Source organism: Chitinolyticbacter meiyuanensis (assembly GCF_008033135.1).
Lineage (GTDB): Bacteria > Pseudomonadota > Gammaproteobacteria > Burkholderiales > Chitinibacteraceae > Chitinolyticbacter > Chitinolyticbacter meiyuanensis.
In genome coordinates, this window is sequence record NZ_CP041335.1 from 3,554,718 (window position 1) to 3,612,388 (window position 57,671).

Sequence of the window (57,671 nt, forward strand, 5' to 3'; positions counted from 1 at the left end):
CCGCCTGCGGCATGGAAGTGATTCACATCAGCCGAGCCGTTCGGATAGACCTTGGCCAGCAGCGGCACGATCTGCGACAGATCGTCGAAGTCGCTCCAGTCGATCACGATGCCGGCCGCACGCGCGATGGCGATCAGGTGGATGGTGTGATTGGTCGAGCCCCCGGTGGCCAGCAAGCCAACGATGCCGTTGACTATGGCTTTCTCGTCGATGACCTTGCCAACAGGGGTGAACGCTTGGCCTAGCGCCGTGATCTGCGCCGCACGCCGCGCAGCAGCGGCGGTCAGTGCATCGCGCAGTGGGGTGTTCGGATTGACGAAGGCGGCGCCTGGCAGATGCAGGCCCATCACTTCCATCAGCATCTGGTTGGAATTGGCGGTGCCGTAGAAGGTACAGGTGCCGGCACCGTGGTAGCTGCCCTCTTCCGAAGCCAGCAGCTCGTCGCGGCCGCACTTGCCCTCGGCGAACAGCTGGCGCACCTTGGCTTTCTCCTTGTTGGAGATGCCCGAGGTCATCGGGCCGGCCGGGATGAACACCGCCGGCAGGTGGCCGAACTGCAACACACCAATCAACAGCCCCGGCACGATCTTGTCGCAGACCCCGAGTGCCACGACGCTATCAAATACGTTGTGTGACAACGCCACTGCCGTGCTCATCGCGATCACGTCGCGGCTGAACAGGCTCAGCTCCATGCCCGGCTGCCCTTGGGTCACCCCGTCACACATCGCCGGCGTGCCACCGGCGAACTGGGCAGTTGCCCCGACTTCGTGCACCGCAGCCTTGATGATGGCAGGGAAGGTCTCGAACGGCTGATGCGCCGATAGCATGTCGTTGTACGACGACACGATGCCCACGTTGGGCGCGCGCATTTCGCGCAGCATGATCTTGTCGTTCGCGGGAGCCGCCGCCCAGGCATGTGCCTGGTTGGTACAGGCCAGCCCCTTGCGCACCGGCTCCTGCGCCGCCGCCGCGTCCAGCCACTGCAGATAGCGCTCGCGCGACGGCCGGCTACGCTCAGCGATGCGGGCGGTCACCTCGGCCAAGCGGGGATGGATGGGCATGGCGGACTCCGGGGCGTGGGACTTGGGGGTGAGTAGCGACCGGGTACGGCACTACATACTATGAGGCGTAGTTTTACTACAACTGCTTAACAACATCAACCCATCACCACCCGACGAACGTTGTTGTTGCAATGCAACAATAACGAGCATCGGCGCGGGCTGCAGACGGTGAATTGCCGAGAACCCCAATCGAATCAAGGGCTCGGGAGAAACCGTTTGCGCCGATTTTTGAGTACGTAGTAAGATTACACAGTCTTACTACATCGGCAGCCCGACGGCTGCCCGCAGCTGCCCGGCCCGCGAGAGGCCACTCGCAATCACGAAGGATAGTCATGACCCCGATCGACGCATTCGACATGGTGCTGTTTGGCGGCACCGGCGACTTGGTAATGAGAAAGTTGCTGCCCGCGCTGTATCACCAGCACCAGGACGGCAACCTGCCTGCCGCCGGTCGCATCATCTGCCTGGGCCGTAGCGTGCCCGACACTGCCGCCTACATCGACAAGGCCCACGCGCTGGCCAAGGGCTATCTGGGCAAGCACTACAACGAATCGGACTGGGCGAACTTCGCTGCCCGCGTCGAATACCTGAAGCTCGATGCCAACAACCCGGACGAATTCGGCAAGCTGGCCGAAGTACTGGGCGAATTTCCGCAACGCACCCGCGTCTTTTATCTCTCCACCGCCCCCACGCTGTTCGCGCCGATCTCGAAGAGCCTCGCCGCCGTCGGCCTCAATGCAGGCAATGCCCGCGTGGTACTGGAAAAGCCGCTGGGCCATGATCTCGAATCGTCGAACAAGATCAACGACGAAGTCGGCGAATATTTCAGCGAGCAGCAGATCTACCGGATCGACCACTACCTGGGCAAGGAGCCGGTGCTGAACCTGATGGCGCTGCGCTTCGGCAACACGCTGCTCGAACCGCTGTGGCGCCGCGAGTGGATCCGCGATGTGCAGATCACCGTGACCGAGCAGGTCGGTGTCGAAACCCGCGCCGATTTCTACGACAAGGCCGGCGCACTGCGCGACATGATCCAGAATCACCTGCTGCAGCTGTTGACCATCGTTGCGATGGAACCGCCCGCCAGCATCGACGCCGATGCCGTGCGCGACGAGAAGCTGAAGGTGCTGCGCGCATTGAAGCCGCTGACCCCGGAAACGGTCCATACCCAGGTGGTGCGTGGCCAGTACCGCGCCGGCGCCATTGCCGGCAAGCCGGTCCCAGGCTACCTGGAAGAACCGGGTGTGCCGGGCAATTCCAAGACCGAGACTTTCGTCGCACTCAAGGCCGAGATCCAGACCTGGCGCTGGGCTGGCGTGCCCTTCTTCCTGCGCACCGGCAAACGCCTGCAGGAGCGCCTCGCCGAGATCGTCATCAATTTCCGCGAAGCCCCCCATTCCATCTTCGGCCGCCACGGCACGCCGAACCGCCTGGTGATCCAGCTGCAGCCCGATGAATCGGTCCGCCTCTACCTGATGGCCAAGGAGCCGGGCAACCAGTTCCGCCTGCGCCCGGTCCACCTCGACCTCGACTTCAAGGATTTCTTCGCCTCGCGCAGCCCGGAAGCCTACGAGCGCCTGTTGATGGACGTGATCCGTGGCGACCAGTCCCTGTTCGTGCGCCGCGACGAGCAACGCGCGGCCTGGAAGTGGGTCGAGCCCATCATGGATTCGTGGGAAAACAGCAGCGAGCCGCCCAAGCCGTATACCGCAGGTACCTGGGGACCGGCCGCGTCGTCGGCGCTTCTCTCCCGCGACGGCCTCTGCTGGCACGAAGAAGGTTAAAACTTGCTGCGCGGCGCCATGGCGTTGTCGCGGGTGGGCTCGACATCCTCATGGGCATCAAGCCCATTCCGGTGTCTCGACCTTCCGCTTCGCGCCCTGGCGCCGCTCGCTGCGTTTTGCTCCGGCACGCGGCAAGTGTTGATTGTTGAATGAATTGAATGAGGTCGCGCCGAACCCATTTCGGCGCGTCGCCCATCCACCCGAGGTAAGCAATGTCTTTGCAATGGCATGAATTCCCGTCCAAGGACGAACTCGATGCGGCGCTGGCCGCCAAGATCGCGGCCGATCTGAACGCCGCGATCGCCGCGCGCGGTGTCGCCAGCATCGCCGTCTCCGGCGGCCGCACGCCGGCCGGCATGTTCAAGGCACTGTCGGAACAGAACGTGGCCTGGGGCAAGGTCGTCGCCACGCTGGTCGACGAGCGCTGGGTGCCGGTCGACCATGCCGACAGCAACGAGCGCACCGTGCGCCAGAACTTGTTGGTCGGCGCCGCCAGCGCCATCCGCTTCGTGTCGCCGGTGTCGTCCGCCGCCACACCGCACGAGGGCGAGGCCGAGATCGAGGCGCGCTTTGCCGAGATCCCGGCGCCGTTCGACGTACTGATCCTCGGCATGGGCGACGATGGCCACACCGCATCACTGTTCCCAGCCGCCAGCGAGCTGGAGCACGCCTGCGCCGCCACCTCGCGCGTCGCCTCGGTGACGCCGCCGGTGGCGCCGCACCAGCGCATCACGCTGACACTGCCGACCATTGCGCAGGCGCGCGATGTGATCGTTCATATCACCGGCGATGGCAAGAAATCGCTGCTGCAAACCGCGATGACCGAGCAGAAACCGGTCACCGAGCTGTATCCGATCCGCCGCGTGCTTGATGCGGTGTCATCGAACAAGCATGTTTTCTGGGCCGCATAAGCGGTAGCCAGACCGGGGACGGGGCCGCAAGGCCCCGCCTTTACAAGGGCACAGCCCTGAATCAGGCGCGCAGTCCCACCCGACTCGCGCCACCGTTTGAGTGAGAACAACCATGCTCGAACGCATCAAGACGGTGATCGACTCGCTTTCCAAATCGGAACGCAAGGTCGCCGAGCTGGTGCTGGCCCAGCCCAATCTGGTCGCCAATGCGCCGATCGCCCAGATCGCCGAACTCGCCGATGTCTCGCAGCCGACGGTGATCCGCTTCTGCCGCAGCCTCAACTGCTCCGGCCTGCAGGATTTCAAGCTACGCCTCACGCGCAGCCTGGTGTCCGGCGTGCCATACGTGCACTCGATGGTGTCGGCTGACGATTCGGCACACGACCTCGCGAAGAAGCTGTTCGACAACAACATCTCGCACCTGCTGCGCTGCCGCAACGAGCTCGACACCGAGGCGTTGGAGCGGGCGATCAAGGTGCTGTCGAACACGCACAAGATCGAAGTTTGGGGCCAGGGCCAGTCCGGCGCCGTCGCCATCGATGCCCAGAACAAGTTCTTCCGCCTCGGCGTGCCCACGGTGGCCTACACCGATCCGCACATGCACGGCATGAGCGCCTCCATGCTCAAGCCCGGCGACGCCGTGGTGGCCGTATCCAATTCTGGCCGTACGCTCGACCTGATTCGCTCGGTCGAGATCGCGCGCGATGCCGGGGCCGACGTGATCGGCATCACGCACAGCAAGAGCCCGCTCGCCAAGCGCTGCTCGATCTGCCTGTATGCCGACACCATGGAAGATCCGGATCTCTATACGCCGATGATCACCCGCATCGTCCACCTGGTGATCATCGATGTGCTGGCGGTCGGCGTCGCGCTCAAGCGCGGCCCCGAGCTGATCGACCAGCTCGAGAAGATGAAACGCAACCTCAAAGAAAAGCGGGTGCGCGGCCAGGACCACGGTCTCTGAGCCCTACCCTCCACGCCTAGCCCGAAAGGAAGTTTTCCGATGTCCAAGCTCCTGAACTCGCCCGCCTGGCAAGCCCTGGTCGAGCATCAACAACATATCGCCCCGCTGCACCTGCGTGACCTGTTCGCCCAGGACCCGCAGCGCTTCGAGAAATTCTCGCTCGAATCGGGCGGCCTGTTCTTCGACTACTCGAAGAACCGCATCACCGAAGAAACAATGGCGTTGCTGTTCAACCTGGCCCGCCAGGCCGGTGTAGCCGAGCGCATCCAGAAGATGTTCTCGGGCGAGAAGATCAACATCACCGAAAAGCGTGCCGTGCTGCACGTGGCGCTGCGCAACCTCGACAAGAACCCGATCGTGGTCGATGGCGAAGACGTGATGCCCAAGGTCAACGAGGTCAAGGAAAAGATCTTCCAGTTCTCGGACGAGATCCGCTCGGGCGAGCGCACCGGCTATACCGGCAAAGCCTTCACCGACATCGTCAATATCGGTATCGGCGGCTCGGACCTGGGTCCGGTGATGGTCTGTAACGCCCTCAAGCATTTCGGCCACCAGCGCCTGAACATGCACTTCGTTTCCACCGTGGACGGCGATCAGGTGGTGTCGACGCTGAAGAAGCTGAACCCGGAAACCACGCTGTTCATCATCGCGTCCAAGACTTTCACCACGCAGGAAACCATCACCAACGCCCGCACTGCGCGCAAGTGGTTCCTCGACCGGGTCGGCAACGAAAGCCACATCGCCAAGCACTTCGTCGCCGTGTCGACCAATGCCAAAGCCGTGGCCGAGTTCGGCATCGACACCAACAACATGTTCGAATTCTGGGACTGGGTCGGCGGCCGCTACTCGCTGTGGTCCGCCATCGGCCTGCCCATTGCCATCTATCTCGGCAAGCACGACTACCAGGATCTGCTACATGGTGCCTACACCATGGACGAGCACTTCAAGAACAAGCCGCTCGAGCAGAACCTGCCGGTGATCATGGGCCTGTTGGGCGTGTGGTACATCAACTTCTTCGGCGCCAACACCCAGCTGATCTCGCCGTACAACCAGGCGCTGCAGCGTTTCCCGGCCTACCTGCAACAGCTGGACATGGAATCGAACGGCAAGAGCGTCGATCTGGACGGCAACCGCGTCGACTACCATACCGGCCCCGTCGTCTGGGGGGATGCCGGCATCAATGGCCAGCACGCCTACTACCAGATGCTGCACCAGGGCTCGCAGTTGGTGCCGATCGATTTCATCGCCAGCGTCGAGCATCCGGACATCCCGGAGCCGCACAGCACCATCCTGATGGCCAACTACTTCGCCCAGACCGAAGCCTTCATGCGCGGCAAGAACGAAGCCGAAGTGCGTGCCGAGCTCGACAAGGCCGGCATCACCGGCGCCGCGCAGGATGAACTGGTGCCGCACAAGATCTTCGAGGGCAACCGCCCGACCAACTCCATCCTGATCCAGCGCCTGACGCCGCGCCGCCTCGGTGCGCTGATCGCGCTCTACGAGCACAAGATCTTCGTGCAAGGCACGATCTGGAATGTCAATTCGTACGACCAGTGGGGCGTCGAGCTCGGCAAGCAGCTCGCCAAGGCCATCGAGGGTGACCTGACCACCCCGGGCCTCACCACCTCGCACGATGCTTCGACCAACGGCCTCATCAACTACTACAAGCGTAACGTGCCGCGATAAGCGCACCGCAACGCCACATGGGTCGCCCGGCTACACGCCGGGCGATGGTTCGCCCGGCCGGCATACTGGCCGATGCGACAGTCCAACTCACCACATAGGTAGACAACATGGCAGAGCAAACGCACGACCACGATCCGCAGGAAACCCGCGAGTGGCTGGATGCGCTGGATGGCGTACTGGAAAACGAAGGCGCGGAACGCGCGCACTTCCTGGTTGAGAAGCTGATCGATCACGCCCGGCAGGACGGCGTGAACATCCCGTACACAGCCACCACCGCGTACATCAACACCATTCCGCAGCATCTGGAAGCCAAGAGCCCCGGCAACCACGCCTACGAGGAGCGCATCCGCTCCTACACGCGCTGGAACGCCGCGGCCATGGTCGTGAAGGCCAACCGCGATCCCGCGGAGCCCGGTGGTCACATCACCTCGTTTGCCTCTGCCGCTACCCTTTACGACGTGGGCTGGAACCATTTCTGGCATGCCCCGAGCGAAGCACACGGTGGCGATCTGGTCTATTTCCAGGGCCATAGCGCCCCCGGCATGTATGCCCGTGCCTACCTCGAAGGCCGCATCAACGAAGACCAGTTGAACAAGTTCCGCCGCGAAGTCGATGGTGGCGGCCTTTCCAGCTACCCGCACCCGTGGCTGATGCCGGATTTCTGGCAGTTCCCCACGGTGTCGATGGGCCTGGGGCCCATCATGGCCATCTACCAGGCCCGCTTCATGAAGTACCTCGACGATCGCGGCTTCAAGCAGAAGGGTGATCGCAAGGTCTGGGCCTTCATGGGCGACGGCGAGATGGACGAGCCCGAATCGCTCGGCGCGATCTCGCTGGCCGGCCGCGAACGCCTCGACAACCTGGTGTTCGTCATCAACTGCAATCTGCAGCGTCTGGACGGCCCGGTGCGTGGCAATGGCAAGATCATCCAGGAGCTGGAAGGCGACTTCCACGGCTCGGGCTGGAACGTGATCAAGGTGGTATGGGGCTCGGGCTGGGATGCCCTGCTGGCCAAGGACAAGAAAGGCCTGCTGCAGCAGCGCATGATGGACGTGGTCGATGGCGAGTACCAGACCTACAAGTCCAAGGATGGCGCCTTCGTGCGCGAGCACTTCTTCAATACGCCGGAGCTGAAGGCGCTGGTGTCCAGCATGTCCGACGACGACATCTGGCGCCTGACCCGCGGCGGCAACGATCCGCACAAGGTGTACGCCGCCTACAAGGCCGCAGTCGAGCACAAGGGTGCGCCGACGCTGCTGCTGGTGAAGACCGTCAAGGGCTACGGCATGGGCTCGGCCGGCGAATCGCAGAACGTCGCCCACCAGACCAAGAAGCTGTCTGACGACGACATGCTGCACCTGCGCGACCGCTTCAAGATCCCCCTCTCCGATGAACAAGCCAAGGCCTGCACCTTCTACCTGCCGCCCGCTGATGCGCCGGAAATGCAGTACATGCACGAGCGCCGCACCGCGCTAGGTGGCTACCTGCCGGCCCGCAAGCCGGTTGACGAGTCGCTGCAAGTGCCGGGGCTCGAAGCCTTCAAGGCGCAGCTGGAAAGCACCGGCGAGCGCGAGATGTCCACCACCATGGCCTTCGTGCGCATCATGGGCACGCTGATCAAGGACAAGAACATCGGCAAGCGCGTCGTACCCATCGTACCGGACGAATCGCGCACCTTCGGCATGGAAGGCATGTTCCGCCAGCTCGGCATCTGGTCGCATGTCGGCCAGCTCTACGCGCCGCAGGATGCCGACCAGCTGATGTTCTACAAGGAATCGAAGGACGGCCAGATCCTGCAGGAAGGCATCAACGAAGCCGGTGCCATGGCCGACTGGATCGCCGCCGCCACCAGTTACGCCAACCATGGCGTGACCATGATCCCGATCTACATCTACTACTCGATGTTCGGTTTCCAGCGGATCGGCGATCTGGCCTGGGCCGCTGGTGACCTGCGCGCGCGCGGCTTCCTGGTCGGCGGCACCGCCGGCCGTACCACGCTGAACGGCGAAGGCCTGCAACACCAGGATGGCCACGGCCACCTGTTCGCCGACTTCATCCCGAACTGCGTCTCGTACGACCCGACCTTCGCCTACGAGCTCGCCGTGATCGTGCAGAATGGCATGAAGCGCATGTATCAGGATCAGGAGAACATCTACTACTACCTGACGGTGATGAACGAGAACTACGCGCACCCGGCCATGCCGGAAGGCGCCGAGGAAGGCATCATCAAGGGCATGTATCTGTTCCGCGAGGGCGCGAAGGACGCCAAGCTCAAGGTGCAGTTGCTCGGTTGCGGCACCATCTTCCGCGAAGTGATCGCAGCCGCCGATCTGTTGAAGGCCGATTTCGGCGTCGACGCCGATATCTGGTCGACCACCAGCCTGAACGAACTGAAGCGCGACGGGATGGCCGCCAGCCGCTACAACCTGCTGCACCCGACCGAAACCGAGCGCGTTCCGTACGTGACGCAATGCCTGCAAGGCCGCGTGGGCCCGGTGATCGCCGCGACCGACTACAAGCGCATCTTTACCGACCAGATCCGCGAATACGTGCCGCAGAAGATGATCACGCTGGGCACCGACGGCTTCGGCCGCTCGGACAGCCGTGCCGCGCTGCGCCGCTTCTTCGAGGTGGATCGCTACCACGTTGCGGTGGCGGCACTGAAGGGCCTGGCGGACGAGGGCAAGCTCGAGCGCAAGGTGGTGGCCGACGCCATCGCCAAGTACGGCATCGACGCCGGGCGCCCGGCACCCTGGACTGTTTGATTTGCGTGAGGCGCGCGCCGCGGCGGTGATGTCCATCCACTCCGCAGCGCGCGCTGGCCGGAGCCGGCCCTACCCGCTCCGCACTCCTCACCCCTCACAGGATTCATCCCATGAGCAACGTCATTGAACTGAAAGTGCCTGATATCGGCGGCCACGATAACGTCGACATCATCGAGGTGATGGTGGCGGCCGGTGACCGCGTCGAGGTCGAGCAGAGCCTGATCACCCTGGAAACCGACAAGGCCACCATGGAGGTGCCGGCCACTGCCGCCGGTGTCGTCAAGGAAGTGAAGGTCAAGGTCGGCGACAAGATTTCCGAAGGCGGCGTGGTCGTGCTGCTGGAAGTGGCCGATGCGGCAAGTGCCCCTGCTGCAGCGCCAATTGCTGCGCCCGTCCCGGCCGCCGCACCTGCTCCGGCTGCTACCGCAGCGGCACCCGTCGGTGGCACCACCGTCGAAGTCCGTGTGCCCGATATCGGCGGTCACGACAACGTCGACGTGATCGAAGTGCTGGTCAAGCCGGGCGACACCGTGGCGCAGGAACAATCACTGATCACGCTGGAAACCGACAAGGCCACCATGGAAGTGCCCTCGACCGCCGCCGGCGTCGTCGAAAGCGTGGTGATCAAGGTCGGCGACAAGGTGTCCGAAGGTGCATTGATCGTCACCGTGAAACGCAGCGATGCCGCTGCGCAGTCCGCCCCGGCAGCCGCGCCGGCCGTCGCTGCTGCGGCACCGCAAGCAGCTGCACCGGCTCCGGCCAAGGCAGCGCCGGCACCGGTCGCCCAAGCCAGCGTGCCCGCGCAAGTCGATGAAGCCGGCTTTGCCCGTGCCCATGCTTCGCCGTCCGTGCGCAAGTTCGCCCGCGAACTCGGCGTCGATCTTGGCCGCGTCCAGGGCTCCGGCCCCAAGGGCCGCGTGCTGCACGAAGATGTGCAAGGCTTCGTTAAATCGGTGATGACCAGCGCGGTCGCCTCGTCGCTGGCCGCACCGGCCGGTGGCGCCTCGCTCGGCGGCGGGCTCGACCTCTTGCCGTGGCCCAAGGTCGATTTCGCCAAGTTCGGCCCGATCGAATCCAAGCCGCTGTCCAAGATCAAGAAGATTTCCGGCGCCAACCTGCACCGGAACTGGGTGGTGATCCCGCACGTCACGTTCAATGACGAATGCGACATCACCGCGCTGGAGGATTTCCGCAAGGAGATCGGCAAGGAGTGGGAGAAGAGCGGCCTCAAGCTCTCGCCGCTGGCCTTCATCATCAAGGCCGCCGCCGAAGCGCTGAAGGCCTTCCCCGAGTTCAACTCCTCGCTCGATGGTGACAACCTGGTGCTCAAGCAGTATTACCACATCGGTTTCGCCGCGGACACGCCGAACGGCTTGGTGGTTCCGGTGATCAAGGATGCGGACCAGAAGGGCCTGAAGCAGATCGCCAAGGAGCTGACCGACCTCTCCGGCCTCGCCCGCGAAGGCAAGCTCAAGCCCACTGACATGCAGGGCGCCACGTTTACCATCTCGTCGCTGGGTGGTATCGGCGGCACCAGCTTCACGCCCATCATCAATGCGCCGGAAGTGGCCATCCTCGGCGTGTGCAAGTCGCAGATCAAGCCGGTGTGGAACGGCAGGGAATTCACGCCGCGCCTGATGTGCCCGCTGTCGCTGTCGTTCGATCACCGGGTGATCGACGGTGCGGCCGCCGCCAAATTCACCGTGCACTTGGGCAAGCTGCTGACGGACATCCGCCGTCTCGTGTTGTGAGGCGACTGGGGCGGGGAGCGCGGCACGCCTTCCCCGCCCCGGACGCTGGCAGGAATGGCCGGGCCATTCCGCACTCCTCACCCCTCACAGGATCCACCCCATGAGCAAGCTCATCGAACTCAAGGTCCCCGATATCGGCGGTCATGACAACGTCGACGTCATCGAGGTGTTCGTCAACGCCGGCGACAGCGTCGCCGTCGAACAAAGCCTGATCACGCTGGAAACCGACAAGGCGACCATGGAAGTACCGGCCACCCACGCTGGCGTGATCAAGGAATTCAAGATCAAGGTCGGCGACAAGGTGTCCGAGGGCACCGTAATCGCCGTGATCGAGGCGGTCGAAAGCGCCGCCGCGCCGGCACCTGCTGCTGCGCCCGCGCCGCAAGCCACCGCTCCGGTATCGGCAACGCCCCCCGCCGCAGCCCCAGCCGGCAGCTACAGCGGCCCGGTCGACATCGAGACCGAGATGGTGGTACTCGGCGGCGGCCCCGGCGGCTATTCCGCGGCGTTCCGCTCGGCCGATCTCGGCCTCAAGACCGTGATCGTCGAGCGCTTCGCCACACTGGGCGGCGTCTGCCTCAATGTCGGCTGCATCCCGTCCAAGGCCTTGCTGCACAACGCCTTCGTCATCGACGAAGTGGCCCATTTGGCCGCCAACGGCATCAAGTTCGGCAAGCCCGAGGTCGATGTCGATGCGCTGCGTGGCTTCAAGGAAAAGGTGATCGGCAAGCTCACCGGTGGCCTCGCCGGCATGGCCAAGGCGCGCAAGGTCGAGACGGTGCGCGGTATCGGCCGCTTCCTCGACGCCCACCACCTCGAAGTGCAACTCACCAGCGGCGAAGGCAAGGCCACCACCGGCGAAAAGAAGGTGATCCGTTTCCAGAGCGCCATCATCGCCGTCGGTTCATCAGTGTTCAAACTGCCCTTCATCCCCAACGATCCGCGCATCGTCGATTCGACCGGTGCGCTGGAACTCAACAGCGTGCCGCAGCGCATGCTGATCATCGGCGGCGGCATCATCGGCCTGGAAATGGGTACGGTGTACTCAACGCTGGGCGCACGGCTCGACGTGGTCGAACTGTCCGATGGGCTGATGCAAGGCGCCGACCGCGACTTGGTCAAGGTGTGGCAGGACTGGAACAAGCATCGCTTCGACAACATCATGCTGAGCACCAAGACCACCGCGATCGAGCCCAAGGATGATGGCATCTGGGTCACGTTCGACGGCGAAAAAGCCCCCAAGGAGCCGCAGCGCTATGATCTGGTGCTGCACGCCACCGGCCGCATCCCCAACGGCAAGCAGGTCGGCGCCGAGCATGCGGGTGTCGCCGTCACCGAGCGCGGCTTCATCGAAGTCGACAAGCAGATGCGCACCAACGTACCGCACATCTTCGCCATCGGCGATCTGGTGGGCCAGCCGATGCTGGCGCACAAAGCGGTGCACGAGGCGCACGTGGCGGCCGAGAACGCCGCCGGCCACAAGGCCTGGTTTGACGCCCGCGTGATTCCCGGCGTTGCCTACACCGATCCGGAAGTGGCGTGGGTGGGCCTCACCGAAGACCAGGCCAAGAAGGAAGGCAAGGCAATCACCAAGGGCGTGTTCCCCTGGGCCGCCTCCGGCCGCGCCATTGCCAACGGCCGCACCGAAGGCTTCACCAAGTTGATCTTCGACGCGGAAAACGGCCAGATCCTCGGCGGCGCCATCGTCGGCCCACACGCCGGCGACATGATCGGCGAGATCTGCCTCGGCATCGAGATGGGTGCGGATGCGGTCGACATCGGCAAGACCATCCACCCGCATCCCACCATGGGCGAATCGATCGGCATGGCCGCCGAAGTCGCCAAGGGCGTGTGCACGGATTTGCCACCGCAGCGCAAGAAGTAAGGCAAATCCTGACAAAAACCGCATCGTCAGCGATGCGGTTTTTTTTGCTCGAGCCCGCTTCATACAGACAACAGCCCACAATCATTTGGCATTTGAGTGATAGCTATGCAACACTCTCGCCGATGTCGGCGGCTTAGCACGCTAGAAAGCTATACCAGAATTATTCGTACTCAGTGCACTTCGCGGCTTACCTTCCAACCAAGTATTACGTTGAAAATGCATACAACACCGATTGCTTTTCAGCAGCGCGGCACCCGATGAGCCAGCGGGTCTGCGAAGTTGGAAATTGAATTTAGCAAAACAAAGAAAATAGTTTTCACAATTTCTCCGTACATGACAATAAAATCAATAAGCTACGCTTTAGTGGGTTTGCTAATTCTACATTCGCCACCGGGCCATGCATCGACATTTCTCGCTCAACTTCAGTTGACGCTTGAGCATGAACCCAGCTTGATATCATCTCAACGTGATATCGATATCAGTTCCGCGAGAAAAGATCAGGCCCTTGGGGAACTGCTCCCCAAGATCGACCTCTCCGGCGGCATGAATAGAAATCGAAGAAACTACCAGCAAAAACAAAGCCTTTTTCCGTCCAGCACTGAGTATTACGACTCGAACTCTTGGCAAATTAATTTTTCACAGCCAATCATCAATTTTGCAGCAATTTTCAATTTACGCCAAAATTTGCACTATCTGGACCAAGCCAATCTGATCAAGCTGGCGACCGAACAAGAGCTCATCGCAAAGTACATCGAAACCTGGATGTCCATTCAGAGCGCGCTCGCAAATGTCGATGCCGAATCTGCAAAGAAAGATTACGCAGCATCTGAATTAAGCAAGGCAAAAATCGGCCATCTCAACGACCTGGTCAACGAACCCGAACTAATCAGAGCACAAGCCGAGTTTGATATAGCAAGTTCTGATGTGGACCAAGCCGCCAGTGAACTGGAGATAGCCATTTCCAATCTCGAGCTGTTATCAGGCCAAGCACCTAGCACGGAAATAGCCTTACTCGAACCGAAGCTAGACCGACTCAACGCCCCGTTTGAAACAAACACACAACTGGAACTTTCAAACACGCTCAACCCCAGAATAAATGCAGCCAAAAAAGCTGCGGACGCGGCCAAGCAGGAAATTCAGAAACAATCCGCGGGGCTTCTCCCCACGCTCGAGTTGGTAGCCAACTACTCCGAAAAGAAACAGCAAGAAGGCGACTACCCCTCCCAAAGCGGATATTCAGACAAAGCGGGCTATGTTGGGCTGCAGTTAAACATTCCGATTTTTAGCGGAGGCGGACAGCTTGCCAAGAAGAAAGAGGCCCAAGCCCAGTATGAGAAAGCACTGAGTGATATAGAAAAAGAAAGAAGAAATGCAACTCAGCGCCTCAAGCAGGCTCTGCAGGAATATGCAAGCGCCCAACGCAGGCAGCGTGCAATGCACACCTCGCTGTCTGCCGCGCAGTTAGAACTTGTTGCAGCACGCAGATCAAGGGATTTTGGCAACGGGTCCGACATTGAAGTTTTCAAGGCACAACTTCAAGTTGCGAACACAAAGCGCGACGAAATCAAGGCAATATGCGACAAGGTCTCGGCATATTTCAACATTAAAGCTAACACGGCGTCGATCAACGAAGCGGATATCCAGCAGCTTGCAGAAATCTTCGTTGAGCCATAAAGATTTCGTATGCACGCAATTGAATCCAATTTACTAGCTCCCTCCCTCTCCGTGCCACCCACGCCCGCATGGCATAGATTCCTGGTGGCCACATCCGCCATTGAGCTCTGCCAAGCCTGGTTGGAAATTACCTGCTCCCAGCTCGCGGATGTCGACTATGCCGCGATACTGGTAAAGGATCTTGCTGCGGGGGGATTTGCGCCCATTGCCGTATGGCCAAGCGAAGAGCTGGATTTTGCCAGCCTATCCGAAGCGATAGGCCAAGCCATACACGAGCAAAAAGGGATAGTCCAGAGACATTCGAGCCGAGCTGATCAGAACTGGCAGATCGCCTATCCGGTTCAGATCACCTCAGGCATCGAAGCAGTCATTGGCTTATCCATTACAACGCCCTCTCCAAACCAGGCTCTGCAGTTGCTGCACTGGAATTCCGCCTGGATTACCAATTTGTTCATTTCCAGAAACTCAGAACTTGGCCAAGTCAACTTCTACCGCGCCCGCAAGTTAATCGACTGCTTGACCAGCCTTAATCACAGCAAAGAGGTTGCTCAATCCCTGATTGAGCTGACCACGGAAATCAAGGCTGCCATTGGATGTGATAAGGTCGCAATCGGTACATTTGGTACTTCGCAAATTAGGATCAGGAGCATTACCGACTCCGCGCACCTGGAAAAAAACAGCCACATCAGCAAATGTTATGCTGCGGCAATGGATGTTGCGCTTGATCGAGATGTAATCGTGCAGGCCACACGTGAAGAAACGGCAGCGCAAAATCCGCATGACCCAGTCACCCAATTGCTTGAGGCCTCAGGCAATGCCTTACTGGTCGTGGTCCCCTTGAGCACAAGCGGTCGAAAAATCGGTGCGCTCACCTTGGAATGGCAGCACGTGCAGCTTGAGGAGGAAAGCCTCAAGCTCATCGATGCGATAAGGTCAGTATTGGCACCCGCCATCGAAAGTCGCTTACAGTCGGACCAAAACTCCGCCCAGCGCCTTGGTCACGAGATCAAGCAAGTATTTGAAAAGCTGCTTGGCCCCGACCATCTCATGCTCAAAACAGTCGCCGCGATCTGCATCATTCCGCTGCTACTATCGTTGTTGATTCATATTCCCTTCAGGGTCACCGCAAAAACTGTTGTGGAAGGCGAAGTACAACGAACCGCGACAGCCCCGTTCAACGGATTCATCAGCCGCTCCTTTGTCAAGGCAGGGGATCAACTGCAGAAAGGGCAAGTGCTGTTGGAGCTGGATACCACCGACCTTGAAATCGAAAAACACAAGTGGCAGGGTGAACGAGATCAAAACAATGAAAAATTGCAACAAGCCATCGCGGCACAGGATCTCGCGGAGGTTCAGGTCGCCAGTGCGCAGCTCAAGCAGTCGCAATCCCAACTTGCATTGACAATTGAGCGTTTGGCACGCGCCAAAATACGTGCCCCATTCGACGGGGTCGTCATTTCCGGTGATCAATCACAGCAAATCGGAGCGCCAGTCGAAACTGGCAAGAAGCTCTTCGAAATAGCCCCGTTGGATCGGTATCGCGTCATTCTGCAAGTGGACGAGCGGGATGTTGGCAGCATTCGCCAAGGCCAGCAGGGCAAGCTGATCATCACGGGCTTGGCCGGCGAAGCGATGGCGCTCCGCATCAGCAGGATCACACCTGTTGCAACGGCCAAGGATGGCAAGAATTATTTCCGAGTAGAAGCAAGGCTCGATGACACGTCGATACACTTGCGCCCCGGCATGGAAGGCGTCGGAAAAATTGAAACACCATCCCGCTCACTGTTCTGGATCGTCACACACAAATTTACCGATTGGCTGCGCCTTACACTCTGGACTTGGCTACCCTGATCCGGGAAGCGGAAAAACGAAATGAGCCGCCCCATTTTCAGTGCATCATGGCATAGCGTTGCCGAACTCAAGCTCAAGCTGTCAAGGCATGCCCGGATGGAGCGGCACACCTATCGCGGCAAAACCTGGTATGTCATTCAGGATCTCGCAGGTGGTCAACATTGCCGCATCCCACCGGCCAGCCACGCGGTGCTGATGCTGCTGGACGGGGAACGCACCGTAGCCGAGGCCTGGGAACAGATCAATACCGGCGATGGTACGGAACTGGTCACCCAGAACGATATGGTCGACCTGCTAGTGCAGCTGCATTCGGTGAATCTGATCCAGGGCAATACTTCCCCCGATGCGCACGCCATTCTCGACAAGAAGAAGAAAAAGCAGCGGAACAAGATCAAGCAGTGGATTACCAATCCACTCAGTCTCAAGATCCCACTTTATGATCCAGACCGGCTGCTGGAAGCCATCAACCCGGTTACCCGTCACTTCTTCACCCTGGCCGGTTTATTGGTTTGGTTAGCCATCGTCATTCCTGCTGGCTTCATTGCTGCGGAACACTGGTCAACGCTCACAAACAACTTGAGCGACCGTATCCTTTCCTCCAGCAATTTGCTGATCATGAGTGCGGTATTCCCTGTCGTGAAGCTGCTCCACGAATTGGGACACGGCTGCGCCAACAAGGCTTGGGGCGGACGAGTCAACGAAATGGGGTTGATGTTTCTCGTCTTCGTTCCTTCTCCCTATGTGGATGCATCCTCATCCAACCTTTTCCCCTCCAAGTATCGCCGTGCGCTGGTTGCATCTGCAGGGATGGCCGTTGAGTTGCTCCTTGCCGCACTGGCCCTCTATATCTGGCAGTTCACTGAACCCGGCTTGCTGCGAGCAGTTGCATACAACGTGATCGTGGTGTGCGGCATCTCGACGTTGATTGTCAATGGCAATCCGCTCTTGAAGTATGACGGCTACTATATTCTGGCCGACTTGATCGAAATGCCCAATCTCGCCCAAAGAGGGACCAAGTACTGGACCTATCTATGGGATCGATATGCCTGCGGCAAGACCGACGAGCCCGGACCGAACGAAAACCGGACCGAAAAATTGTGGCTGTTCTTCTACACCCCCGCCTCATGGCTATATCGCAGCTTTGTCACCATCAGCATCATGCTCATCGTGGCAACGCAGTTTTTCTTCTTTGGCGTGCTGATGGCTTTATGGAGCGCGTTCAGCCTGTTTTGCATGCCACTTTGGAAGAGCTACAAACACAATTTCCGCAGCCCGCAACTCGAACGGCAGCGAGAAAGAGCGGTGCGTGTCACACTCGCTACAACGGCCTGCGTACTGGGATTGGCGTTTCTGGTCCCACTGCCGCTCTACATCCGCTCAGACGGCGTGGTATGGCTACCAGACCAAGCCATCCTCCACGCGGGCGCTGATGGGACATTCCAGCGTTGGCTGGTGCAACCAGGCCAGCGCGTAAAGGCTGGCACTGCGCTTTATCTACTAGACAGCAATACGCTTGCGACCCAACTTGAGGTGCAAACACAGAAGTTTGCCGAAGCCGATGCAGCATATCGTGCCGATCAGTTCACCGACCCCAAGAAAGCACAGGTGTCACTCCAGGATGTGGAGCGTGCAAGGGCCGAGCTGGCCACCATCCAAACACAAGCCCAGCGCCTGGTCGGCTATGCACAAACGGATGGCATGTTGGTTGCGGAACGGGCGTCTGACATCATCGGCCAGACCATCAAGCAGGGCGAACTCGTTGGTTATGTGCTCAACCGTGATGCACTGATCGCCAGGACGACCGTTTCTCAGGACGATATCGATCTAGTGCGCAATCGTCTACGCAGCGTGCAATTGCGGCTAGCGCAGGACCTGACTACACCACTGGATGCCCACGTTGTTCGGCAAATGCCCGGCGGCGTGGAAGAACTGCCATCGCCAGCCCTCGGGCTCACTGCTGGCGGAAGCATCGCCACCGATCCCAACGATCCAAGCGGAGCCAAAACGCTGCAACGCATCTTTCTGATGGATCTGGCCTTCGACGAGCAGCATGCGCAGGCGTTGTTCGGCTCCCGCGTCTATTGCCGCCTTGATCTGGGTCTGGAACCGCTTGGCCTGCAAGGCTTGCGCCGCTTGCGGCAGCTTTTTCTGAGCCATTTCGATGTCTGATATCCGCGCGCTGACCGCAGGCAAGCGCATTGCGCTGGGGAGCGGCCTCTATGCCGAACGCGCGGCGCAGCATCATTCCGAGTGGGAAGAACGGCTACGCACCTGGTACGCCTGGCTGCAGCCCGGTGGCAAGCGCAAGGCAGCGCGTTTTACCCAGCAGGTTGGTGCGCTTGAAGCGGAAATCTCGCAGCTAGACAACGAGGCATTGGCCGGCGCCCTGCTGTACGCCGTCACTCCCATGCACAAGCATGGCTTTGCTGATCCATATCTGGCCCGTGCCTTTGCCGTGATCCGCGAAGCATCGCGGCGTTGTACCGGCAAGCGCCACCACAATGTGCAACTGCTGGCAGGCCGCGCGCTGTTGCACGGCAAGCTGGCAGAAATGGCCACCGGCGAAGGCAAGACGTTGGCTGGCACCCTGGCGATCTGCACAGCGGCCGCGACCGGTGCGAGTGTGCATGTAGTCACGGTCAACGATTATCTGGCCGAGCGCGACGCCGAGCACAACAAGGCCTTGTTTGACTTTTTCCGACTTTCGCTCGGCATCATTGAACAGGACATGCCGCCGCAACAGCGGACCGAACAATACGCCCAGCAGATCGTTTATGTGTCGAACAAGGAGCTGACCTTCGATTACCTCAAGGACCGGATCGCCATCGGCCACCTGAACGCCACCCAGGTCAAGCTCAATCGCCTGTTCAACGAAGCAGGCACCCAAAGCAGCATCCTACGTGGCCTGCATCTGGCCATCATCGATGAGGCCGACAGTGTGCTGATCGACGAGGCCCGTACCCCGCTCATCATTTCGGAAACCATACCCGACGATCTGGGCGAGGCGCTTTACCATCAGGCGCTGGCACTCGCGAACGGCATGCACGCCGAGCACTACACATTGGGGAAAAATCGCGATGTATGGCTCACGCCCGCCGGTCATACCCACTTACGGGCAGCGGCTGAAGGCTTGGCAGGCCTTTGGCAAAAGCCAGCCTGGCAGCAGGAGCTGGTGCAGAAAGCCCTCTCCGCGCTGCACCTCTTCAAGCGCGACCAGCACTACATCATCGCGGACAACAAGGTGCAGATCGTCGACGAATCCACGGGCCGTGTCATGCCTGATCGCACCTGGGAGCGTGGGCTGCACCAGATGATCGAAGCCAAGGAAGGCTGCGAAATCACTGGCCAACGCCGCACACTTTCCCAGATCACCTACCAACGTTTCTTCGGCCGCTATCTGCTGCTGGGTGGCATGACCGGCACGGCCAAGGAAATCGAACCAGAGGTCAAGCGCACCTACAACCTTTCGGTGGAACGCATCGCCACGCACAAACCCAGCAAGCGGCAACGGCTGGCAGACCATGTGTTTCTCACGGATGACGAGCGCTGGCAGAAAGTGATCGAACGCGCCAGCCATTTTGCAGGCATGGGCCGCGCCGTGCTGATCGGCACCCGTTCGGTGGAGGCCTCGGAACGCCTAGGCCAACTGCTGACCGAGGCAGAACTACCCCACACCGTGTTGAACGCCCGTAACGATGCAGATGAAGCCGAGCTGGTGGCCGAGGCAGGTCAGCCCGGCCGCATCACCGTGGCCACCAACATGGCCGGACGTGGCACCGATATCAAACTGGCCCCGGAGGTACACGCCGCCGGCGGGCTGCATGTGATCCTCACCGAGTTCCACGATACCGCCCGCGTCGATCGCCAGCTGTTCGGCCGTGCCGCCCGCCAGGGCGACCCCGGCACCGTCGAGGCCGTGGTCTGCTTGCACGACGAGGTATTCACCCGCTTTGCCCCGACACTGGCCCAGCTTTATCTCCCCTGGGTAAGATCAGGCCGCCCGCACGGTCGCCTGTTCCGCTGGTTGGTGCGACACGCCCAGCAACGCTCGGAGCGCCATCACCGCCGCCAGCGGCTGCAAACCCTCAAGCAGGACCGGCAATGGCTGATGTCACTAGGCTTCGTAGCGGCGCATCGCAAATAAGCGCCAAATTGAGCGGTAAAAGCTACAGGCTGTTTGTCCAACAACGCGATCAAAACTGATCTTAAACATTCCCCAAAACAAAGCCCCCAAATCTGGGGGCTTTGTTTTGGCTAGGTATAGCCCAAACACAATGCGGCCAAAGGCCGCATTGCCCTCGTTACTTTTCAAACCGAACTATCAGGCCGGTCCGCTCGCCCAAGGACTTCTGTTCTGCTGGTTTTTCACATCCCGCATTCAACAACCAATCGTCCTTGCGATCCAGGCGCGGTGGCATCAGTGCAACGTCGACCTTGCCCTGCCAATCGATCTTAGGCGCGACGGCTACCGCTGCACGCTTGCCCGGCAGCGATTTGGCTTGCGCCTTGATCACGATGCTGGCGCTCTCCGCTGCCTGCAATGCCTTGGCCCTGTTGGCAGCGGGTGCAGCCACTTGCAGGTTCACCTTGCAACGGCGCTGTTGCTGGCCTTCCTGCAGCGTGTAGCTGAACTGATCGGCGCCACAATATCCCGGCTTCGGCGTGTAGGCGTAGCAACCCTCTCCCTTGTCAGTCAGCTTGCCATATCGCGGGCTGCTGACCTCAACCGGAACCGCGCCATCCGCCTGCTTCAGATCAATCTCGGCCCGGCCATTCTGCAGCACGGCGTAGCTGTTGACACGGATTGGTTCCGCCGCAGTCATTGCTGGGGCCGGGGCCACCAGTTGCGGCGTTGCCGCCTGTACCGTCGTCATATTGCTGACGCCATTGCCCGTGGTGAGTGGCAGCGCCATTACCTTGAAGCTGAACATGCCCTTCCAGTGATAGGGATACGCCGCCGTGGTCACATTCAGATCCAGATAATACTTACCAGCCGGCACTCCGGTCAGCAGCAACGTGCCGCTAAACGTGCTCTTGCCCAGGTTCGGATCTGCCGTGAACGTGCTGTTGGCCGGCACCAGCCCCGGATACAGCGCACGCAGATACGAGGTGACGCTGACCAGATCGGCCGAGTTCGAACCGGCGGCCGGATTGAGACTGAACGTGATCAGGTAATTGCCCTGCTGCGGGATGGTGATCTCACCCTTCGGATAGAAACCAGCCTGATTGGTGCTCCAGGCGCCGTCGAACTCCAGGTTCGCATTGCCTTGCTGCAGGACCGGCAGTGGCTCGACCGTCAGTGTCACCTTGGCAGGAGCCGATTTGAGCTGGCCATCGCTCACCTGATAGCTGAAGCTGTCGCTGCCGCTGAAGGTCAGCGCTGGCGTGTAGGTGTAGCTGCCATCACTGTTCAGTGTCAGCTTGCCGTTGGCCGGTGCGGTCAACGCCAGGGCCGAGAGGCGATCACCGTCGACGTCCAGCCCCAGCGCGGCCAGATCGATGCGTATGCTGCCCGCCTGCGTCAACTTGAACGTCGCATCGCGTGCCACCGGCGCATCGCTCACCGGCGTCACCATCAGGCGGATCGTCGCGGCGGCCGAATCGAGTGCACCATCGTTCACGCGATAGCGGAACACATCGCTGCCATTGAAGTTGGCATCCGGCTTGTAGGTGTAGCTGCCATCGGCATTGCGCAGCAGCTGGCCGTGTGCCGGGGCCTCGACCAGTGCCGCGGTCAGCTTGTTGCCGTCGATATCGCTCCCCAGTGCCAGCAGATCGATCCGCAAGCTGCCATCCTCGGCCAGCGTCAGCGCCGCATCACGCGCGGTCGGCGCGTCGTTGACCGGTGTCACGGTCAGGTTGACCGTGGCCACGTTCGACAACGCCACGCCATCATCGACCTGATAGCTGAAGCCGTCCAGGCCATTGAAGTTGGCATTGGGTGTGTAGCGGAACGTGCCGTCCGGATTGGTTGCCAGCACGCCCATCTTCGGCGGTGTCACGATCCGGATGGTCAATCGATCGCCATCGACATCAACTACACCTGCCAGCAGATTGATCAGCAAGGGCTGATCCTCCGCCACGCTCAGCTGCAGATTGCTGGCGAGCGGCGCATCGTTGACCGGCGTGACCGTCAGGCAGACCGTTGCGATATTCGACAGCGCCACACCATCGTAAAGCCGATAGCTGAAGCTATCCGCGCCATTGAAGTTGGCGTTCGGGATATAGCGGTACGTGCCATCTGCGTTCAAGGTCAGCTGGCCATGCTTGGGCTGAGTAATGATGCGTACGTACAGCGCCCCCCCATCGACATCCACGCTGCCCGCCCGCAGATCAAGCACCGTGGAACCGTCTTCAACCAAGGTACGCGCCTGATCACGTGCTACCGGTGCATCGTTGACCGCCGTGACTGTAAGGCTGACGCGAACCGACGCCGAATCAAGCTGACCGTCGTTGGCCACATATTCAAAGGCATCGCTACCATTGAAGTTGGCATCCGGCGTGTAGCTGAAGCTGCCGTCGGGATTGGCGACCAACTTGCCGTGCTGTGGCTGCGACACCAATCGTACCTGCAGCCGATCGCCATCCACATCACGATCGTTGGCAAGCAGATCGAGGCGCAGTTGGCCGTCTTCGGCCACAGACCACTGATCCGCTTGTGCGATCGGGGCATCGTTCACCGCAGCCAGTGTGATTGTCACCGTTGCCAGTTGCGAATCCAGCGCGCCATCGTTCACGACATAGCTGAACTGATCGACACCGTTGTAATCGGCAGCCGGCTGGTAGAACCATCGCCCCGCCGCATCCTGCAGCAGCTGGCCATGCACCGGCTGCGCTACGATGCGCACCGCCAAATCAGCCGAATCGATATCGCGTGCCGTAGCAAGCAGATTGAGCGCCAACGTCTGGTCTTCATTGCCAACCAGTTGTTGAGCAGCCAGCACTGGTACATCGTTCACCGCCATCAAGGCAATGCGTACGGTGGCCGCCTGTGACAGCAGCCCGCCGTTATCGCCGACCTGATAGCTGAACACGTCGTCACCAAAGAAATCAGCATCCGGCGTGTAGTTGAAGCGGCCATCGGCCAACCACTGCAGCCTGCCGTGCTGCGGCGCTTGCAGCAGTACGAATTGCAGCGCATCACCGTCTACATCGCTGGCAGCAGTAAGCCAGTTGCCCTGCAATACCTGGTCTTCGACACCGGTCACCACACTGTTCACGAGCACCGGCGCATCGTTCACCGCAGCCACCAGCAAGGTCACTGTGGCGACATTGGAATCGAGCGCACCATCGCTCACCACATAGCTGAAGCTATCGCTGCCGTGATAATTGACGTTCGGCGTGTAGTGGTAGACCCCATCACCACCCAGTTCCAATTGCCCATGCTGTGGCTGGGTAACGATGCGGATGCCGAGCACATCACCCTCGGCGTCGCTCGCGCCAGCCAACAGATCCAGCACTTGCTTGCTGTCTTCGGCCAGCGTCACCACTTGCGAGCTCACCACCGGCGCATCGTTCAACGGTGTGATGGTGAGCTTCACCCTCGCCGGGGCCGACTCATCCTGACCATTGTTCAGCACGTAGCTGAATTCATCGTCACCGACGTAGTCGGCATCCGGCACATAGCGCAACGTGCCATCGGCATTGACTTCGACGCGACCGTGCAACGGCGCAGCGATCACGACAGCATTGGTTTGCGCATCTGCACCTTGGTCATTGGCGCGCACGTCGATCACGACCGCCGTATCTTCTGCCGTGCTGGCAGCGTCATCCACCGCCTGCATGCCACCGAACAGCTTCACATCACGCACGATCACCTGGCTGCCCGCAGCACCAAAGCCCAGCAGATCGAATGACAGGTTCACCGTGGTGCCAGCGGCGATGCCGGAGAGATCGACCAGATAGGTACGGCTGCCGTCGGCATTGTCGATATGCGTAATGCCCTGCGCGGCAAACTCAGCGCCATCGGCCTGGCGGTTCAGCAGCGCATCGCTGTGGGTCAGGCCGATGCCACCGAACAGCGATTGGCCGTTGGCGGCATTGAGCAGCGCAACTTCAAACGCATCGTCCGGGCCGTTGGCAACGTCATCCAGCAGCACCTGGGCCAGGGTAAAGCGCAGGAAGCGATCGTGCTCACCGATGGTGAATACCTGGTTCAGGCGGGTCTGCTGATTGCGTGATTCGCCCAGCACTGCCGTCTGGCCATCGAAGGCCACCTTCCCGGCGTGATGCCAGCTTTGTTCCGATTCGAACTGGCCATTCAGCAGGGTCGAGTTGGCCACCAATGGTTCTGTGCCCTGCTCCACCGCAGCAACTTCCTGCGTCGCGCGGGTAACCGCCTGGATCTGCAACGACAGCAGACGTACTTCCTCTGCATCCGGCAACATGCGCTCGCCCGGTGTCACATAGCCTTCCATTACGCCTTCGTGTTTGGAATGCTGCAAACCAAGCGCGTGACCCATTTCGTGGATCATCACCGATAGTAGGTCCAGTTTACCGTCCGCGCCAGAGCCGGCACGGGCCAGCATCCGTCCATAGTGGTCAAAATCGAACTCGCTCGCCTCATCGGCGCTCTGATCAACAAACCAGCCCCAGCCCGCTCCATCGGCATCGAAGAACAACGTCTGGCCGGACTGGAAGGCGACAGCAGCGCCCTCCAATTCGGTCAACTGCACCTGGATATGCTCTAGGTGAGCGGGCAATGCACCGACCTCCAGCCAATATGCTTTGGCTTTTTCCAGCATTGCATTCAATTCTGGCTGGCTGAGCGGCGCCGACTGGTATGCGCCTTCGGCTGCCACCAGTTGGTATTTCAGCCCCTGTTCGCCAATGAACTTCTGCAGCTCGCGCATCACCGCGCCGGCTTCACCAGTTGCGGGATCGACCAGCGGTTTGGCCACATCCTCGGTGCGCACTTTCTCCAGTTCGAAGCGCAACTCGCCTTCCGCGTTGCGCACTTTCTTGATATGGAATATCTCATCCGGAGTGCTATAGACTGCAGCTTTGCCGACGCCTTCTTTCTGCAGTTGCGCAATAAATAAGCGATCACTTAGCGGATCAGCTGGATTGAAACCCGGCACGTTGATGGTCGCCTTTCTCAGCCCAGCCATCAGAGCTGCATCTCTTTGCGCCTGATTAAGGAAATCAACCAACAACTGGACTCCGGCCTTATCCTCGACGCCGAACATCAAACCGGAAAGCTCGGGATATTGATGGAGAGCCGCGCTATTGCGATTCAAGGTCTCCATCACCGTTTTTGCACTCTCAAGTACGTCGGCACTTATCTCAGGAATAGGCTCGCCTTTGCTGACGGCGTCATCGACCGCCTTACGCCAACCGATATATTTCTCCATAAATGGTGCGTGATACCCGAATTTGCCGGCCTTAGTATCGGCCAGCATGGCAGTATGGATGCTATTTCTCAGTTTCACTAGACCATCACCCATCATAGATACCATCTTCCCGCCATAGGGGTTGATAAACCCCAGACCATAGGCATAAAGTGAATCAAAGGTATCGGCAACAGTATCGGAAGCTCGCTTGATCGCCCCATCAAAGCGCGCCTGCAATTTCGACCACCAAGCCTTCTCGACTCCCGTGGTTTCAAGTGCAATACCGATCATCTTCGGGTTGCCAGTCTGAGCCGCTTTTTCCGCAGCTGTTTTGGCCATCTGCGGGGCGCTGTCGAAGACGTGCATGACCGCCGGTGAGGTCAAGATGCCCTCATCCTGCAAACGGCGCGTCTCTAGCTCCGCGGCAGAACGGGCCTCATCCTCCACCCGTTTCATCTTGCAATCGGTATTGTGTGCCCACACCCCCATTTCGCCAACGTAATAGGTGTGGAAATCTTCGACCTCGATGTTGTAGACGGTTGTACGGTAAATCGGGAAATCGAACTCATCGCCCAAGAATTCCATAGAACGATTGTAAACCAAAGGCGGATTCCAATTCAGGCAGTCTGTTTCCGGGCCATTTTCACCAAAAACCACCAAACGTCCATCGAGCTCATCCTGCCATGCTTCGGGCGCACCATTCCCCTGGATAAAACCAGTTTGAGCATCCTTGGTCTGAGCCAAATAAAGTGACTTAGTTACTGCGACCAGTTCACCATTGGCCAGCTCCAAGACCATCCCGGGCTCGATCAAATCTGCCCTCCGCCACACATCGTGCGGCATGTCTTCATATTGAATGACAAAATCGTCGTTCGTCTCCGGTCGATATCCACGGTATCCCTTAATCCAAAACGGGTGATTCCGCGTGCACGTCAGGAATCCTGTGTGAGTTTTAGGACGCTGTGAGATCGCACCAAGCCAGGAAAACTGGAGATACCAGATCTCTTTATCTTCAAAGCGATGCGTCTGCAACACCCGCTTGTAAGCAGTTTCGCCTTCGCCCGATTCGTCCTTCGAGAGCACCCAATCGCCAACCTGTAACGATTCAATCGGGCGCAAGCCCTCCTTGGTATGCACCAAAGTGCCGGCCACGAAACAACCATCCGGATCAAACAGGGGGCCGCGTCGGCGCGTGGCATCGGCCGCATCCTTGATGATCTGGTCGTACAAAGCATCACCGCTGTATTCCGGCCCCCGCAGGCACTTGAGTTCATCGAAGTTGCGAATCGGCAGCATATTGCCCAGCTGCATGGCGGCATTGCCATCTGCCATGGCGCGCCGCGCCGCCGAGATGGTGCCTTCCATCAAACGTGTTGCGATCAGCGCTTTTTCCTGTTTACTCAGTGCCTCCGGTAATTCGGCAATGATGGCCGGAATGTTTTCCCCAACGCGAACCTGCCATGCCAGGGCATCGGTGACCGACATTGACCCCGCTGCGGGGATGGAAATCTGACGGGAATTACTAACCTTGAAGATCCCGCCGGACGGCATGATGTGTTCTGCGCTGCTGGCGCTATCGGCCAGCGAGTTCAGTAACTTGGAATTACGACTAGCCGCAGAGATCGTTGGCGTGGACAAGCGGATGCCGGTAGGATTCAGCTCGTTCGCGCTATCGTACATAAACTTGCTGCCACTACGCGGCGACATACTCATGATCTGACCTATTCCGGCAAACCCAGCTCCGAGGATCGTTCCTGTCGCCAATTGCACCAGCGATTGGGAGATCGAACCCTCACCGGTGGCGATGTTGTTGATCACGTCTCCACTGAAGGAGCCGACATTCAGAACAACATCCACCGCCAATTCCCTCTGGAACGTCGCCCACATGCCGGAGCCCAACCTCGCCTCGATCGCCGATGAGGCCGCTCGGGCGCCAAAGAACGATGCGATGGTCAAGCTTGCATCACCAATCGTTGCTGTCCAATAACCTTTATCCGACAGCGGATTCTCCGGATCCTTTGGATATGCATAGGCTTGATAACGAGCAGCTTGACGATCGACAAACCCCAGTGTCACCAGATTCCAACCGTTGTATGCAAATTTCTTGGCGAATACTTCAGCAGCCGAGTACGTGCCATCCTCTCGCCGCTTAGCCAGTGTAATGTCATCAATGCCCATCATTTCCTTGTAGACATTGCCACCAGCGCCGGGCAGAAACTGCGGCAAGTCGACCGGAACCACGGCCAACTCATTGAACCGGCCCGGCACCTGATAAGCACCAATGCCATAAGTCCAGCCAAAATATTCACCCGATTGGGCGCCATCCAGGCGGTCCGGCATGACACGCTGGCCATTGCCGCCCGAGCCTTCCGAACCGGCTAGCCGATCAATCGGCGTAGTAGCCTTTTCATTTTCCTTAGCGTTAGCAATCAATTGTGCCGCATTCCAAACAAACAGCGACTTAAACATCCGGTCAGGCTGGAATGGGTCGTCATACATGTAGACGTCTGCGTATAGCTTGCCATCGGCCCCTAATGTCAAATGATCGACTGCCCCGCCCACAATGGGTGTGGTTGCACCTAGGTATTTCGGCGTTCCAAACGGATCCTGCACCACCCCGATCTTGCCACCAATTTGTTTGCCAATCAGCCCGGTGTAACCCAAATCATAAAATCGATCGTAATAACGCGGGTCATCAAAAATGAAGTTGTAGTCGGCAACCAGTGCGTACTGAATGCCATCGACTTCTACCACCACGTTGCCATAGGCATGCTGGATGTTTTGCTGGAATTTTGCATTCATCCAGTTCTGCTGGCCCGGAACGTTCTCGGGCCTGAGCAACACCGATTTGATATCGACCGTCTGATCGAGATTGCCCTTGTCGTCCAGGCCAATCTTGATCGTCAATCCACCGTTATTCATATTGTTTGCAGCGGAAACAAAGAACTCGCCATTGTCTTTACCACTGGTCACAAACGTGGGATTAATTCCCCGATTCGGGCTCGGAAAATCGCTTGCCTTGATTTCCAGAACCGCATCGGCGACAAACTCTCCCTCACGATCAAGCTTGTTCAAGTCAATCACATAGACATTGCCCTGCTGCTGGCCTCGCTGCCACAGCCCAACACGAGGCGCCGTAACCGCCAAATAGCTACCATTATTGACGGCCATATCCGTCAACCCGAGCGGGGCGTCAAAATTGTATTTAATGGTCTGGATTTCCGTAAGAAACCCCATACTCATCGGATCGATGTTGATGCGCAACAGCCGAGCGCTCCCCTGCGCCCCCCCCTCGGTGGCATAAAGCCAGCCGTCATTGACCGCAAGACTTTTCAGGTTGGCGCCTGCGCCAGGAATCGGGATCGTATAAGCGATACTATTGGTCAACATATCAACCACATGCACTTTGCTGCCTCGCCCAGCAACAAACGCTAAAGTGCCATCAGTGGAAAATACGATCTGCTCGCCGTAGCGACCGAAAAGCTCAAGCGCTTCCCCCTTCTCGTCTTTGTCAATACGAGCTACCAACTTCTGGGGTTTGCTTTCAATTTCCGCGTCAGTCTGGAAGATTTCAATTCCAGATCGGTTGGTCACCAGAACATTGCGGGTTCCAAGCGTCCATGCCTGAACGGGATCACTATCGACAGGGTAGCTCTCTGCGATCGTGCCATCATCGCTCGGAATCAAGGCAATACGCTCGATGTAAATCAAATGCATTGACAGTGCAATATCTTCCGGAATGGTGGCTTCATAGGTATCAAATCCTTTGAAACTGGTTTCCAGGCCCTTCCATACCAAACCGTGATTGACCTCTTCCCCTGGCCGGAACAGTTGATTACCACGTGGGACCAGCCAAATTTTGACTTGATAATTACCAAACGAACCACCAGGAGGGATAAAGTCCTCACCCTTAACTGTCAACTTCCGGCTCGCTTGGTCGTAATCGACCTGAGTAATCACGGGCTGGTGGATTGTCGACCGCGGCGCAGCGGGGAAGGTATTGTTGATCTTCTCCGGCTCAAATGTCGTGGGATCAACAGGTACCCGATAAGACCCTTCAAGCGTGTATTTGACCGCAGAAACTGCCGACAACGACGCGAAGATGGACAGCGCACTCATTGCGATTCTCGCGCCACCCAAGCTGGCTCCAGCCAGCGCTACAAATGCCATTTCTGCCCAAATGGCGTTGAAGTTTACCAACGCGCCGGTGACCTTGACCTCACCTGTCTTGGCATCACTATTCTTCTTGTCCATCGTAGAAACAAGAAATACGCCACCTGTACCGGTAATACCGGAATAAGGCGGGCTCGCTGTGCGCGCAACGCCATCGCTGCCAATATAACCATTATCGACGAGCCACCACGTTTCCTTGCGCTCACCGTTCTCATCCAGAATGAAGCCCTTGCGCCAGAACAAAACCTCTGTGCCAGCTTCATACTGAGCAGGCAACCCGGTGTCAGGATCAATTTTTGAAGAAAGGTCTATCGCCAACTGCAAGGGTAACGTTGCATGCCCATCAAACTCAATTTCAAAGGCCGCCACAGCGCTCATATCTGGAACTTGCGGTAATGGCATACCGACATCAGCAACGCCGATGGTCGAAATGGAAACCACGCTGCCATCCGGTAACGCTCCAGCTGGAACCATCACGGTGCTACCTTGCAGGTCTTTAACAACCAAGCCTGCCCCGTTACCAATGGCCCCTTGATCAACTTGAGCATTCAAAACATTCAACTTGATTTGTTGCTGCAACCCATCGTGCACGACGTAAATCCAAGTTTCCCCAAGCGACTTGGCGACAATCAAACCATTTTCATCAATTTCCGCAACCGAGGCATCACCAACAAAATAACGTGTACCTGTCTCCTTTGCGGTAATGATGGAGCCGTCCAACGTCCTCACTTTCAGCTGGCGTACACCCTCAACAGGCAATGAAATCGATTGGGGATAGACATCGACCTCAATTCCCCTCGAATCCATATTCACAACATAAGGGTCAGCATCAACAACAAATGCGTTGAGTCCTTCGATGCCACGAGCGCGTGCAAAAATTATTGCGCTCCCCTCTTTATTTCCTCTGACGATCCCGTTCGAATCGACGCCTAATACGGTGTCATCGCTTGAAACAAACGTAACGTAATCACCCGTCAATTGAACATTCTTTTCATCTTCAAAATCGCCGAGAACGACCAGCTCGCGCGCGCCCCCCGGCTTCACCACGAAGATTCGATTCAGTTGAATGGACACCAGCTTGGCCCCGCTCACATTCACCCCTACCTCCAGCGGTGCCGAGGCAACAAAGCCGTCATCCGCTTGCAGATAGATCACGGCTGCGCCGGCATAACCCGCGACCGGCTTGAACAGCAGAGTCTGGCCGTCCGCAGCAAGGCTGGCTGTGCCATGCTCTGCACCGAGCACGCGCCAGAACACGCTGTCGCCTTCCAGGTCTTCGGCAATGCTTTGCAGCGATGTTTTTCCGGTCAGATCAGTATGCGTTTTCAGCGTTTGCGCTGCGGTGGCTACCGGTGCGGTGTTCGCCTTCCAGCCATAGTTGGCGTACAGCACCTGGCGATCCAGCTGATCGGTAGTGCCATCGCCGTTCAGATCGCCAGCCGCTTGATTGGCCGTACGCAGGCTCTCCCAAGTTGCCGAATCTACGCCATCGACCTTGCCGTCCTGATTCAGATCGCCAGCGAGGCGTACACGGACTTGCGCCGTGCCTGCACCAATGATCCGGATCAGCTTCAATCCAGCCTCGGTCACGCGGATCAGCGTGGTTTTCTTGCCCGAGCTCACCTGGCTGCCCAAAACCGTAGCGCCGACGAATTGCAACGCGGCTTCCGCATCGCTCAGCGTGGTTTCAACCGCCAGGATCACCGCGCCGGTTGCACCCGGCGTATGGATAGTGGAGGCGATTTCGCTCTCGCGAACGGTAAATGCAATCGTGGTTGCGTCGCCGGTCAAATCACCATGCCATTCCGGGGTGCTGGCTTGCCAATTGGCCGCCGTGCCCAGATTGGCAGTAATGGTGTCGTGTAGCAATCGGCCATCGGCATCATAGCCATATGGCTGGCCAAAATCGGCGGCATCCAGACGGCGAGCCAGGACCAAGCGGCCTTCGCCATCGTAGCGATAAACAATGGTCTGGCCTGGGCCGGTCACCTTGTCGATGCGGCCTTGCTGGTCGCGATGTATTGCCACGCGCGCATCGATATTCATGCCTTGTACGACAACACCGGCATCCGACACCAACCATGTCACGCTATCGGCAAAATGGATACTGGTAATGGAGCCATTGGCATCGAGTTCATAGCGCGTGCCATCCGGGCCGGTCAGGCGGTAATGCGTGGGCGACCACGGCAAGCCAGTGGTCTGGCTATACAGACGCTGGCCTTGCTTCACCAATGCTTCCGGTGCGTCGGCATTCGTATTGGCATATGCCTGCAGCGTCCAACCCTGATCGCTACCGAATACGGGCGAGAAGATGGTCGGCGCATTGATCGCACCGCCCAAGCGCTGGCCTTGCGTCGCCAGTGTGAAGCTGAGTGACGTCACTCCGGCATTGGCCTGCGCCAGGCTGGCCGGGATTTGCACCCACACCTTGGCCCCTTCGTTCCACGGCGCCAAGGCGCCACTTGCGGTCGTTGCCGGCTGATCGGAGGTGAGGCCGGTGTCGAGCAAGGACAGCGACCAGTTACCGAACTGGCCAGCTCGATCCTCGAGCAGCACGCGATTCAGTGCGAGCTGATGGCCCCCCAGATCAAACGTGGCATCGCTTGCCGTGGCTGCGATCAGTTGCTTGTCATGGCTATCGATAATGATTCGGGCGGTGATTTCGCTACGGCGCCCAGCCAGATCGATCGCGCTCAGGCGCAGTTGGTATACGCCGTTTTGCCATAGTGCCGGGTTCAGCTGCAGCAGATCGACATCCGCATCGATCTGCTCAGCCTCAGCCTCGCGCGCCAGCACGGTTTGCCAGTTGGCGCTGCCCACCGGCGCAATTTGCAGCGAATAGCCCATCAGCTGGGCTTCGCGGATATGCGCCAGCAAATCTGCAACCTCGTTGACAACGACCGGGCGTGTAGACTGATCGGCGCCATTGAGCAGGCCCGCCCAGCTCAGAACCGGTGCGACCGTGTCTTGCGCGTCCTTCACCTTGATGGTGTGGATGTAGCTGCTGCTGAAGCCATCGATATCGATTGCGGTCACGCGCAGCTCGATCAAGCCGGTTTGCGTCGGCATGATCCGCACGCGGCCAGCCGCATCCAGCGCTACCGCGCTCCAGTCCGTCTGGCCGGCTGCACGCATTTCGGCGCGCACTTGCGCAATGCCGTTCCATGCATCGGCGCGAACGGTGGCGACCACGTTTTGCCCTGGTGTGACCGGTGTGCTCGGGGTGGTGACGACGCTGATTTTGGGCGCATTGGCCTGATCATCCGCCACCGCGCGCAAGACAAAGACAGCGGTATGGGTATTGCGCCCATCACTGGCCGTCATGCTCACCATGAAGTCGCCGACCTGGCCTGGGCCAGGCGTCCAGATCAACTTGCCGGCAACGGCGTCGTAATAAGCACCTTCGGGCAGGTTCCTGAAGCTGATGCCCAGGTGCTGGGTTTGCGCCAGCCCGTCTGCATCGAAGGCCAGCAGGCCGGCCCCGGTTTGCGCCAAGGTCACAGGCAGTGCCAATGTTTTGCCCACGCTGACTGCGTGATTGGCCACCTGCACCTGCGGTGCGCGATTGCTGTCGAATACCCGGACTTGCACAGTGCGGGTGCTGCTCACGGTGCCGTCTGTAACCAGGAAGTTGAAGTTGAATGCCCGATCACTGCCGGTAAAGTTGTTCACGATATCGAGGCCTGGCGTCCACTCGAAGTAGCCGCTGGCGCCATCGAACATCACGCCTTCCGGCGTATTGGCGTCGTAGATCAGGCTCATGCGGGTTGCATCGTTATCCGCATCGGCTGCACGCAAGGTGAAGCTCAGCGTTTCACCTTCACTGGCCAGCTGCAACGGCATCGGCAGGATGGTCGGCGTCTGGTTGACGTTGGTCACCTTCACTTCAAAGGTGCGTACAACTTCTGCGGCGCCATCGCTGGCCTTGACCTGGAAGCGCCAGCTTCCTGGGCTACCGCCCACATTGCCGTCTTGGGCAGCAAAGAGGCCCGGCGTCCAGCGCAGGATGGCGCGATTGCCACCACTGGGTACTTCAAGCTGCATGCCCGCCGGCAGATCGCTCACCGACCAATTGATCAGATCTGCATTCGCATCATTCCCGTAGAGTTCCAACGACCAAGGCGTGCCTTCGGTGGCATTCAAGCTCACCGTGGCGCTGCTCTGGTCGGCCACATTCACCCCGTTGACCTGAACGTTGAGGATTTCAGGGGCCAGATTGCTCTGGCGTACCACGATGCGGACTTTTTGCTTGGTGACATTCGGGGTCGGAACAAAGCCATCCGGTTTATAGCCCGCATCTTTTGGCCCTTCACCGCTATCGGTCACCACGATTTCTACATCATGACCACCGATATCATTGGCCGTTGGGGTCCAGACCAAAGTCGCAACCCCATACTGCGGCTGGGTGATGATTTGGGCGCCCAATGGCAAGCCGTTGGCCGTAATCGTCAGCGTGTCTTGATCCGCATCGCGAATGCTGATCGGCAGGCTGATCGCCTGCCCCGCAACGGCCACGATCTGGCGCGGCAAGGCAAATACCGGGGCCTCGCTTGGGCTGCGTACCGTTACGACAAAGGTCAGCGCTTGGCTCAGCACTTGGTGGACATCACCGTCACCGTTGTCTTGCGTGACCACCGTGATCGCGTAATCACCGCGGCTACCCTCACCCGGAGCAAACCGGATCACGCCACCAGCGCCTTGCGCAGACGGATTTTGGGTATAAGTCGCAAATGGGGGCAAACCAGAAATGGTGATCTGCAGCGGGTTCCCATCTGCATCGCTGGCAGATACCGGGATTTCCAGCACCGCACCTTTATCGACAAAAGCATTGCTGATGTTGCCAATCTCAGGCGCACGGTTGGCGTTGCTAACGATGATGGGCAATACAATCTGGCTTACCGCCGTTGCACCCGTACCATCCCCGCTATCAGTTGCGGTAACGGTGACTTGGTAAACACCCGCCTGGGTGTAGCCCGGCGTCCAAACGATTTCCAACGTTTCATCATCGAACGTTGCCCCTGGCGGCAAGCCATCGACATGGTATTGAACCGTGGATTCAGTCGTATCCGGGCCCACGGCTACGGAACCTGGGCGCAGACGCATCTTCGGTTCGAACTCAGGATTATCCGGGTCGAAGGCAAAAACGCTGATCCGAAGTGGCTGCCCCTCCAGTACGTTCCAAGTTTCCGCCGGATCAAATACCGGCGCCGCATTTGCATTCAGGACATTGAAAACGATGGTCCGGGCGACCGCGGTCTCAATGGATTCACCGCTTGGCGTTTGATAGGTCGCCGTCAAGGTCACCGGCACGGAATAGCTGCCGTGTTGGATAAAGCCCGGTGCCCAAGCCAGCCAGCCCGTTTCGTTATTCAATGTCATTCCGGCAGGCAACCAAGCCGCCGAATAACGCAGCGCAATCTGGGTGCCATCCGCTTGCCGCAAACCACCCGGCATGTAGCCCGCCAATTGCAGCCCAATCACCTCACCTTCACGCACGGTTTGCGGCGCAACCGGGTTCAAGACCGGACGCGCATACCCCTGCTCGACAACCAATTTGAGGGATTTCTCAACCGTCGCAAACCCGTCACTGACGACAACGGTGACATCGGTATAGACACCTGCCTGATCGTACCCCGGCACCCAGGAGAGCGTGCTGCTGGCCGCGTCATATGAAGCCCCTGCAGGCAGGTTCCTGATTGTTACGGTCAAAGGTTGGCCATCGGGGTCGGCAACCGAAATCGGCATCTTCAGCGGTTCGCCTTCGGTCACATAAACCGTCTGAGCATTGCTGATGACTGGCAACGAATTACCGCCATTCACCCGGACCACAAAACGCTTGGTCGCCACGCCGCCACGGCTGTCTTGCACGCGCACCACGATTTCACTATCGCGCAGGGCCGCTGCCGTTGGAGTCCAATTCAAGGTTACAACAGAATGATATCCGCTCGAATCTGTCGTCAGCGCCTCAGCTTGGCTTAGCGTGACGCCTGCCGGGGCTTGCACCAATTGCCAGAAGAATTGCGTGCCATCTGCATCCACGGCTTCCAGCTTCGCCTGCCATGCCGCCCCGACTTGCGCGGCTGGCATCTCAGCGGCCGTACCCGCCAGTTGCAACACAGGTGGAATGTTTTCCAACGGCACCGCATAGAGACCATGCGCCAGATCGAACTTCGGCAACTGCACCATTCCGGTTTCGGTTGCAAAGCGGCTGGCCGCGACCACCGTCACGGTCTGATTGGCCAAGGTTTGGCCCACAGCCAGCTTGCCCCCCAGAGCGCTCAATGCTTGGGTCAGATCCAGAATCCAGAGATTGGCCTGGTCAGCGCTGCCTGCCACGGCATTCGCAATACTGCTATCGAAATAGCGACCTGGATCCAACATCAACATCAGCGGACCACGCAGGTCATCGGTGCCGATATTGGTCAGGCTGACGTCGTAACTGATTTCGCCATTGGCCCGATTGGCGCGGGTGTTGCTGAACTCGACACGCAGCTGTGACGTCATATCGAGCACCGCAGTGAACGTGCTGATGTAATCCAGCTCCAACGACGCTTGCATCGCGCTGGTCAAGGCGTGGCTAATCGTCAGCTGATATTGGCCTGCCGGCAGGCCGGCCACATCCAGCCACGCAGTCTTATTCGCGGCATCCCAACGAATTGCCTTCGGCACGATGCGCACACCTTCGGAGCGACCGAGGCCGGTGAAGGTGAAGTTCTGCAGGTTCAGCACGCTGCCCGCATCGCTCGCCAACCCTTGCCACATGGCCTGATCGAACGTGACGCCGATTTGCCCGGCCGGCAGTGGCAGGAACGCGCCATCGGGGACCGTGATGCCTTGCACTACCGGCGCACGCAACGTCGCAATTTCGTCGATGCGCTGCGTCTGGCCGATCAGAATCCGACCGTCTTGCGTAGTCAGGATCGCTTCGCCTTGGGTACCGCCGGTTGCGACCTGAAGCAGCCGCTTGGTGGCCAATTCAATCATCCACACGGCTGCCTGGTGCGGCACGCTCGAATTCGTACCTGACTGCTGACGCTGTGCCAGGTTCGACGAGACCAGCAACAAGCCGTCCAGTGTTGAGCCGGTCTTGCCAAAGGCCAGACTGTCAACGAGTCCGGCAAGGCGGAACTCCAGCTCGGCGCGGCCCGCATAGCGCCCCGACATCGGGAAACTCAAAATATCGGTTGTGGCATTCAACTGGGCTTCAACGACTTCGGACCCAGTCCAGCGCACTGCCCACAATCGGCCATCCGGACCAAAGGCGAGATCCTTCACCCTCTGGTTGCTGAAATGGCGCCATGTGGCACGTCCATCCGCCGTGTCTGGCGTATAGATTTCTATGCCATTGCCAGACGACACATAGATTTCACCGGTAGCGGGATGTATCGCTAGGGCATGCGTCAAAGGCTCATTGCGTGGCCCATTGATCTGCAGAATAACCGCACCGCTTTCGGCATCCAGTTGCAAGAGCTGGCTACCCGTCATCACCCACAGCTGGCCAGCCTGGTCGATGGCCATGTCCAGAATCGGCTGCTGCGCCACAAACAATGGCTGCGTATTGCGGCCGCCATCTTTGGTGAAGCGGAACACTTCGTTGCGCAAGGAACCTGCCGCAACGAGCAAACTGCGATCAGCCAACTCGACCATGGCCGTCACGCCCAGATCTGCATCGCTGCCAGCAAATCCTTCGGCAAAACCACGCACGGCAAACGGTGCCAGAACGGTTTTCAGTTCAGACGGTTGCTGCTGAGCCACTTGGCCTGGCAAGCGCTGTTGTGCCTGGACAAAAAGTTCATTGCCGGGATAGGTACGCTCTTCGCTGGGCAGGGGCACTTCGCTGGATTGGGTCAGTGTTTCGTTCGCACCCAGATTCTCCAAGGCACTCTGACGTGCCCCATCATCCGGCAGCACCGCGTTGGACACAGCAGCCGCTTCCCGATTACCGGCCAGATCGGTCGCCACGGCGAGGAATTCATAGGTATGCCCGTTCTCGCCGGTAAACACGGCCTGGTTTTGCTCAGGGCCAACCTGCTTCAACCAGATACGGAAATCGCCGCCGTTTTCGGCCACGTACACCGTGACTGCCTTGACGCCGCTCAGGTCATCTTTGGCGTCCCAGCGCACATCAAACACAGGCTGTCCGGTGGCCGCCTCACCCAAGGCCTTGACGATGATTTGCGTCACCGGGGCCTTGGCATCGAGCACGCAAGTGTTCGCCTTGCTTTCTACAGGTGGCGCACCATCAAAGAAGATTCTTGCCGAAGTGACGATTTCGGCGTTGGATTCTGCCTTGCTGCTGGCCTGGACGGTGTAATTGACGAAGCCGCGCTTCCATTGATCGCTATTGGCAGCATTGCCTTTCGGTTGGGCCAGCAGACCGCGCTGAGCATCCTGCAAGACCTCGCCGGTATCCGGATCGATCGCCTGCAGCAACCAAGTGGCGATACGCGTTTCCGCGTCGATCCCGGCGCTGACGCGCAGTATGAAGCCCTTGCTGCCGGTGAAATCGAAATCACCCTGGAAATAACTGCGCCCTTCCGGCAGATGGACGTTGATATCGCCAATCTTCAGATCACCCAAACGCAGGGTTCTGATATCAAGATCGGCATCCAGCTGGGTGACGATCCGTAGCTGCCCCACCGGAACATTCCCCGGGTTATTGAATGAGAGCGAATAGGGCAATGCCGTATCTGCCGGCACATAGCTGTAGCCATTCTCGGCCTGGTTACCCTGCGGCCCCTTCACGGCAATAGGAGCCGACGCCAGCTCTTGTTGCTGCAATGTTTGCTGCAGGTAGCTGGTAAGATTCAACGACTTGGCTTGCACTGGATTGAATTCACCATCCAGCACGCCAAGGTGCCGCAAATATTCCAGTTCAGTAATGCCACCGGCAAAGACATTGAAGTCGATGAAGTGGGTATTGTGGGCCGCATCCAGATCAAACTGGCTTTGCTCAATCAGCTTTGGCACCGGAATTTCGGCGTAGTTACCTTCTTGATCCTCACGGATTTCGATGTAATCGATCTCGCCAATCGTTGCAGCCGCATCGCCGACAAAGCGCGCAGTATCGCCATACCATTGCTGCACTTTCAAGAAGAAGCTCAGCACATCGGCTTGCGTACGATAATTGTCGCCGGCCTTGCTCAGCAAGATGCCGGTGGCCAATGTGGCATTCAGGCTGATCACCTGCGGGTTTTGCAGAATGGGTGGCGCCTCTTCCGTGGGGCGCAACAACCCAGCAGCTTCCAGCGCTGCCAGCCAACCATTGACCCATTGCGTCGGGTCCGCCGCCAGCGCAGCCAAGCTGCTTGGCGCATCTTGATCCGCCAGGATGGCGGCACGCAACTTCAGCGCATGCTTTTTCTGATCGGCAATAAACTCGTCCCGCGTCAACGGTGTCGCGGCACCAAAGACATTGAAGCGGAATGGCATTGCCAAGGCTTCCTGCTTGCTGAGGTGTTCTTCTGGCTCTCTCGACAGGAATTTCTGCGTCAGCCCCTCGGCAATCTTGTTGAGGTCGGCCACACCGCCATCGAGCAAACCTTGGGCTTTCCAATCAGGACGGATGGCATAGAGTTTGTCCCTTAAACCCTCGAAATCATAATTCAGCCATTCTTTCAAACCTGGGTAGGTTTGAACATTGAAACTCATCCCGGCAAAGCCACCCGCTGGAATATCAAAGGCATACCCAGGAACGAGATTGAGACCGTCGGTGTTTTGCACCCCATCGAGTTGCGCCCAAGGAATATCCTTGCGCGGCGTACCTGTGGTTGGCGTCTGACCATATTGCTGGGTATTACCCGCCAGATCGGTCGTTTGGCCTAGCGGTTGCCCGCCAACATTCGTACCAAAGACCATATACGGCAAATTGAGCCCGCCCAGCACATCTTCGCTGTTGCCCATATTGGGCGCGCCGAAATCAAAGCGCACGTAAGGCGTATCGACGTTGGTCAGACTTTGCAGCGTCACGCTGTAAATGCCTTGCTCACCCGGCGCGATTTCGCGCTGGCCACCGATACCAATGGTGACGTCCGCTTCAATCCCGCGTTCGACCAGATAGCGCACCGCAGTGGTTACATGTTCCCCATCCGGATTGGTCACGATCACATCGTACAAACCCAATGGCAGCTCACGCAGGTCAAAAACGGCGCGAATATGGGTCGCATCGAGCACTTGCCAACGCGTCGGCTCGACTTCGAACACACCAGGGCGTGCCAGTTTGACCAGTGCGCCCGCCTTGAAGCGGGCTCCGTAGATATCGACGGTGACCCAGCGGTGCTGCTCGTCGCCTACACCGCCTTGATCTGGCGTGACACGGCTGATCGACAAAGGCATCAGATCGGCCCGCAACTTGACCGGGGTATCGTTCGCACCTTGCCGCGAGCGAACCAGGATGTAGTAATCCCCGGCCTTTGTGGTGGGCAGCAGGATTTGCTGATCGGGCGATTGCGGGTTGGTATAGGCCACATCGAAGGCACTGGCTGTCGGGATGTCACCATAACGCAGATAGACTTCGTTCGCGCCCTGGTCAGCCAGACTGTCGAGCGCCACCCGCAGTGTTTCGTTGGCGCCAACTGTCAAACGATACAAGCGGGTTTGCCCGTTGGACAGCGTCGTCTCCAGGGTTTCGCCCAGCGTCAGCGCCGGCACCGATACCGACAACGTGCTACCTGATGCCTGACGATTATTGGCTTCGCCAGGTGGAAGGATCAAACCGTTTTCGGTGTAGGAAATCTTGCCTTCATACACCTCGTTGTATACGTCCGGCCGCACAATGATGCGCCACGAGCCATCCTTGACCGGGGGCAACTTAGCTTTGAGCGTTGCCAGATAGTCCCGTCTACCCGCCAAACCACCCTCATGATCGACCTTGCCAATCAACACATCACCCAGATCCCAGGTGTTGTCGCTGGACAAGTAAATCGCATCGGTCCAGCGGCCATATGCCGGATTATCCGATTGGTTTTCAATGCGGTATTCAATCTGGATTTCATCACCCACCTTGGCAGAGCCCGGCAGGGTGACATTGCTTACCACCAGATCGGCGGGTGGCGGCAACTCGATCACCAGCGGTTGCTCCGCAGCGGTCGAATTGTTCAGTTCGCGGCCAAACTCGCGAACCTGGCCATATTCGCCAGCGCCCCAAACCCGGGTGGGGTCGGTAATGACAAAGACGTAATAAGCCCCTTCGAAATCGCGTGGCACATTCACCGTAATTTCGTTGGCATAGCTTTTAGAGCCAGCCAGGCCGCCGCCATGCTGAACATATCCCACATAGCGATCCTGATTCACGTCCAGGAAGCGATCTCGGGACAGATAAACCAAGTCATTCCAGCTGCCCTGATCCGGCGGGGTATCGCCCCCCACGTTCTTCACCGTATAGCGTATCGTCGTGCTTTGTCCAGCCAGCACATTCTCAGGCGAAATAACCTCTTCGACCCTCAAATCCGGCGGAGTTGCCAGTTTGATCGGCAAGCGAATCGACGCGGTGTTATCGCCTTCGTCCTTGAACTCAAGGACCGAGCCTGCGACAGGCTGAGTCACTGTCAGAGTGGCCAATCCATCTCTGATGGTACTTGGCGTTTGATGGTAATAATCATTAACCGTGGACGTATCGGCCTTCACAATCAGATGGAAATCACCGTCAATCGATTCCGGCAAACTGAATGTCGCAGTCTGCGTATACGAATCGCCAGGCTTGAGATACTTGGGTTTGCCATCGGCAGTGAGCGCCGTATAGCGAACCTTCAAACCACGTTCAACATCTGATCCACGATCCACCAGCGGGTAATCACTCAAGTCCAGCGATGCATCACGGGATAGATAAACGCCATCAAACCAGGCGTTGCTGCGTGTTTCACGCGTGCCAGTATTCGTAACCGTCCAAGTCACGGTGATCGTCTGGCCAGACATCGGCGCCGGGTCACTCACTTGGATCCCATCGAGCTCAATTTGGAGGTTGGGCTCTTTGTAAATAACGTCGATAGTGGCCTTCGCCAGATTATTCGTGTTATCCGACTCAAAGACCGAGGTCGAATAGTGCAGCAAGGCACTTTCATTGTTGCCCTGCCGCATTTCACCCTGAGCGACCTTCCACTCACTCGGCGTTTCAGCCAGCGAACGGTAATCGTGTTCGCTGTCTGTCAGCACATAGATGTAATATTCCCCACCCGTTCCGGGGGGCAATTTAACCTTTGCGGAGGCAGTATAACTCCCACCGGCAGACAGCCCCGTATTGTTGATGTGTGCAACCGCGCCTAATGCAACGGCACGATCACGAATAAAGACTGGATCTTTACTGAAGTAAATGGAATCGATCCACCCCTTGGTTCCACTCCAGACAGCGCCCCCAAAATTCTGCACCGTCCAGGTCACCAGCGTTTCTTCACCAGAATAATTTTCTGCTTGTGTTTGAATCGATGTAACCTGCAAATCGGACGGCTGAGCAATGATCTCGGACAGCCGATAGGCCGTATTATTCTTAGTATCTGATTCACTAAACCCCTGCGTTGATTCAGCACTAGTCTTGACAATGACATACTTGCCCGTAACGGCAGGCGACAATTGTATTGTCTGCGTAACGCTATACTGCTCGGAATTTCCCAAGGCACGATTTTGCGACAATTTCGCAATCGTCCAGATCTGTTTGGCCTTGTTCAAATCCGGATCATCGGCGATGTAAACAACATCAACCCAGCCACCACTGAATTGATCGCCCTCATTCTTGACCGAGTAAGTGAACGTATAATCCCCAGGCGCTTCTGCCTTCTCAAGTGCTGACACATTGGCAACAACCAGGTCGGGTGGCGTAATACCCAATACGGTTACCGGGCGAGCCTTGTAGTTATTGTTGTCAAATTGTGTCGGGTCATCGGGATTGATATTGGACGCAAACGTGTCTTCCAGAATGACATCATAGGTGTCACTCCAGACCGTCAGAAAATATTTACCCGATAGCAAATTCTCGGGAATTTGAACTTGAGCAGTGCCAAGATAATCATCGCCCTTGGCAAGATTGCCGGTATGTGTCACCGATCCAAGTAAAATATCACCTTTATACGCACCAGGACGACGTGGGTCGCGCGCCAGCCAAATCGTGTCAGTCCAAGCATTCAGCGTCGCCGACTCCCCTCGAGTGGTATCGCTGCCCTTGTTGGTCACCTTGTAGCGGACTTCGATGCTTGACCCATGTGTCACCTGATCGGGCGCTACGACATCGCTGGTCACCAGATCGCCAAACAGAACTGGATCGACATAGAACTTGACAGCCCTGACGTTGTTGACTTCATTGGGATACTCGTCAACGGTGTTGTTACCGTCCGCCACAACAATCAGATATGCATCCCCACGATACCTGATCGGAATATTGATCAAGCCGGCTTCGTTGGTATATTCGTCTGTAGGCGCCAGCGCTGATCCGTTATCGAAACTGCCAACGAGCACATCGTCAGCACTTAGAGTACCGTCCAGCGATAGGTATACCTTGTCCTTCCAGCGTCCGGTCGCCGCCGCCGCGCCACCATTTTTGACGGTGTATTTAATACTTGTGCTTGTTCCGGCCGTTACATGGCTTGGCACAACGACGTCATCGCCAATGCGAAGATCAGGACGATCGTTCAAGCTGACCGAAATCGAGCCCGTAGACACGGTTTCATTATTCAGCCGCGCATCACCATGCTCATAGACCTGGCTGCCCGACTTGCCTAAATTGGCATTGGTGATCACTTTGACACGATAAAGCCCTTCAATTTTTGCAGGGAGACGAACTTGCTCCGTCCTGGTATAGCGTATCCCCGCTTCCAGCCCGCGATCGTAAGTGAACTGGCCCAATATGGTGGAATTACCAGTTCCGCTGATTGGGACCAACATGATCGTATCGGTCCAGATACCGCTGGCAGGCACATCGCTGTGATTGACGACCGCCCAGCTGATATCAATCAAATCACCTTCTTGGGCGACGCCAGGTAAAACAACCGACTCCACGATCAGATCGGGCGACTGCGATAAGGTAACCGGAATTGCCACGCTATGACCGACGTTGTCGGTCCCGTATACAAATTCATAAACACCACCGCCGGTTCGGACGTGCAGATAGTAGTCGCCTGATATCCCCTCTGGCAGCGCAACATTGATGCTGCGCTGATAGAAATCACCAGCGGCGAGCTGACCAACATGGCCTGCACTACCAAAACGGGCAACCACGTTAGAACCTGCAGGGTCTTTACTCAGCCAAACTTCGTCGTACCACTGGAACTGATCCGTGATACCTATACCCTGATTGCGCACGGTCCAGTTGACCTTGAGGCTCTTTCCGCTTGCCGGCTCGCCCTCATAAGATACCGATTGCACAACCAAATCGGCATACGCTTTCGGCATGACCTCCAGATCATTTTCCGCTCGCGCTGCGTTATTGCTCTCCAGGCCATTCTCAAAAACTTGCTGTTTCGAATCGGTAACAACAAAAACCTTGTATCGTGCCGATGTGCCGGCCGGCAACGTGATTTTCTTGATAACGGAGTAACGCTCATCCTTATCGAGCGAAGCCTCATTCACATACTCGGCGACAACCCAATCATCACTATTCCCGAGAATCTCATCCTTCGACAATACAACTCGATCATGCCAGGCCGTTGTCTTTCCCAAACCAGTTCCATGGTTGGCAACGGTCCAGCTGACGTTGATGGTCGCGGGGTCGTCAATAACCCGCTCGTCTACCGTTACATCGGTCACCGCCAAATCAGCGTAGGGGAACAATTCAATTTCACGCGCTATCGAAGCGCGGTTGTTGCCTCGATTGACATCGTCCACTACCGACTTGGCATCGGCGATCACAACGATTTCGTAGACGCCGCTGTAATCCAATGGCACATTGATAGCCAGCTCCGCACGATAACTCTCACCCTGCAATACCGGTGCACTGCGCAGGAGACTGCCCGCCAGGGTTAACGTCCCGTTCTTGAGGAAGTAAACCTGGTCTTGGAAGCCTCCGGCCACATCAGAACCCAAGTTGCGGACTTCCCAGCTCACGGCAATGGAAGAACCAGACTGGATCAACGATGGCGCCGAAACCGATAGCACCGCCAGATCGGAGCGCACCACCCGAATCGTTCCGGTCGAAATGGTGGTGTTGTTGCTTTCACCATCCCGCTCATACAGCGTATTGTCGATATCGGTCTTGATCACCCAACGGTACTCGCCATCGGCCAAGCCAGCAGGAATGCGGACTTGGGCAACTCGAGCCAAGGGAGTGCCGGCAGCCAGGGCATCCGAGTAAAGCAATGTGGCGACTTCAAGCAACCCTGCAGCACCGCGATCCAGATAAATACGTTCGCGCCAAGTACTAGCCAGGTCAGCACCGCCTGCGTTGCTTGCGATGTAGTGTATTTCAACCAGCTCGCCGGGCTTGGCTTGTTCAGGGCCGGTAATGGCGGAAATCACCAGATCGGGGACGGGCGTCAACCCTACTTCCATCGGTACTGCAGAAACAATTCGATTATTCCCTCGATCTGTCTCGGTAACCTTGCCACCATAATTCGACTCGACAATGACGTAATACTTCCCCGTCAAGTCTCTCGGCAACGTCAAACTGGCTTTGCCTTCATATACTTCTTTTGGCCCGACCAGGCCAGCATGGGTGACCGAGCCGGCAATGATGATGTCATCAGAATCAATCACACCATCCTTGGACAGATAGACCCGATCACTCCACAACGCCAAATCGGTAGTGCCATTGCCAATATTCCGCACCAGCCAAGAGATATTGACGCTATCTCCACTCATGGCATTTTCCGGCGCCACGATCTGCTCGACCTTCAGATCGGTATACGGCTTGATCAGTTGAATCGGCAGCATGAGGCTCACATTGTTGGCCTCATTTTCCGGTTCAATTACGGCATCCTGCGCATCGGTGCGCACACCGATATAGTAAGTTCCTTGTGGCTTGAACGGCAGGCGCACTTTGGCCGTATGCGAATATTGGTCTTCCTTCGGAAGCGATCCAGTGTGGGTATAGACACCAAGAACAAAATCGTCAGCGTTACCAAATACCGCGTCGGTGCTGAAAATCACCGAATCGACCCAGGTCGCCCCAGTTGCAGCCTGCCCCTTGTTTGCTACCGTCCAGCTGACATCAATCAACTCTCCTGCAACGCCGGAGTCATCAATCACGAGATCAATCAGCTGCAAATCAGCATAAGGCCGAGCATCCGATGTAAGGCCGACTACCGCGTGATTGTTGTCTTCTGCATTATGCAGGGCGTGGTATTCGTAGACCTGCGAATTACCAGATGTATTCTGGTCGAGATAAACATTGACCTCGATCTCGCCCACACCTTGGGCGCCATCTGGCAAGCGGAAGTTAAAGCCACGCAGTGCATAGCCATCACGGGGAAGCATGCCTTGGGCCAGCTGAGATGCCACCAATTGGGTACTGCTATTGAGAAGAACCTGCCCAGTCGACTTGTTGACGACGACAATGCGTTCATGGAAGGTTGCATACACATCGGCAGTGCCGATGTTCCAGGTTTCCCAACTCAGGCTAACGGTATCTCCGGCCAGTACCGATGCCGATGAAACTGCAAGATTTTCAATCTTGAGATCGGGGGCATGTTCCTGGATTGCTACTGCGGTATTGTTGCGCTCGGCGTTATCGTCGAGATTGTTTTCGAACACCGCCTGACCCGCATCGGATACAACCGAAAACTCGAATCGACCCGCAGCATTCAAGCCGGCCGGCCATGTGAAGGTGTACGACCTCGTCGAGGACTGACCCTGCTCCAGCGCCGCATCACCAAAACCGGATGCAGGTAGGTCAATCGAGATCAGCGGGTTGTTGGTCGTCAAATTCTTGACCATAAGCCGGTCAAACCAGGCACCCGCCACGACCGCATTACCTTGGTTGGTCACAGTCCAGTGCACCGTGACCTGCTCGCCCGATTTCCAGCCTGTGGCAGGCGACACATTAAGGGAGTTGATTACGAGATCGGCATAGGCACCCAATTGCGAGTTAACGGAAATGGTGGCCGAATTATTGCCTTCCGCCGTGATGTTCCCGCCTTTCTCTACCACGGCATTGGTGATATCAGTCAGCACTTGAACGGCAATGGTGCCGGCGCCAAGGTTGCCGTCGGGGAGCCGGATCTTGATCTTGCGGGTTGCCTTAGAACCCGTGCCAAGCTCGCCCGCCGGCAGATCCGTATAGCTGACCAAGTAATTGCCGATCACCGTGCCACGATCGACATTGCGCACAATCACGCGATCCTGCCAACCTATCGTTGCCGGGAGATCGCCAGTGTTGTGCACCTCCCACGACACTTCGATTTCACGGCCGGATGCCAGCTGATCGACCGGGGTGATCTTAACATTCTGCACCTGCAGATCCGGCCCAGGTTCGCTACCGAAACCACCCAGCACGATCTTGCTGGAAGCAATCACCGGAACGAGGTTGAACTGGTAGTCATTACTCCCCGAAGCCGAAGGACGCCCTTCGAACAGGATGTAATACGTTCCCGTTTTGCTCAGGGTGAAGACATCAATATCTGCATTGCCCCAATACTCGGTATTTCTAGCGACCACTTGCCTATTATCGGGATCAACAAGCCGGTAGTAGGCATAATGGCCTGGAGAAGCGCCACGAAGATCGAAATAAAACTGATCCCCAGCATTTGCCGTAAAGCGATACAGATTGCTGCTATTGGCCAGCGCCAGTTGATCAGCAACCAGCTCACCTGGAATAATGGATTTAGCCTCGGAAACATCAAGCACCCGGAAGTTGAATGTGCCGATGACATCTGCATCGGGATCAACAACAAACGTATACTCTCCCGGAATCAGGTCGATCATCGGGGAGCGGCTGCCATCGAAATAATCCGCGTCGGTCCCGTTGAAAGACCTTGACACAATTTGCCCCTGCGGACCAAGTAACTTCCACTGCACGGAACCCACATCCGACAGGGAGTCGACATAGATCCGACCGGGCTGATCCAACGTGAATTGATACCGATTCACCTGTCCCGGCACATCAAACTGAGCGGAAACGATCTCACCCAGATTCAGCGGTGACACTATCTCTACGGGCTTGGTAACCTTGAAGTTGAAGCTGAGCGCGGCTGTTTCATCAACACGCCCCTCGAACAGGACATAGTAGCGACCGCTCTGCAAGGCAACGAATGAGTAATCCTCGGGGCCATAGTATTGGCTAGTGTTCACCATTACTTGTTGCCCCTGCGCATCCAGAATGCGATAAGGCAGATAGCGATAGTAATCCTTGCTCAGGATGTCGAGATAAATCTGCTGCCCCGCCAAGGCCTCAAACTGATAGAGCTGGCTTCCATTCGCCGGATTCAATTGTGCGGTGATCACTTCTCCAGCCGTGACAGCCACGGCAGTGGTGAGCGGCCGCAATGCAAAACTGTAGCCGCCTACCGCATCCGCAGCCCCATCCACCACCAGCACATATTCGCCAGCGACAAGGTTGAGTGCCGGAGAATTGGTATAATGCGCACTGTCGGTGCCAGTGAAGCTGCGGCTGGCAACCTGGCCTCGTGGCCCGGTCAGTATCCAGGTCAAACCGCCGTTGTTGGTGAGGCTATCCAGATACAACAAGGCATCTTGTTCGAGCGTAAAGGTATGACGGCTGAGCTGACCAACATGCGCAATCTGGCCAGTTGTCACTTCACCTATGGTCAGCGGGGTCTCGACGTTGACCACGTGTTGCACTCGGAAGCTGTAGTCGATGACTCCGGAATCACTCGGATAGCTATCAACAATCAGCGTGTAGGTTCCGTTCAAAGCCAGCTTCAGGATGCCAGCATCTTCCGGCCCATAGTATTGGGAGCCATTCCAATAGACTTGCCGCCCGAGCGGATCGAGAATCCGGAAGGGCAAATAGCGGTAATAGGTCTTGCTGATAAAATCGACGTAGATTTCATCGCCAGCCTGGGCATCGAATTTATAGGCTCGGGATGAATTCGCAGGACTCAACTGCGCAACGACCGTCTCACCACTGACAATGGCTTGTGCTGCGGCCAGCTCATTCAACCTGAAGCTGTAGCCACCCGTTCCACCTTCCACCACCAAGGCATAGTCGCCCGCTACCAAGCGGATAGCCGGAGTATCCGAAAAATTCGGCCCATCGCTATTGGCAAAATTTCGGCTCACTTCGAGGCCATGCGGACCGATGATGGACCACTTCAGGGAGGAGCTGTTGACTAGCGAGTCAAGATAAAGCAGCGATTCGTTGCTCAGGGTGAAGTTGTAGTAATCTTTTTGCGTAACAGTCTTGAGTTCTCCAGCAATAGCAACCCCAAAACTCAGCGCGCTCCCTGCCGGCAGCGCCGTCGGCGGCACGTTGCCTTTGTTCAAAAGCTGGAAGCTATAGTTGGTTCCAAAATTGCTAGCGAGCTGCCCCTCGATCAGCAAGGTATAGGTGCCAGTGAAATTGAAGGTCACCGGACCATAATCCGAGCTCATGTTATTCGGGCCGAATACAACGCGCCCCCACGGATCAAGCACACGCCAATAAGCTGTGCCGCCGCTCACCGCCAATGAATCGAACTGCAATTGATCACCGGCTTGAACGCTGAACTGGTAAACATGAGTGGACTTGGCGTTAGTCAGTTCGCCCCGTACTGCGATACCCATGTCGATTGGCGAGGCCAGGTCGAGATCGACCAGGCGGAAGGCGTACTGCGGCTGGGTATCCCCAGCGGCATCGATCGTCAGCGTGTACTGTCCGGCTGCCAGTTCCAGCAGCGGATTGCCACCGAACTGATTGGCATCGGTGGCGGTGAAACTGCGGCTGGCCACCTGGCCCGCCGGTCCAACCAGGGTCCAGCTCAGGTTGCCATCGTTGCTCAAGGCATCCATATACAGATGCTTGGCCTGCTCCAGCGTGAAGGTGTAGGCCACGCGCTGACCAGCATGCTCGATCCGGCCGACGATGCTGCCCGGCAATTGGTCGTAGATATTGCGCAGGCGCGCATTGTTGCCATAGGTGGTGCTGTCCAGCAGCTGCTCGCCACTGGTTTCCTCGGTCTTGAGATTCACCACCAGGCCGGCTTCGTTGCCGGCCAGCACACTGTCCTTGTTGGCCGCAATCTCCGCCGCAGTGCGTGCCACATTCCATACCCGCAGATTGCGGATCACGCCGTTGAATTGGCCATAATCGCTCTGCGCTTCGTGCGTCCGGCCTATCAGCCAGGGGTTGCTGTTGGCCGTCGCCGGCTGCTTGCGCACTGTGGCAGTCGTCACCTGCACCCCGTCCACATACAACCTTAACTGGCCGTTGATCCGGTCCATCACCGCAGCCACGTGCTGCGACTGGCCTACCTTGATCACGCCAGCGGCCGATTGCGCGGACTGGACAGCGCCATCGCCAGTCGAAAGCAGCAATGAACCATTGCTCTGCAACCACACAGAGAAAGTGCGTTGTTGGTTGTTGCCGTTGCCACTGTAGATCAGCGGTGTCCAGCTATTGGTAAAGCTGGCCACCTGGATCGTGGCCTCGAAGGTCACCGTCTGGTTGAGCGCCAGCGAAGGCGACGGCTCAATCTGCGCATATTGCGTCGAGCTGCCCTGCAGACCGCTATCGGAGGCCGGCCATTGTGGTACCACGCCCTGTGATTGTCCCAGCGTCAGCGCTACGCTGCGATCCTGCACCCGCTGGATGCGGAACTGGTATTGCGCTGTGCTGCTTGAAGCCAGCGGCCCCTCCACCAGCAGCGTGTAGACGCCGCTATACGCTAGCGTGATGACATCCCGATCGCTCATCGAGGTCACGTCGAACACCGGCCGGCCCCATGGATCCAGCAGGCGCCATTGCACCGTGCCATTGACGCCGTTGGCCGCCTTGAGCACGTCAAAGAAATAGCGCTCACCGGCCGTCGCGACAAACTGGAACGCTTGACTGCTATTGGCCGGCTGCAGCGCCACGTCGACCAACGCATCGGCCTGGATGGTCTGGGCTGCCGTCACATCGATCAGGCGGAAGGCGTATTGCGGCTGGGTATCCCCAGCGGCATCGATCGTCAGCGTGTACTGTCCGGCCGCCAGTTCCAGCAGCGGATTGCCGCTCAACTGATTGGCATCGGTGCTGGTGAAGCTGCGGCTGGCAACCTGGCCCGTCGGTCCAACCAGGGTCCAGCTCAGGTTGCCATCGTTGCTCAAAGCGTCCATGTACAGATGCTTGGCCTGCTCCAGCGTGAAGGTGTACGCCACGCGCTGACCGGCGTGCTCGATCCGGTCGACGATGCTGCCGGGCAATTGATCGTAGATATTGCGCAGGCGCGCATTGTTGCCATAGGTGGTGCTGTCCAGCAGCTGCTCGCCACTGGTTTCCTCGGTCTTGAGATTCACCACCAGGCCGGCTTCGTTGCCGGCCAGCACACTGTCCTTGTTGGCCGCAATCTCCGCCGCAGTGCGTGCCACATTCCATACCCGCAGATTGCGGATCACGCCGTTGAATTGGCCATAATCGCTCTGCATTTCGTGTGCCCGACCAATCAGCCAAGGATTGCCGTTGGCCGTCGCTGGCTGCTTGCGTACTGCGGCGGTCGCTACCAGCACCCCATCGACGTACAACACCAACTGCCCGTTGATCCGATCCATTACCGCAGCCACGTGCTGCGACTGCCCCACCTTGATTACGCCAGCGGCCGATTGCACCGTCTGCGCGCTACCATCGCCAGTCGAGAGCTGCAATGAGCCATTGCTATGCAACCAAACCACGAAGGTGCGTTGTTGGTTATTGCCATTGCCGCTGTAGATCAGCGGTGTCCAGGTATTGGTCAAGCCAGCCACCTGGATCGTGGCCTCGAAGGTCACCGTCTGGTTAAGTGCCAGCGAAGGCGACGCCTCAATCTGTGCATATTGGGTCGTGTTGCCCAGTAGGCCGCCACCCACAACTGGCCATTGCGGTACTACGCCTTGCGATTGCCCCAGCGTCAGCACTACGCTGCGATCCTGCACCGGTTGGATACGGAACTGATATTGCGCCGTGCCGCTCGACCAAAGGCCCCCCTCCACCAGCAGCGTGTAGGTACCGCTATAGGCCAGTGTGGTGACATCCCGGTCGCTCATCGACGTTACGTCGAACACCGGCTGCCCCCACGGATCCAATAGCCGCCATTGCACCGTGTCATTGACGCCGTTGACCGCCTTGAGCACGTCAAAGAAATAGCGCTCACCGGCCGTCGCGACAAACTGGAACGCTTGGCTGCTATTGGCCGGCTGCAGCGCCACGTCGACCAACGCATCGGTCTGGATGGTCTGAGCCGCCGTCACATCGATCAAGCGGAAGGCGTATTGCGGCTGGGTATCCCCAGCAGCATCTATCGTCAGCGTGTACTGTCCAGCCGCCAGTTCCAGCAGCGGGTTGCCGCTCAACCGATTGGCATCGGTGCTGGTGAAGCTGCGGCTCGCGACTTGGCCCATCGGGCCAACCAGCGTCCAGCTCAGGTTGCCATCGTTGCTCAAGGCGTCCATGTACAGACGCTTGGCCTGCTCCAGCGTGAAGGTGTACGCCACGCGCTGACCAGCATGCTCGACCCGGTCGACGATGCTGCCCGGCAATTGATCGTAGATATTGCGCAGGCGCGCGTGATTGGCATAGGTGGTGCTGTCCAGCAGCTGCTCGCCACTGGTTTCTTCGGTTTTGAGATTCACCACCAGGCCGGCTTCGTTGCCGGCCAACACACTGTCCTTGTTGGCCGCGATCTCTTCGGCAGTGCGGACGGTATTCCAGATCCGGATATCGCTCAAAACACCGTGAAACAAAGCATAACTGCCACTTTTTTCATAGGTGTTTCCAATCAACCAAGGATTGGTATTACTGGAAGCCAACGTTTTTCGAACGCCACCGCTCGCAACCAATGCACCATCAACATAAATCTTGAGCAGACCATTGAGCCTATCCATGACTGCAGCAATATGCTGATATTGCCCAATTTTAATTACACCCGACGCAGTTGATAATGTCTGCAGCGACCCATCACCCGTCTCAAGCTGGAGCATGCCACTTGAATGAACCCACAAAGAGAAACTTGTATTTACATTATTCCCAGTTCCGCTATAGATCACAGGCATCCACGCATTGGCAAACTGGGCCACTTGAATGCTGGCTTCAAATGTTACCGTCTGGTTAAGTGCCAGCGAAGGAGATGACTCGATCTGCGCATATTGCGTTGCGTTACCCTGCAGACCGCCACCCGAGGCCGGCCATTTGCGATCGATCTGAGACTGACCGAGCTCGAGCGAATACTGGCGCTGCTGGACCCGCTCCAGCATAAAGGCATAACTATTGCTTCCCGTTGCATCAGGGCGCCCCTCAAACACAACGTAATAGGTGCCGGTCCGATTGACGGTGAAAACATCCAGATCACCCTGACCGTAATATTCGCTATTTCTGGCCACCACCTGCCGATTGCTCGGATCAATCACCCGATAGTAGGCATAATGCCAACTCGACGCGCCGCGCATATCAAAATAGAACTGATCGCCAGCAACTGCGTCAAACCGATACACATTGGTACTATTGGCAGGAACCAATTGATCGGAAATCAAGCTCCCGGGTGTAATGACCCTAGCCTGATCGACTTCGAGCAGGCGGAAGCTTACGGTGCCGACCACCTCATTATCCGGATCAACGACGAAGCTATATTCCCCAGGGATCAAATCGATAATAGGGGAACGGCTACCGTCAACATAGTCGCTATCGGTGGAACTGAAATATCGTGAGGTCAGCTGGCCTTGTGGGCCAACCAGCCGCCATTGCATCGAGCCATTGTAGCTGAGCGAATCAACGTAAATCCGCATCGGCTGATCAACACGGAAATGATGCTGACTGATCTGCCCCGGCGCATTAATGGTTGTAGAAACCACCTCACCAAGGACCAAAGCCGAAGACATGTTGACAGGTTTTTGCAGCGCAAAGGCGTAGTTCATTACCCCACTATCACCAACCCACCCCTCAAACAACACATAATATCGACCATCCCTGGGCAGGATAATTTCGGTATCTTGCGCCCCATAATATTGATGGGAAACATACGCCAGCTGCCGTCCCTGCTCATCCATAATTCGATATGGCAGATAACGATAATAATCCTTGCTAAGCATATCGATATATATGCGCTCTCCAGCTACCGCATCGAACTGATATATTTGCACGCCATTCGCAGGATTGAGCTGGGCATTGATCCGCTCACCGGCGGCAATGTGCTGAGCATCGAGCACGCCACGGAGGTTGAAAGCATATTGGCCAACAACATCGGCAGCAGCATCGACCGTCAACACGTAGTCACCGGCCACCAGATTCAATACCGGGTTATCGTAATAGTAGGTGCCTTCGCTCGCACTGAAAGTACGATTGGTCACCTCACCACGCGGCCCGGTCAAGCGCCAGCTTATGTTGTCGTTGTTTGTGAGGCTATCCAGATACAGCAAGGTGCTCTGCTGTAATGAGAAGGTATAGCGGTTTCGCTGGCCAGGATGGGTAATTTCGCCTTGCGTCAATTCGCCCAGTGCTAATGCTGCTTGGGTATGGCTTATCTTGTGAACTTTGAAGCTGAAATCAGTCGTTCCATAGTCCCACACTGCACCCTCGACAATCAGGGTGTATGTACCAGACATCAGCAACTTCAGTTCCGGTAGGTCTTCCGGTCCATAGTATTGAAAGTTGTTGCGATAAACCGTTCTGCCCTGCGGGTCCAAGAGTCGGTACGGCAGGTAGCGATAGTAGGTCTTGCTGATGAAATCGAGATAAATTTCGTCGTTAGCTTGAGCTTCGAAGCGGTATATGCGCGATGAATTGGCCGGGCTCAACTGGCTGACCACCACTTCCGCATACTCCAGCTGCTGAGCACTCACCAAGTCACTCAGCTTAAAGCTGTACCCTCCGGCTTGCCCTTCCACTAGCAGTGCGTAATCACCAGCCGCCAGCCTGATGGTCAAATCGCTAGGCCCGTAATAGCTGTCGCTGCTATTGAAGCTACGGCGAGCCTCGACGCCGCGAGGCCCAACAATTGTCCAAGCGATATCGGAACGATCAATCAAGGAGTCGAGATACAGGACAGCGGCAGTATCAAGGCTGAAGCGGTAGTAATGCTGTGACGCATTGGAATCAAGCTCCCCAGCCACTACCTCCCCGAGGGTAAGTACCTCCCCTTCGGGAAGCGCCGCCGGCGGTGTGTTACCTTTATCAAGCAATTTGAAGCTGAACGCCGTTTCAAAATAATTCGGCGAATTAACCCCTTCAACCAACAGGGTATATTTACCAGCATAGGGCAAGGCAATGCTGTCCAAGTCGGAGGTAACATATACCGAGTCGAATACTTTCCTACCCCAGGGATCGAGCAAGCGCCAATAGGCAACACCACCATTCACTGCAATCGAATCGAGCCCGATTATATCTCCTGCCTGCGCAGAAAATTGATAGGCTTGGGTCGTGGAAGCTGTGGTCAGCTTGCCGGTGATGACGGACTCCCTCTCGATGACAGAGACATTGTCCAAATCAACAAGACGGAAAGCATATTGCGTGACGGTATCCAAACCGGCATCAATGGTTAGTTTGTATTCGCCAGCTTGCAAATCCAGGAACAGCTCGTCAGCCGAGTTGGTCGCGTATGCACGATCAAACAGCGACCCTCTAACCATCTCATTGGGGCCACTCAACACCCACAGCAACCAATTACTGTTTGGCTGCAAAATATCCATATATAGCCGCTTGGCTTGATCCAGCGTGAAGGTGTAGCTTACCTGCTGCCCCGGATGCTCAATACGGTCGATCACGACCCCAGGGAGTTCTTCATAAAGATTCCTGATCTGAGCGTGCTGCGCATATGCGCTATTGTCCAGCCAGCGATTCGCGTCATGTGCGGTAAAGTTCGCAATCAGGCCTGCTTCATTTCCAATTAGTTCACGCTCGCGGTCCGCAGCAATCTCCTCGGCTGTTCGGGCCACGTTCCACAGCCGCAGCGTGCTGATTACGCCATCGAATTGGGCATAGGCATCGCTTTTTTCACGGGTGCGTCCAATCAACCAGGACTGCGCGTTCAGCGTGGCGGGTTGCGCGCGAACTACGGCACTTGCGACCAGCTCCCCATCGACGAACAATTTCAGTACGCCGTTCACGCGGTCCATCACTGCCGCGACGTATTGCCGTTGGCCCCCCTTGATCACCCCAGCTGCAGACCAAGCTGCCTGCTCGCCACCGTCACCCGTCGACAAATACAGCGAACCATTGCTGTTCAACCAGACGGAGAACATCCGCTGCTGGTTATTGCCATCGCCGCTGTAAAGCAACGGCATCCATGTGTTGGCAAAGCTATTGACCTGAATCGTTACCTCGGCCGTCACCGTCTGATTCAGCGTTAGCGTTGGCGCTATATCGAACTCAGCGTACTGGAATGCGTTGCTCAACAGGCCTGTGCCAACGGCTGGCCATTGCGCAGCCACCCCTTGCGACTGTCCCAGGCTCAACGGCTGGCTTCGGTCCATCACGCGCTGGATACGGAACTGTGCCTGCGGCGGCAACTGCGGCATAGATAGCAAGTCATATGCACCTTCCAGCAGCAGCGTATACGTTCCCGTATATGCCAGCGTCGTCACATCACGATCCGAAAATGCGGTCGAATCGAAAACTGGACGTCCCCAAGGGTCAAGCAAGCGCCAAGTAATAGACCCATTTGCACCTTGGGTCACTTTCAGGGTATCGAAATAATAGCGATCACCTGCAGCGGCATCGAACTGGAAAACACGGCTGCTATTGGCTGGGTTCAAGACTGCATCGACAAGCTGATCTGGCAGGATTTGCTCTGCTTGGCCAAGATCGATCAGCCGGAACGCATAGGCAGGCCTCTGCCCGCTCGTAGCACGGATCGTTAAGGTATATTGCCCGACCGCCAAATCAAGCATTGGATTACCGGTCAGCTGAGGGCCATCGGAGCCGGCCATTGAGCGCTCGACTGAAAAGCCGTCGGGCCCGGTCAGCATCCAATACACGCCAGGGTCCCCAGTCAAAGCATCCATGTACAGATGCTTGGCTTCATCCAGCGTGAACGTGTACGAGATGCGCTGGCCCGGCTGCTCAACGCGCCCAGCAATTGCCCCAGTAGCTTGATCAACCACGTTTCGTATCGTGGCGTGATTGCCATTTACAGTACGGTCGACCAATTGATTGCCGCTGGTTTCATCCGCTTTCAGGTATGCCACCAAGCCGGCCTCAGCGCCGGTCAGAATTTCATCCTGATAGATGGCCATTTCTTCGGCGGTCCGTACCCGACTCCAGAGCCGTAGATCGCGTATCACCCCCTCAAACGGAGAGTGGTCATAGGCAAACTCAGGGCGCCCACCAATCAGCCATCGACTGTTGTTGCTGGCAGTCGGTGTATGGCTGATTGCGCCGCTGGCTACTAATGCCCCGTCCACATACAGCAGCATCTGGCCGCCCGGCCTATCCATCACCGCAGCAATGTGCTGCTGCTTACCAATCTTGATTACGCCTGCGGCGGTGATAATCCCCTCCCCGCCTCCAGCAATGTGCAACGCACCATCCGAGCGAATCCAGACCGTGAACATACGCGTCTGCCAATTGCCATCCGCACCGTTGTAGATCACCGGCATCCAGGTATTGGTAAAGCGATCAACCGTGATATTCGCTTCAACAGTAATGGCCTGATTGAGCACCAGCGTATCAGCGGGATTGATCTGGGCATATTGCAACGAATTAGTCAGCAATCCTGAACCGTCAAGGGGTCGTTGTGTTTCAACTTGTGATGTTCCGAGCTCTAGCACTGCGCTGCGGTCAGCCACCTTAACGAAATCAAACTGATACTGAGT

13 protein-coding genes (2 of these 13 cut by a window edge) are annotated in these 57,671 nt (G+C 57.7%); 11 read left to right on the forward strand and 2 right to left on the reverse strand.

Annotated elements, in window-relative coordinates; translation table 11 throughout:
* Window positions 1–1,061: the 5' portion of a phosphogluconate dehydratase gene (edd, locus tag FLM21_RS17070; RefSeq protein WP_148716719.1), read on the reverse strand. 763 nt of this gene lie to the left of the window's left edge; 1,061 of the gene's 1,824 nt are visible here — the first part of the coding sequence; the start codon lies at window positions 1,059–1,061; the stop codon falls past the left edge of the window.
* A gap of 332 nt (window positions 1,062–1,393) precedes the next feature.
* On the opposite strand from edd, the gene zwf reads away from it, so the two are divergent.
* The 11 genes from zwf (at window position 1,394) to FLM21_RS17125 (ending at window position 20,476) form a co-directional block, all read left to right on the forward strand.
* Entirely contained in the window at window positions 1,394–2,845 is a 1,452-nt protein-coding gene (gene zwf, locus FLM21_RS17075; RefSeq protein ID WP_148716720.1) for a glucose-6-phosphate dehydrogenase, read from the forward strand.
* Window positions 2,846–3,057: 212 nt separating this feature from the next.
* Window positions 3,058–3,756 carry a 6-phosphogluconolactonase gene (gene pgl, locus FLM21_RS17080; protein ID WP_148716721.1) on the forward strand — a complete coding sequence of 233 codons (699 nt, stop codon included), beginning with the start codon at window positions 3,058–3,060 and terminating at the stop codon, window positions 3,754–3,756.
* A gap of 112 nt (window positions 3,757–3,868) precedes the next feature.
* Window positions 3,869–4,720, forward strand: a complete 852-nt coding sequence (gene hexR / locus FLM21_RS17085) for a transcriptional regulator HexR (RefSeq protein ID WP_148716722.1) — start codon at window positions 3,869–3,871, stop codon at window positions 4,718–4,720.
* A 39-nt stretch (window positions 4,721–4,759) separates the two neighbouring features.
* The gene (gene pgi, locus FLM21_RS17090) at window positions 4,760–6,406 is read left to right on the forward strand and encodes a glucose-6-phosphate isomerase (RefSeq protein ID WP_148716723.1); all 1,647 of its coding nucleotides are present in this window, start codon (window positions 4,760–4,762) and stop codon (window positions 6,404–6,406) included.
* Between the two features lie 107 nt (window positions 6,407–6,513).
* Entirely contained in the window at window positions 6,514–9,171 is a 2,658-nt protein-coding gene (gene aceE, locus FLM21_RS17095; RefSeq protein ID WP_148716724.1) for a pyruvate dehydrogenase (acetyl-transferring), homodimeric type, read from the forward strand.
* A 110-nt stretch (window positions 9,172–9,281) separates the two neighbouring features.
* Complete coding sequence (gene aceF, locus FLM21_RS17100) at window positions 9,282–10,922, forward strand: dihydrolipoyllysine-residue acetyltransferase (protein ID WP_148716725.1); 1,641 nt, start codon at window positions 9,282–9,284, stop codon at window positions 10,920–10,922.
* A 100-nt stretch (window positions 10,923–11,022) separates the two neighbouring features.
* On the forward strand, window positions 11,023–12,807 hold the full coding sequence (gene lpdA, locus FLM21_RS17105) for a dihydrolipoyl dehydrogenase (protein WP_148716726.1): 1,785 nt from the start codon (window positions 11,023–11,025) through the stop codon (window positions 12,805–12,807).
* 279 nt (window positions 12,808–13,086) lie between these two features.
* On the forward strand, window positions 13,087–14,481 hold the full coding sequence (locus FLM21_RS17110) for a TolC family protein (protein WP_148716727.1): 1,395 nt from the start codon (window positions 13,087–13,089) through the stop codon (window positions 14,479–14,481).
* 84 nt (window positions 14,482–14,565) lie between these two features.
* Window positions 14,566–16,332, forward strand: coding sequence for an efflux RND transporter periplasmic adaptor subunit (locus FLM21_RS17115; RefSeq protein ID WP_187359961.1), 1,767 nt, complete (start codon window positions 14,566–14,568; stop codon window positions 16,330–16,332).
* A 21-nt stretch (window positions 16,333–16,353) separates the two neighbouring features.
* Complete coding sequence (locus tag FLM21_RS17120; protein WP_148716729.1) at window positions 16,354–18,501, forward strand: efflux RND transporter periplasmic adaptor subunit; 2,148 nt, start codon at window positions 16,354–16,356, stop codon at window positions 18,499–18,501.
* Window positions 18,494–20,476 (forward strand): preprotein translocase subunit SecA, encoded by a 1,983-nt coding sequence (locus tag FLM21_RS17125; RefSeq protein WP_148716730.1) that lies wholly within the window; start codon window positions 18,494–18,496, stop codon window positions 20,474–20,476. The genes FLM21_RS17120 and FLM21_RS17125 overlap by 8 nt, the downstream gene beginning before the upstream one ends.
* 157 nt (window positions 20,477–20,633) lie before the next feature.
* Here the strand turns inward: FLM21_RS17125 and FLM21_RS17130 are convergent, their stop codons facing one another.
* A protein-coding gene (locus FLM21_RS17130; protein WP_148716731.1) for a tandem-95 repeat protein crosses the window boundary here: on the reverse strand, window positions 20,634–57,671 show its 3' portion. Its footprint extends 660 nt past the window's final position; the window shows 37,038 of its 37,698 coding nt (coding positions 661–37,698); the start codon falls outside the window, past its right edge — the gene reads right to left on this strand; its stop codon occupies window positions 20,634–20,636.

Bases quoted from the DNA above. Each gene is read 5' to 3' on its own strand.
- zwf (WP_148716720.1), top strand. From the start codon at position 1,394: ATGACCCCGATCGACGCATTCGACATGGTGCTGTTTGGCGGCACCGGC.
- pgl (WP_148716721.1), top strand. From the start codon at position 3,058: ATGTCTTTGCAATGGCATGAATTCCCGTCCAAGGACGAACTCGATGCG.
- hexR (WP_148716722.1), top strand. From the start codon at position 3,869: ATGCTCGAACGCATCAAGACGGTGATCGACTCGCTTTCCAAATCGGAA.
- pgi (WP_148716723.1), top strand. From the start codon at position 4,760: ATGTCCAAGCTCCTGAACTCGCCCGCCTGGCAAGCCCTGGTCGAGCAT.
- aceE (WP_148716724.1), top strand. From the start codon at position 6,514: ATGGCAGAGCAAACGCACGACCACGATCCGCAGGAAACCCGCGAGTGG.
- aceF (WP_148716725.1), top strand. From the start codon at position 9,282: ATGAGCAACGTCATTGAACTGAAAGTGCCTGATATCGGCGGCCACGAT.
- lpdA (WP_148716726.1), top strand. From the start codon at position 11,023: ATGAGCAAGCTCATCGAACTCAAGGTCCCCGATATCGGCGGTCATGAC.
- FLM21_RS17120 (WP_148716729.1), top strand. From the start codon at position 16,354: ATGAGCCGCCCCATTTTCAGTGCATCATGGCATAGCGTTGCCGAACTC.
- FLM21_RS17125 (WP_148716730.1), top strand. From the start codon at position 18,494: ATGTCTGATATCCGCGCGCTGACCGCAGGCAAGCGCATTGCGCTGGGG.